Source organism: Nitrospira defluvii, from assembly GCF_905220995.1.
In the GTDB taxonomy this organism is placed as follows: Bacteria; Nitrospirota; Nitrospiria; order Nitrospirales; family Nitrospiraceae; genus Nitrospira_A; species Nitrospira_A defluvii_C.
On sequence record NZ_CAJNBJ010000019.1, the window covers coordinates 1 to 57,506 of the forward strand.

Annotated in this window: 53 protein-coding genes; 16 read left to right on the forward strand and 37 right to left on the reverse strand. The window is 60.8% G+C overall.

Annotation, left to right across the window (positions count from 1 at the left end; all coding sequences use genetic code 11):
- Positions 1 to 451 precede the first annotated feature (451 nt).
- Both KJA79_RS20050 and KJA79_RS20055 read left to right on the forward strand, forming a co-directional pair.
- Positions 452 to 1,696, forward strand: coding sequence for a dicarboxylate/amino acid:cation symporter (locus tag KJA79_RS20050; protein WP_213043873.1), 1,245 nt, complete (start codon positions 452 to 454; stop codon positions 1,694 to 1,696).
- An 82-nt stretch (positions 1,697 to 1,778) separates the two neighbouring features.
- Positions 1,779 to 2,468, forward strand: coding sequence for a DUF2959 domain-containing protein (locus KJA79_RS20055; protein ID WP_213043874.1), 690 nt, complete (start codon positions 1,779 to 1,781; stop codon positions 2,466 to 2,468).
- Between the two features lie 23 nt (positions 2,469 to 2,491).
- On the opposite strand, the gene KJA79_RS20060 is transcribed toward KJA79_RS20055, so the two are convergent.
- Entirely contained in the window at positions 2,492 to 3,196 is a 705-nt protein-coding gene (locus KJA79_RS20060) for a hypothetical protein (protein WP_213043875.1), read from the reverse strand.
- A gap of 320 nt (positions 3,197 to 3,516) precedes the next feature.
- On the opposite strand from KJA79_RS20060, the gene KJA79_RS20065 reads away from it, so the two are divergent.
- Positions 3,517 to 4,224, forward strand: coding sequence for a phosphatase PAP2 family protein (locus KJA79_RS20065; protein ID WP_213043876.1), 708 nt, complete (start codon positions 3,517 to 3,519; stop codon positions 4,222 to 4,224).
- Positions 4,225 to 4,565: 341 nt separating this feature from the next.
- Here the strand turns inward: KJA79_RS20065 and KJA79_RS20070 are convergent, their stop codons facing one another.
- The 6 genes from KJA79_RS20070 to KJA79_RS20095 all read right to left on the reverse strand — a co-directional run bounded on the left by KJA79_RS20070 (position 4,566) and on the right by KJA79_RS20095 (position 10,144).
- Positions 4,566 to 5,726, reverse strand: a complete 1,161-nt coding sequence (locus KJA79_RS20070; protein ID WP_213043877.1) for an SGNH/GDSL hydrolase family protein — start codon at positions 5,724 to 5,726, stop codon at positions 4,566 to 4,568.
- Between the two features lie 900 nt (positions 5,727 to 6,626).
- Entirely contained in the window at positions 6,627 to 6,890 is a 264-nt protein-coding gene (locus KJA79_RS20075) for a hypothetical protein (RefSeq protein WP_213043878.1), read from the reverse strand.
- A gap of 21 nt (positions 6,891 to 6,911) precedes the next feature.
- A complete protein-coding gene (locus KJA79_RS20080) occupies positions 6,912 to 7,217 on the reverse strand; it encodes a hypothetical protein (protein ID WP_213043879.1) in 306 nt (101 codons plus the stop codon).
- Between the two features lie 460 nt (positions 7,218 to 7,677).
- Positions 7,678 to 8,856, reverse strand: coding sequence for a YncE family protein (locus tag KJA79_RS20085; RefSeq protein WP_213043880.1), 1,179 nt, complete (start codon positions 8,854 to 8,856; stop codon positions 7,678 to 7,680).
- Positions 8,857 to 8,939: 83 nt separating this feature from the next.
- Positions 8,940 to 9,290 carry a carboxymuconolactone decarboxylase family protein gene (locus KJA79_RS20090; RefSeq protein ID WP_213043881.1) on the reverse strand — a complete coding sequence of 117 codons (351 nt, stop codon included), beginning with the start codon at positions 9,288 to 9,290 and terminating at the stop codon, positions 8,940 to 8,942.
- Between the two features lie 32 nt (positions 9,291 to 9,322).
- Positions 9,323 to 10,144: a class I SAM-dependent methyltransferase gene (locus tag KJA79_RS20095; protein ID WP_213043882.1), complete on the reverse strand. Its 822-nt coding sequence runs from the start codon at positions 10,142 to 10,144 to the stop codon at positions 9,323 to 9,325.
- A gap of 195 nt (positions 10,145 to 10,339) precedes the next feature.
- Between KJA79_RS20095 and KJA79_RS20100 the strand changes: the two genes are divergently transcribed.
- From KJA79_RS20100 to KJA79_RS20130, 7 genes are all read left to right on the forward strand, one after another.
- Positions 10,340 to 11,362, forward strand: coding sequence for an AraC family transcriptional regulator (locus tag KJA79_RS20100; RefSeq protein ID WP_213043883.1), 1,023 nt, complete (start codon positions 10,340 to 10,342; stop codon positions 11,360 to 11,362).
- Between the two features lie 235 nt (positions 11,363 to 11,597).
- Positions 11,598 to 12,026, forward strand: a complete 429-nt coding sequence (locus KJA79_RS20105) for a thiol-disulfide oxidoreductase DCC family protein (RefSeq protein ID WP_213043884.1) — start codon at positions 11,598 to 11,600, stop codon at positions 12,024 to 12,026.
- Positions 12,027 to 12,054: 28 nt separating this feature from the next.
- Complete coding sequence (locus KJA79_RS20110; protein WP_213043885.1) at positions 12,055 to 12,573, forward strand: metal-dependent hydrolase; 519 nt, start codon at positions 12,055 to 12,057, stop codon at positions 12,571 to 12,573.
- 140 nt (positions 12,574 to 12,713) lie between these two features.
- Positions 12,714 to 13,454 (forward strand): MBL fold metallo-hydrolase, encoded by a 741-nt coding sequence (locus KJA79_RS20115; protein ID WP_213043886.1) that lies wholly within the window; start codon positions 12,714 to 12,716, stop codon positions 13,452 to 13,454.
- Between the two features lie 191 nt (positions 13,455 to 13,645).
- A complete protein-coding gene (locus KJA79_RS20120) occupies positions 13,646 to 14,134 on the forward strand; it encodes a VOC family protein (RefSeq protein ID WP_213043980.1) in 489 nt (162 codons plus the stop codon).
- 55 nt (positions 14,135 to 14,189) lie between these two features.
- Positions 14,190 to 14,807 (forward strand): hypothetical protein, encoded by a 618-nt coding sequence (locus tag KJA79_RS20125; protein ID WP_213043887.1) that lies wholly within the window; start codon positions 14,190 to 14,192, stop codon positions 14,805 to 14,807.
- Positions 14,808 to 14,887: 80 nt separating this feature from the next.
- A complete protein-coding gene (locus KJA79_RS20130) occupies positions 14,888 to 15,169 on the forward strand; it encodes an antibiotic biosynthesis monooxygenase (RefSeq protein WP_213043888.1) in 282 nt (93 codons plus the stop codon).
- A 192-nt stretch (positions 15,170 to 15,361) separates the two neighbouring features.
- Here KJA79_RS20130 and KJA79_RS20135 read toward each other — a convergent pair whose 3' ends face one another.
- The gene (locus KJA79_RS20135) at positions 15,362 to 15,799 is read right to left on the reverse strand and encodes an NUDIX hydrolase (protein WP_213043889.1); all 438 of its coding nucleotides are present in this window, start codon (positions 15,797 to 15,799) and stop codon (positions 15,362 to 15,364) included.
- A gap of 437 nt (positions 15,800 to 16,236) precedes the next feature.
- On the opposite strand from KJA79_RS20135, the gene KJA79_RS20140 reads away from it, so the two are divergent.
- Positions 16,237 to 16,923 carry an LbetaH domain-containing protein gene (locus KJA79_RS20140; RefSeq protein WP_213043890.1) on the forward strand — a complete coding sequence of 229 codons (687 nt, stop codon included), beginning with the start codon at positions 16,237 to 16,239 and terminating at the stop codon, positions 16,921 to 16,923.
- Between the two features lie 106 nt (positions 16,924 to 17,029).
- Here KJA79_RS20140 and KJA79_RS20145 read toward each other — a convergent pair whose 3' ends face one another.
- The 3 genes from KJA79_RS20145 to KJA79_RS20155 all read right to left on the reverse strand — a co-directional run bounded on the left by KJA79_RS20145 (position 17,030) and on the right by KJA79_RS20155 (position 19,909).
- On the reverse strand, positions 17,030 to 18,238 hold the full coding sequence (locus KJA79_RS20145) for a threonine ammonia-lyase (RefSeq protein WP_213043891.1): 1,209 nt from the start codon (positions 18,236 to 18,238) through the stop codon (positions 17,030 to 17,032).
- A gap of 315 nt (positions 18,239 to 18,553) precedes the next feature.
- On the reverse strand, positions 18,554 to 18,949 hold the full coding sequence (locus tag KJA79_RS20150; RefSeq protein WP_213043892.1) for a hypothetical protein: 396 nt from the start codon (positions 18,947 to 18,949) through the stop codon (positions 18,554 to 18,556).
- Positions 18,950 to 19,003: 54 nt separating this feature from the next.
- On the reverse strand, positions 19,004 to 19,909 hold the full coding sequence (locus KJA79_RS20155; RefSeq protein WP_213043893.1) for a hypothetical protein: 906 nt from the start codon (positions 19,907 to 19,909) through the stop codon (positions 19,004 to 19,006).
- Positions 19,910 to 20,066: 157 nt separating this feature from the next.
- On the opposite strand from KJA79_RS20155, the gene KJA79_RS20160 reads away from it, so the two are divergent.
- The gene (locus tag KJA79_RS20160) at positions 20,067 to 21,290 is read left to right on the forward strand and encodes a sensor histidine kinase (protein ID WP_213043894.1); all 1,224 of its coding nucleotides are present in this window, start codon (positions 20,067 to 20,069) and stop codon (positions 21,288 to 21,290) included.
- 194 nt (positions 21,291 to 21,484) lie between these two features.
- Here the strand turns inward: KJA79_RS20160 and KJA79_RS20165 are convergent, their stop codons facing one another.
- The gene (locus tag KJA79_RS20165; RefSeq protein WP_213043895.1) at positions 21,485 to 21,790 is read right to left on the reverse strand and encodes a hypothetical protein; all 306 of its coding nucleotides are present in this window, start codon (positions 21,788 to 21,790) and stop codon (positions 21,485 to 21,487) included.
- 357 nt (positions 21,791 to 22,147) lie between these two features.
- Between KJA79_RS20165 and KJA79_RS20170 the strand changes: the two genes are divergently transcribed.
- Complete coding sequence (locus tag KJA79_RS20170; RefSeq protein WP_213043896.1) at positions 22,148 to 22,606, forward strand: rhodanese-like domain-containing protein; 459 nt, start codon at positions 22,148 to 22,150, stop codon at positions 22,604 to 22,606.
- 68 nt (positions 22,607 to 22,674) lie between these two features.
- On the opposite strand, the gene KJA79_RS20175 is transcribed toward KJA79_RS20170, so the two are convergent.
- On the reverse strand, positions 22,675 to 23,439 hold the full coding sequence (locus tag KJA79_RS20175) for a DUF1353 domain-containing protein (protein WP_213043897.1): 765 nt from the start codon (positions 23,437 to 23,439) through the stop codon (positions 22,675 to 22,677).
- A 475-nt stretch (positions 23,440 to 23,914) separates the two neighbouring features.
- Positions 23,915 to 24,193, reverse strand: coding sequence for a hypothetical protein (locus tag KJA79_RS20180; RefSeq protein ID WP_213043898.1), 279 nt, complete (start codon positions 24,191 to 24,193; stop codon positions 23,915 to 23,917).
- Between the two features lie 260 nt (positions 24,194 to 24,453).
- Here KJA79_RS20180 and KJA79_RS20185 point away from each other — a divergent pair, with 260 nt between their 5' ends.
- From KJA79_RS20185 to KJA79_RS20195, 3 genes are all read left to right on the forward strand, one after another.
- On the forward strand, positions 24,454 to 24,642 hold the full coding sequence (locus KJA79_RS20185) for a hypothetical protein (RefSeq protein ID WP_213043899.1): 189 nt from the start codon (positions 24,454 to 24,456) through the stop codon (positions 24,640 to 24,642).
- Between the two features lie 312 nt (positions 24,643 to 24,954).
- Positions 24,955 to 25,230 carry a hypothetical protein gene (locus KJA79_RS20190; protein ID WP_213043900.1) on the forward strand — a complete coding sequence of 92 codons (276 nt, stop codon included), beginning with the start codon at positions 24,955 to 24,957 and terminating at the stop codon, positions 25,228 to 25,230.
- A 9-nt stretch (positions 25,231 to 25,239) separates the two neighbouring features.
- Entirely contained in the window at positions 25,240 to 26,307 is a 1,068-nt protein-coding gene (locus KJA79_RS20195; protein WP_213043901.1) for a radical SAM protein, read from the forward strand.
- Between the two features lie 22 nt (positions 26,308 to 26,329).
- Here the strand turns inward: KJA79_RS20195 and KJA79_RS20200 are convergent, their stop codons facing one another.
- The 23 genes from KJA79_RS20200 to KJA79_RS20310 all read right to left on the reverse strand — a co-directional run bounded on the left by KJA79_RS20200 (position 26,330) and on the right by KJA79_RS20310 (position 57,499).
- Positions 26,330 to 27,517 carry an eCIS core domain-containing protein gene (locus KJA79_RS20200; RefSeq protein ID WP_213043902.1) on the reverse strand — a complete coding sequence of 396 codons (1,188 nt, stop codon included), beginning with the start codon at positions 27,515 to 27,517 and terminating at the stop codon, positions 26,330 to 26,332.
- A gap of 45 nt (positions 27,518 to 27,562) precedes the next feature.
- A complete protein-coding gene (locus KJA79_RS20205) occupies positions 27,563 to 30,073 on the reverse strand; it encodes an eCIS core domain-containing protein (RefSeq protein ID WP_213043903.1) in 2,511 nt (836 codons plus the stop codon).
- 30 nt (positions 30,074 to 30,103) lie between these two features.
- A complete protein-coding gene (locus KJA79_RS20210) occupies positions 30,104 to 30,424 on the reverse strand; it encodes a hypothetical protein (protein WP_213043904.1) in 321 nt (106 codons plus the stop codon).
- A gap of 230 nt (positions 30,425 to 30,654) precedes the next feature.
- The gene (locus KJA79_RS20215) at positions 30,655 to 33,972 is read right to left on the reverse strand and encodes a DUF6519 domain-containing protein (RefSeq protein ID WP_213043905.1); all 3,318 of its coding nucleotides are present in this window, start codon (positions 33,970 to 33,972) and stop codon (positions 30,655 to 30,657) included.
- A gap of 85 nt (positions 33,973 to 34,057) precedes the next feature.
- Complete coding sequence (locus KJA79_RS20220) at positions 34,058 to 36,139, reverse strand: hypothetical protein (protein WP_213043906.1); 2,082 nt, start codon at positions 36,137 to 36,139, stop codon at positions 34,058 to 34,060.
- Positions 36,136 to 38,988: a putative baseplate assembly protein gene (locus KJA79_RS20225; RefSeq protein WP_213043907.1), complete on the reverse strand. Its 2,853-nt coding sequence runs from the start codon at positions 38,986 to 38,988 to the stop codon at positions 36,136 to 36,138. Before KJA79_RS20225 ends, KJA79_RS20220 begins: the two co-directional genes overlap by 4 nt.
- Entirely contained in the window at positions 38,985 to 41,468 is a 2,484-nt protein-coding gene (locus KJA79_RS20230) for a putative baseplate assembly protein (RefSeq protein WP_213043908.1), read from the reverse strand. Before KJA79_RS20230 ends, KJA79_RS20225 begins: the two co-directional genes overlap by 4 nt.
- Positions 41,465 to 41,830: a GPW/gp25 family protein gene (locus KJA79_RS20235; protein WP_213043981.1), complete on the reverse strand. Its 366-nt coding sequence runs from the start codon at positions 41,828 to 41,830 to the stop codon at positions 41,465 to 41,467. Before KJA79_RS20235 ends, KJA79_RS20230 begins: the two co-directional genes overlap by 4 nt.
- A 2-nt stretch (positions 41,831 to 41,832) precedes the next feature.
- Complete coding sequence (locus KJA79_RS20240; RefSeq protein WP_213043909.1) at positions 41,833 to 42,156, reverse strand: hypothetical protein; 324 nt, start codon at positions 42,154 to 42,156, stop codon at positions 41,833 to 41,835.
- Between the two features lie 96 nt (positions 42,157 to 42,252).
- Positions 42,253 to 42,768, reverse strand: a complete 516-nt coding sequence (locus tag KJA79_RS20245; protein WP_213043910.1) for a phage baseplate assembly protein V — start codon at positions 42,766 to 42,768, stop codon at positions 42,253 to 42,255.
- Positions 42,765 to 43,889, reverse strand: coding sequence for a hypothetical protein (locus KJA79_RS20250; protein ID WP_213043911.1), 1,125 nt, complete (start codon positions 43,887 to 43,889; stop codon positions 42,765 to 42,767). The genes KJA79_RS20245 and KJA79_RS20250 overlap by 4 nt, the downstream gene beginning before the upstream one ends.
- Positions 43,882 to 44,241, reverse strand: coding sequence for a LysM domain-containing protein (locus tag KJA79_RS20255; RefSeq protein WP_213043912.1), 360 nt, complete (start codon positions 44,239 to 44,241; stop codon positions 43,882 to 43,884). The genes KJA79_RS20250 and KJA79_RS20255 overlap by 8 nt, the downstream gene beginning before the upstream one ends.
- 28 nt (positions 44,242 to 44,269) lie before the next feature.
- Entirely contained in the window at positions 44,270 to 44,920 is a 651-nt protein-coding gene (locus KJA79_RS20260) for a hypothetical protein (RefSeq protein WP_213043913.1), read from the reverse strand.
- 69 nt (positions 44,921 to 44,989) lie between these two features.
- The gene (locus tag KJA79_RS20265; RefSeq protein WP_213043914.1) at positions 44,990 to 46,795 is read right to left on the reverse strand and encodes an eCIS core domain-containing protein; all 1,806 of its coding nucleotides are present in this window, start codon (positions 46,793 to 46,795) and stop codon (positions 44,990 to 44,992) included.
- A gap of 5 nt (positions 46,796 to 46,800) precedes the next feature.
- Complete coding sequence (locus KJA79_RS20270; RefSeq protein ID WP_213043915.1) at positions 46,801 to 49,491, reverse strand: eCIS core domain-containing protein; 2,691 nt, start codon at positions 49,489 to 49,491, stop codon at positions 46,801 to 46,803.
- Positions 49,488 to 50,117: a hypothetical protein gene (locus KJA79_RS20275; protein ID WP_213043916.1), complete on the reverse strand. Its 630-nt coding sequence runs from the start codon at positions 50,115 to 50,117 to the stop codon at positions 49,488 to 49,490. The genes KJA79_RS20270 and KJA79_RS20275 overlap by 4 nt, the downstream gene beginning before the upstream one ends.
- A gap of 374 nt (positions 50,118 to 50,491) precedes the next feature.
- Positions 50,492 to 52,012 (reverse strand): eCIS core domain-containing protein, encoded by a 1,521-nt coding sequence (locus KJA79_RS20280; RefSeq protein ID WP_213043917.1) that lies wholly within the window; start codon positions 52,010 to 52,012, stop codon positions 50,492 to 50,494.
- Positions 52,009 to 52,263 carry a hypothetical protein gene (locus tag KJA79_RS20285; protein WP_213043918.1) on the reverse strand — a complete coding sequence of 85 codons (255 nt, stop codon included), beginning with the start codon at positions 52,261 to 52,263 and terminating at the stop codon, positions 52,009 to 52,011. Before KJA79_RS20285 ends, KJA79_RS20280 begins: the two co-directional genes overlap by 4 nt.
- A complete protein-coding gene (locus tag KJA79_RS20290) occupies positions 52,260 to 54,197 on the reverse strand; it encodes an ATP-binding protein (RefSeq protein ID WP_213043919.1) in 1,938 nt (645 codons plus the stop codon). The genes KJA79_RS20285 and KJA79_RS20290 overlap by 4 nt, the downstream gene beginning before the upstream one ends.
- Entirely contained in the window at positions 54,194 to 55,489 is a 1,296-nt protein-coding gene (locus KJA79_RS20295) for a Pvc16 family protein (protein ID WP_213043920.1), read from the reverse strand. The genes KJA79_RS20290 and KJA79_RS20295 overlap by 4 nt, the downstream gene beginning before the upstream one ends.
- The gene (locus tag KJA79_RS20300) at positions 55,486 to 56,238 is read right to left on the reverse strand and encodes a hypothetical protein (protein WP_213043921.1); all 753 of its coding nucleotides are present in this window, start codon (positions 56,236 to 56,238) and stop codon (positions 55,486 to 55,488) included. The genes KJA79_RS20295 and KJA79_RS20300 overlap by 4 nt, the downstream gene beginning before the upstream one ends.
- Positions 56,235 to 56,975 (reverse strand): hypothetical protein, encoded by a 741-nt coding sequence (locus KJA79_RS20305; RefSeq protein ID WP_213043922.1) that lies wholly within the window; start codon positions 56,973 to 56,975, stop codon positions 56,235 to 56,237. The genes KJA79_RS20300 and KJA79_RS20305 overlap by 4 nt, the downstream gene beginning before the upstream one ends.
- 2 nt (positions 56,976 to 56,977) lie before the next feature.
- Positions 56,978 to 57,499, reverse strand: coding sequence for a phage tail protein (locus KJA79_RS20310; protein WP_213043923.1), 522 nt, complete (start codon positions 57,497 to 57,499; stop codon positions 56,978 to 56,980).
- Positions 57,500 to 57,506: the final 7 nt, after the last annotated feature.

Below are 57,506 nucleotides of genomic sequence, written 5' to 3' on the forward strand. Positions count from 1 at the left end.
GAGCTCCGGGACTCCGGTACCCGCCTGGGCGTCCTTGAGCACTGCAATGATCTGTTCCTCCGTGTGCCGTTTCCGCGTCATGGCCCCCTCCCGTAGGGCCCATCTCAACACAGGTGAACTTCCAAACTAATGGTCTAGTTTTCGGGGGGAAGGTCACGACCACGCGCAGGAGCCACCACCAGCCACCGCTTCCCGGCAGATAGGCCGTGAGAAATGTGAGAGGAATCCCGATTAACGGAATCGCTAGCCAGAGGGTTTCAAGGAAATCATTTCCGGTCAGAGTCGATGGTCCGTTCTCGCCAACAGGAGAGTTGCTCCCTCCATCCATTTCCCCTTCCGCTGAATCAGATCTGCTACTATCCGCCACAAGTTATACGGCGACACCTGAGCTGGCCTCAGCAGCCCAGCTTCGCATTCTCTGAGAAACAGGAACACATCGGAGTAACAGTTTGTGGACGACAATGCCCTGGAGAACACAGCCATCGTCACCCCTTACACAGGCCTGGTTGCACGATGGCAGCAGATTCCGCTGTATGGACGCATCATCATCGGTGTGGTACTGGGCGGCGCGGCGGGGCTCACATTGGGAAGCCAGGCCGCCTTCCTGGCGACACCCGGCAAACTGGTGCTGCGCCTCCTCGGCGCGCTCGCCCCGCCGTTGATCCTTGCCGCGATTGTGCACACGTTCATGACCACGCATCTCGGCGGTCCACTTGCGGCACGTCTTCCACGATTGCTGCTGATGAATACGTTGGTGGCGATCACCGTTGGACTGACCGTCGCCAACGTCGTTCAACCAGGGCGAGGTGCGGGGCTCGCGCCCTCAGAGCCCGCCGTCGAAACCACACATACGGCCAATCCACTCGTGGCGTTTATCGAGAATGTGCCCAAGAGCCTGCTGGGGCCGCTGGGTGACGACGGGAAAGTGATCGGGGTCATCTTCGTCGCGGTGGCCTTCGGTATGGCCCTTCGCAAGGAACGTCACCGCCCGCTTGGAACGGTTGAGCATCTGGTCCAACTTGTTTTGGACTCGCTGATCAAGATTTTGCACTGGATCATTGCGGTGGTGCCCCTGGCCGTCTTTGGTATCGTGGCGAGCATTGTAGGAACGGAGGGCTTCGCGCAGTTCCAGGCATTGGGCGTCTTTGTGCTCAGTGTGCTGCTCGCGCTGACGATCCAGGCCGCCTACTATCTCGTCCGCGTCCGCTTCGGGTCGTGGGTGCGCCCGGGCGACCTGCTTCGCGGCGGACGCGACGCGCTGGTCATGGCGTTCTCCACGGCGAGTTCGACGGCCACGATGCCGGTCACCTACGCGGCGCTCAAAGATCGCATAGGCCTGCGCGAACAGTCTGCCAGCATGGGCGCATTGGTCGGGGCGAATTTTAACAACGACGGCACCGCGCTCTACGAAGCCATGGCTGCCCTCTTTATCGCTCAAATGATCGGGATGGATCTGAGCATGCACCAACAATTGATGATCGTGCTGACGAGCATCATTGCCTCGGTCGGCGCAGCCGGCATTCCCGAAGCCGGTCTCGTCACCATGACCATGGTCTTCACGGCCGTGGGCCTCCCCGTACAGTTCATCCCTGTTTTGCTCACGGTGGACTGGTTTCTCGATCGCTGCCGGACGGCGATCAATGTCATGGGTGACATGAATGTGAGTTGCCTGCTGGATGGGAAACAGAAGGGATGATCGACAAGGATGCGGAAGGAGCGGTACAGTACCGCAACGTATGCTTCACTGGATTGCGACATTCATTGAGAAGGATGGCACCATGAACTGTTCGACGCCTTTCCGCTTCCCCGGCTTCCTCTCGCTTTCGCTGACTTCGGCCCTGCTCCTCGTCGGCCTGGCCGGATCGGGATGCCAAACCGCCTATTATGAAACGATGGAAAAACTCGGGTACCACAAGCGCGACCTCATGGTGAGCGACGTGAAGAAAGCCCGGGATGCGCAGCAGGAGGCGAAGGAACAATTCAAATCCGCGCTCGATCGGTTCACCAAAACGCTCAACATCCAGGGCGGTGAACTACAGGAGAAGTACGAGGTCTTGAACGACGAATACGAACGCAGCGAAAAGCGTGCACAAGCCGTGCGGGATCGCATTGCGTCGGTGGAGAACGTGTCCGACGCGCTCTTCGATGAATGGACGGCCGAACTGAAGCAGTATTCCAACGCCGCGCTCCGCCAGAAGAGTCAGAAACAACTCACCCAGACGCGCGGTCAATATGCGCAGTTGATCAAGGCGATGAAACGGGCGGAAGCGAAAATGGACCCGGTGTTGGCGAAGCTGAAAGATCATGTCCTGTTCTTGAAGCATAATTTGAACGCCCAAGCCATTGCCTCGCTCAAGAGCGAATTGGTCACCGTCGAAAGCAACGTCGATTCGTTGATCAAGGATCTCAACGCCTCGATTCAGGAAGCGGATTCCTTTATCGCCTCGATGGAAAAGGAGAACGCCTAAACGTTCGTACGTCCGGCGTCTGCTCAGTGATGAGCGTGGCCGCGGCCTCGCCGACCGGCTGCCCGGAGAGCGGCCAATAGCGTCACGCCGGTACCGAATAACAGGAGTGCCGGCGGGATGGGTACAAGCGAGAGTGAGGTGAGCTTACCCTCCACAGAACCAAAGCCCAGAATGTTCCCCAAGGCATCTCGATTCGTAAAGGCAAAACTCGCTGACCGTTGCGCGAATGCACTGAGACTCGGAGGAGTGCTTGGCAAGGTGTCGTTGCTAAACACGCTCTGAGACGGATCGATCACATCAATACGCATTTGCCGGAATTGCCAGCCCGCAACTTCAGGCCCTGTCCCGAAGGCCGACAGTGAATACCGGTCCTGGATCGCTCCTTCATTGTTGAAGACAAATATTCCATCACTTAGACCGATCGGCTGCTGAGAAGGTACGATGGCTTGCCCCGCCATGTTCACGCTGAAGGATGTGAGTCCACGATAGACTCCCGTGCTGGGTGAGGGCACCACATCCGACGTTGTCGTGTCGAAGGTGTATGTCCCAACGAAGGTGTGCCCGGGGCTAAAGCCTCGTGCCGTCCCAAGCGTCGCCGTAACAGTGGAAATTTCGCCGGTAAAATAAAACGTCACGGGGGCCGCCCCTACTGACAGGACACGCACTCCCGTCCACAGCAGGGCACAGGCCACACCCACGATCATTCTGAACAACATGTGGTACGACATGGTCAGCACATTCCCTTGTAGAGACAGACACAAAGAACCCCTGTGCTCGCCCTCGCCCAATGTGCAGCGTCGGCACCCTTGTAGCACTTACTACGTACCCACACAAGAGATTTTATCTGCCCCGATCCGGCAATGCTTCAGTTCAAGGGTGTGGCTTCAGGAATTGAAGAACGTTTCCGTACCACCTTCCCATTAGACATTTACAATCACAGTCCGCCTCGCGTATGTTGTCCCTCCCGGGCGAATGGCCGCGTGCCCTGATTTCAGCCGATTACGTACTTTCTCTTCATCAACCGAGCAGTGCACGTTATGATGGGCGGATGAACAGCTTCGATCACGCTATTCTCGGATTCTTCAATCAGTTCGCCCAGCACTCCTGGACGATCGACAGTCTGATCATGACGATCAGCGACAGCGACCTGCTGAAAGGGTATCTCAGCCTGCCGCTGCTCTGGTGGGCCTGGTTTCGCGGGCCCCGGCAGGAGGAGGATCGCCAAACGGTCTTACTCACCATCGTGGGCGCCCTGTCGGCGGTGGCGGTCGCCCGCCTGCTTCAACTCACCCTGCCCTATCGACCCCGACCGATTCACACCGCCGGCTTGCAGTTCACGATCCCCTATTCGATGCCCGCTGATTTCCTGGAAGGGTGGAGTTCGTTCCCCAGCGACCATGCCTCGCTGTTTTTTGCCCTGGCCACCGGACTGTGGCTGGTCTCTCCGGTGATCGGCCTGTTCGGATTTCTCCACGCGGCCTTGCTGGTCTCTTTTCCCCGCGTCTATGTCGGCCTCCACTTTCCGACCGATATCCTGTCGGGAGCGCTGCTGGGGGTGACCGCGGTGGTCATCATCTGGAAAAGCCGCGGCCTGGTCCGACCGTTACTCGACGACATCCTGAAGTGGAGCCACTCCAGCCCGCACCTGTTCTATCCCGCATTGTTCATATTGACCTCTGAAGTGGCGCACCTTTTTAAGGACTCGCGTTGGCTCGCCGAGAATCTCTGGCACCTCGTCAAGGCCGCTCATCACTGAGTGTCTCTTTCTCTGTCTCCTCATCCTTTTCCACTCCAGGTTCTTGTCACGCTGTGACCGATGCACGTCACCCGACAGCCGGGAGGTGACACGTAGCTTCCTTTGCCATGCGAGGTCGGCCGGTCTTGCCGCTTGGTTCCACCGAGAGAAGGCGTAGAAACGATCGCCGTCCTTCCGCATGAGGAAGGTGTTCCATTGTCCATGGTCGACGCACCTGAACGGCTCTGTGGGAATGCGTGAGGAGCAAGACACGATGTGGCGGATCCGGATCACAAGCGCGCACCTTCACCGATCCCTCTTTCCTCTGAACGTGATCCATACGGGGGCGAGAGATCGCGCTGCTACCTGGCGCGATCGATCCTTCCCGATGGACCAACGGATGGCTTCGGCACGGTTGTCCTGGGCGCGCTTGTCAGCAGCTGTTCGCTCTGAATCGTTCGAGCAATGAGTTCCGCCATCAGACTGTGTCCAACGCCGTCAAGATGCATCGTGTCGAGGAACATGGATGGAAGAAATTCCGATCGATCCCCAAGGTTCAACACCCTCACGCCCTGACGAGCCAGTACAGCCTCGGTCCTGGCACGAAATTGCCGATAGTCCTCCTCGCGATTTACATCGGGCTGCATGACCGCAAGAAACTGAAAATTGAACGCGCGGCCAAGCTGGTGCATTTTGCCGAGGTTGTCGGCATACCGGATAGCGGCGAGATCCAAAGGTTGCGATTGCATCTCCTCGCGCCTAAACCAAGCCGCCCAGAGACCGATTCGTGACTGTCGTATGCGAGAGACGAGTCTCGGGAACAAGATCCGCGGAAGACCGGAGAAGCGGGTGAAGAGCGAGGAGTCACTCAACTGCGCCGATGCGACCAACTGGTCCTCGATCTGATCGAACCCGTTCATCCCAAGCAGACGTGGGTCACCGACTTCGAGGCGCTTATAATAGTCATTCCACCCGTCCAAGGCGATGACAAGATCAGGATGCGTATCCACTAAATCGGTCAGCAAGTACGTGAGTTCCTGTCCGGAACCGTGCCCGATCACCGCGGCATTGATGACCTCCGCATTCAGAAGTTTCGCAAGCTTGGACGCAACCGTCTCACTGTCGCTCTCAAGGCCCGTCCCGAACGCCGTGGAGCCTCCGATCAAGACCACTCGTCCGTGCGTGTCGAGGGGTCTATCGCGTCCGTTTCCCCGAAAACCGTGATCGTCGGTTGAAAAGTAGTCGGAGCGCTGATTGGGCAAATTGGAGTAAATCGCAAACGGGTGCAACGCCAGTTGTAATGGGCCCTTGTGTTCATACCCAAGGTCACGCCCGTCATGGGTCACAAAGTGCCACCAGTAGTAGGGCTTGAACTGCTTCGACAACTCCGCCCACTTGTTGGCATGATCCTTTTCGAGGACATGCTCCACGAGGCAGAGAAGGCAGAGACAGAGTCCAGAAAGGACTACGAATAAGACGAGGGCGTAAGAGAGCAGAGTGACGGGTCGGCGCGAGTCAGCCATAGACATCACATACCGGAACACAGCTCATTCACTCCCTACAAGGCAAACTATATACCTGCCTGGGCTATGCGGATTTGTTCTGTATTGCAACAGTGACGCTGATTATTCGAGCGCACTCGCACAGGTCGCTCCGTGCGCAAGCAGACATACCAGTCGATACACTCGCACCTTCCCCGCAGAGGAGATGGCGCGCCGGTTCCGGCTAGCTTGTGCCTTGTAGGTCCCTGGCGGACAAACGGCCTCCTCCTGCTGCTTCCCCCCGAGAGGCCGTAACCTTGCTGATTTGGGAGACAGGCAGGGCGGGACGGTGTGGCACTAAACCTGGATCGAAGAAATCGGCTCTCTCAGATCGTTCAAATAGCCTCTGGTTCACAGCCACCACGTCAGATGGCATAAAAAGCCTTCCACGACCAGGCAAGACCGATAGCCTAGCGATCAGACGCAACCAGACAACCCGCGTCTGCTGGTTGGGGGAAGGGGACCGATGAAACGGAAAATGTGGCTGTATGGGACGGCGGTGACGGGTGGCATCCTCTTGGGTGGGTGCGCGTCAGGGTCGTCACCCACAAGCGGGAGGCATGAGATTCGGATCTCAATTTTACATTCGGCCTTCCGGCAATCAGCGTGCTGTCCGCCGTTCTCGCGTACCTTAAGCCAGGCAAACCCTGGCGCTAGGGACTGCGCGCATCAGCGCACAAGCGACCTGGATGCTGCTCATCCCGAGTCCCGGTATGCTCTTGCCGCTCGAGATCGTGATGTTCGACATCATAGCCCTGCCCTCGATCCTGACCGCAAAAATGGGAGCCCTTCTGGCCCGACAGGGCAGGACCGAGACCTGATCGCCTGTTCGCTTGACGTGCTTTCCTGACGAGGCGAACCGGTGCCGGGACCTGTGTCGGGCTAGCGTCTGGCCGCTTTCCGTACCAGTTCCTTCTTGCCCCGTGGCAGATGATACTCGCACATCAACCGGCCGAAGAAATCTGCGCCTTTCAAGCGAGCGAGTTCAGCCGGGATCGCGACCTCTTTCAGCGACTGCCCTTTCATCGGCTCGATCTGCACATGCACCGGCTTGCCCTTGTGATCCTTCCCGGGAGTCAGGAGGCCGCCCCCCACGATCGCACCTTTTTTGTTTGTCAGCACATGCATGGTTCGTTTTGCGTTCACGTGCAATCTCCTCTGGAAGGCTTAGACGTTCCCCCCACCCTGAATCGTAAAATGCGCCAGCTCTTCACCGATGTTGGTCACGGTCACCGAATAGACGATCGGGCTCGGTGAGCCGGGGCGCCGGCGAATGGGCTTCTTTTCCTTAGTGTGCTCGCTGACCATGAGCCGCACCGGATTAATCCCGACGCCATCAGCCATGATCCACTGAGCGCCAACATCATGCCCGCCCCATTCCACTTCGTTGATCAAGCCTCCGAGGGCCAGATGAATACGGGTGGATTCACCGGGCGCCAGCCAGAAATCTCCGACCTGATTGAATGCCATCATGGGCCTCCCTATAAACGTTCGGGCGCATTATAGCGAACAGCCAGATCATGGGGAATCGGATTTCCGGCAGCGAGTGGATCTGAATGTACGGGGGAACGGCTTGGGAGGCTGCGGGCTCGGGGGCGACGGCCAACTGTCATATTCGGGAGTGTCTGTGCACGGCAAGGAAACAGGAAGCGCCCTGTCCGAGCATCCTGGTCCGGCAGAGGCCTCCTACCCCGCATGAGTCATACTTGCTTCCGCAGCACTCGCCGCTCCGCTGCTGCGAGGAGCCTTCGGCCGGCGGAATCACCCCTCAGCCCGACGATGGGGGACGAACCCTCATGAACAATGCGGGCTACGAAGCTGCTGGTCGCTGACTCATGTTCTCCCTCACGGTTCCCGATCGGGGAAGAGTACGGCGGGAAATCGGAATCCCGCCGCATTCTTTGCGCTTTCCTTACTCAGACACTCCCCCGCCCTACCGGTTCGTAACCAGGCTGGCCTGCAGGTCGCCCGGGTGAGTCGGCAGCAGCATGATGCAGTTGGGATTAAACCCCTGGGCCTTCAGGGTGTCGATGCTCCCGAGGACCCGGTCCTCCTTCAGGTCGATCACCGTGATGGACCCATCGCTCATACCCTCCAAATTGAGGAAGCTGTTCTGGACGAACAGGTACCGTTCATCCGGCGACAGCACGCTATGGTGTGCGCCGCCCGCAGCGGCGATCGTCTTGAGAAACGTCGGGTGCCGGGGATCGCTGTTGTCGTAGAGATTGACGAACCCTGGTTTGGCCGTCGTGACGAACAGGCGGTCTCCCTTGGCGTTATAGAGCATTTCGAGCGGCATGCCCTGCTGGCGGGGGCCAAAGTCATCGACCTGATGGAACGAAAAGGTCTTGCTCGTCGGCTCCCACACCCCGGCCCACAACGTTCCTTCGAGCATGTTGGTGATATGCACGACAGGAGGATTCGCATTGGGGCTGAACATGACTTCGACAGGCGCAGCTTTGGCCGGAGAAACCTTCGATGACACTGTGTGGGTCGAGAGCACTTTCCCGCTGGCGGCCTCCAGCACCGTGATCGAATCACCCGCATCGGACATATCCGGCTTGACGGTACTGGTCACGAGGACGCGATCGATGCCGTTGTGAATGGCGATCCCGTGCGGATACCGGATCGTGGCGAGAGACGGTGCGGCGGCGCTGACCGCTTTGATCGGCTGATCGAGGAGCGCATCCCCCATGATGACGTTGTCCGAGCCCATGCAGGTGAGGTACCAGGTCCGATTGTCCTCCGACACGGCGAGATCCTCCCCCATCTGACAATCCGGCACGTCGATCGCGCGAAGCCGATAGGGAAAGACTCTGAGATCCACGACGTGCAACAGGCGTTTCCCCAATGCCGTGATATAGGCCTTGCTCCGGTCGCGATTGAAGAAGATGTGATGCGCGACGAGGTCGGACGGCAACGGAATTTCCATCAGAATCTTCCCGAAGTTCCCCGACTCGGGATCGATGTCCATGATCGCAATCCCCTCCCGTCTCACCGGCTGGTTCGGCTTGCTCTCATAGTTGAGCAGAGCCAGGATTTCCGCCGATGCCAGCGTGGAGCAGGCAAGCAACAACCCCAGGGTCAACGCAAACAATCGATATGGTTTCATGGTGGCCTCCTTATCCATCATCGATATTCCATTCACTGTGTCCCGGCGGATGGCGGATCGATTCTCCCGACCCGTCAGCCCCTTCATATTCCCTTCATCGCATGGGTGCCGTGCGTGATCGCCCCGCCCGCTCGCAAAGCCGCTGCCACGAGCACGGATTCGGCGATCTCCGCCTCCGACGCGCCATACTCCCTGGCCTTGGTCGTATGCAGTTCGATGCAATAGGGACATTGCGTCGTGAAGGCCACGGCCATGGCCATCAATTCCTTGTACTTCACCGGAATCGCGCCGGCCGCCAGCGCGGCTCTATCAAACACCACGAACGCCTTCATCGCCTCGGGAGCATGCGTCGCCAGACTCTTCATCTTCTCCAGATTCGTCATGTCGTACAGGCCCGTGTTCTGATCCATCTCGGTTGTGGTTGCGTTGATCATGGTACGTCTCCTTTGGATAAACCATTCAGGGTTCAGGCTCGAATGCCGATGACTTCCAGATATTCGCCGTACACCGCCGTGCAGTCCGGCCCTGCCTGGTTGTGGGCAGTCCAGAGCGTGTCCAGATCCCGGCGCAAGTGCGCCTGCCCCTCGGCGTCGAGGGACGCAAAGGCACGGTTAATCGGTCCGTAGTAGAGCCGGAAGAATTCCACGACCTCCGCAGGAGAAAACGGATAGCTGAAGAGATACTGTCGCCTGGTCAGGCTCAGCGTGGATAATCCCTGTCCAAGACGCTCTTGCACCGTGGATTCATTCCCCCAGAGCACCGGTGAGGGCATGCCGGACGGCCCGATGAATTTCGCGACGTTCTTGAACATCTGTCCGACGAATCCCTCCGCCGTCCAGTTCGCCATGGCGAGGATCCCCCCGGGGACGCAGACCCGCAACAGTTCCTTCGCCACCAAATCAGGCCGCGGGGCAAACATCGCGCCGATCAGGCTTGCGACGACGTCGAAGCTGGCCGCTTCAAACGGCAGCGCTTCGGCATCGGCGACTTTGAATCGGGCGTTCACCCCTTCGGCACGAGCCCGCGCCTGCGCCCGCTCCACCCAATTGGCGGCGATGTCCACCCCCGTCACCTCCACCCCATCCTTGGCGGCCAGCAACGCGAGTTGGCCGGAGCCACATCCCACATCCAGCAGTCTGCTGCCCGGCGCAATCTGAAGCCGCTCATAAAACTCCCGTGCGCCGCCTTCCATGTAGCGCGAAAATCGATCGTAGTCCCCTGCCGTCCAAATAGTATTGAGACGAGTCTTCAGCCCGTCCATTTCCGGTAGCACCGTGTTCGTCGTCATGGCCTCCTCCTTCCTGTATGTCCTGCCTGTCGGTTTCCGACGCCGCGTCCCGTCTGGTCGCACTATAGGACAGAGGCTGGTTCGAGTCTTATCAGGGCGTCTGGCTCTCTTATCAGGAGCATGCTAAGCTGCAGGTCGTTTATCCGGGCGTCCGGATGGCTTTGCTCAGCATCCGGCCTCGCCGAGGAAATTCCTATGGACGTGTTGTCCGAAGTCCTCAAGGCCGTGAAACTCGACGGCGCCGTGTTCTTCCATGGTGAATTTGCCTCGCCCTGGTGCGTTCGAGAGCCCGACGCCGACACCATGGCGGCGTACCTGCCGACCCCATCCGGTCACATCATCATTTTCCATCTGCTGCTCGAAGGACAGGGCTATGTCCGCCTCGAGCATGAAGATCGCGCCGTGCCGTTGACGGCGGGCGACATCATCATCCTCACGCACGGGGATGTGCACTGTATGGGAAACGGGCCTCCCGTCCCACCGATGGACACATCTGAGCAACTCCGGCAGATCCTCACAGAAGGACGCATACTGTCCCGACTCGCCGGTGGCGGTGAAGTCACGAAACTGATCTGCGGGTATTTGACCTGCGACGCGCAACTTTGCCGCGTCGTCCTCGCCGGGCTGCCTGCGATGCTCAAGGTGAATATCCGGGATACCCCGTCGGGCCAATGGCTGGAAAATACGCTCCGCTATTCGGTCGATCATGCGGAAGCCTCCGGCCCCGGAGGCGCGGCGGTCATCGCCAAGTTATCCGAAGCATTATTCGTAGAGACGTTGCGCCGCTACATTGCGCAGCTACCGCCAACCCAGACCGGATGGCTGGCCGGGGTACGCGATCCGGACGTGGGCAACGCGCTGGCGCTCCTGCATCAACAGCCGTCTCACCCCTGGACCATCGCGACGCTCGCCGCCGAAGTCGGAGTCTCCCGTTCTGTGCTCGCCGAACGATTCCAACATTTCCTGACAGACACCCCGATCGGCTACCTCACCCGCTGGCGATTACATCTCGCCGCGAAACTCCTCACCTCCACGTCCAAGAGCGTGGCTGAAGTCGCGGGCGATATCGGCTATGAGTCGGAACCTTCCTTCAACCGTGCCTTCAAGCGTGAGTTCGGCCTCCCGCCCGCACGCTTCCGAAACCAAGCCAAATCGCCCGCGCGCCCTGTCATCAGTCGCGGCGCCGCCGTTCGGTTGAAATCCACCCAGGCGACATAAGCCATCCCTCGGGCAAAGTCACCCGGGTACGGGTTTCAGGCGCCGGGATGCAGGGAGAAAGCCCCTCCTGTCGGCTGGAGTATCGGAACGGCTCGCCGAAGTCGGCCAAGGCACAACGGAACTGCCCCCGACAGTCGAGTGACAGGACTATCACCCCGGCTTTGATTCTCCAGTGGAATTCTTCCACACAGCAACTCACAATACCGTGTATGGAACAACCCGCTGAAGAAACACGATGACGACGATCGCTCCCGGCACGCACGAATGGGCGGCGCTCGAACGGCTGATTGTCTTCGACGGCCTGTGCAAGTGGTGCAACGCCTGGGTGACTTTCATCATGGCACGCGACCGTGGCCGGTTTCGCTTTGCCACGTTGCAGTCCGACAAGGGGCAGGCGCTGCTCAGGTTGTTAGGATTGCCCATACAGGACTTCGAGACGTTTCTGTTGCTGGAACGGGGTCAGGTGTTCACGAAATCCACTGCGGCGCTGAGGATCGCGAGGCGACTCTCCGGCGGATGGCCGTTATGCGCGCTCTTGGTCCTGGTACCCCGGTCGCTACGGGACATCGTGTACGATTACGTGGCGCGTCACCGTTACCGCCTCATGGGCAAGAGCAAGGCCTGCCGCATCCCCACCGCAGAGGAACGAAGCCGGTTCGTGTAACGATTCGTCGCATCGAGGGAGATGTCGCATGGATATCGTATCTCATGGTTTGTGGGGTGCATTGGCCTTCGGTCGCAAGAGCCGTACGAGTTTCTGGCTGGCGTTCGGCATCGGATTAGCGCCGGATCTGTGTTCGTTCGGCATCCTGTGGATCGCCGCCACTCTGGGTCTGTCGCCGAAGCCAGATTTCAGCCATGGCACACCGCCGGAGTCCACCATTCCAGCCTATGTGCATCATCTCTACGATGTGACGCATAGTTTCGTCATTTTCCTCGCCGTCTTCGCCCTACTCTGGCTGTTGCTGAAGCGCCCGATCTGGGAGCTCGGGGCCTGGGGACTGCACGTGCTGGTCGACATTCCGACCCATTCGTTCGCCTTTTTCCCGACACCGTTTCTCTGGCCGCTCTCCGATTGGAAGTTCGACGGGTGGCAATGGAGCCAGTCAGCCATTCTCGTTCCGAATTTCACGCTGCTGTTGCTGCTGTACGGTTGGTTCCTGTTGCAGCAAGGGCGACCCGTGCTTAAGCCTGAACGGGTACGCGAATAAGTCGACCTGACCACACACGCCTGTGATGTCCGGCTCCCGCTCGCTCCTCGCCCCACCATAAAACCATGGACCAGACCGACACCGCCGCCCTACAATGCGCAGGTTCTTCGCATGCGCACCCTTTCAGACGGAGACCATCCATGGCAACAAGCCAGACCTATACCGTGACCATTCTGCTGGACGTGAACGAGACACAAGATGTCGACGATCGGGCGGAAAGCCGCAGCTATATCGTGGCGGATCGTGAGTCGAGCCAGGCCGTCCTCATCGATGCGGTGATCGAGAATGTCGAACGTGATGTGCGAATCTTGAAGGAGCTTGGTCTGACCCTCCTCTACGCAATCGAAACCCACGTGCATGCCGACCACATCACCGGGGCTTCGCTCATCAAGGATCGCACCGGCGCGCAAATCGTGTATGGCGGTGGCGCAGCCGACGCAGTCATCGGAGCCGATCTGTTTCTCCACGAAGGGCAGGAACTTCGCTTCGGCCACAGCGTACTGAATGCGCTGGCGACGCCCGGTCACACGGACGGCTGCACCAGTTACGTCTTGCCTGGAGCTGTCTTCACCGGAGATGCGTTGTTTATTCGAGGCAATGGCCGGACGGATCTTCAAGGGGGCTCCGCGGCCACGCTCTTCGAATCGGTACGCCGAAAACTCTTCGCGCTGCCGGACGACACAGTGGTCTATCCCGGCCACGACTATCATGGCAGGGTCTCCTCTACCATCGGCGAGGAAAAGCGGTTCAATGAACGACTGAACCTCTCGATCGGAAAGGACCGCTTCGTCGAATTAATGCACAGCCGAAACCAGCCGCGGCCTGCCAAGATCGATATTGCCATCCCGGCGAATCTGAGAGCCGGTCGCGTGGCGCGATGAGGATGAGCGGCTTGATCGCACCCCTCCCCCCGTGACAGCTTGCCGAGACACGATCGCCCGATCCCTTCGGTACAGCGCCCATGACCCGATCAGGTCGTTCGGCCTCGATGTCGATTTCCCGTCTCTCGTTCGACTACATGGTAGAAGCCCATACCAGGACCATCCACCCCAATGTGTTGGAGGGACCACCCATGAACCGGATTACCCCTTGCCTCTGGTTTGATCACCAAGCCGAAGAAGCTGCGACGTTCTATGTGTCGATTTTCAACAACTCGAAGATGGGCCCCATCACGTACTACGGGGAAGCGGGCGCACAGGTGTCCGGCCGGGCACAGGGGTCGGTCATGACGGTGACATTCGAATTGGACGGCCAGGAATTCGTGGCACTCAACGGCGGGCCGCGTTTCACCTTTTCCGAGGCCATCTCCATGATGGTGAAATGCCAAACCCAGGCCGAGATCGATGAGCTGTGGGCAAAACTGTCGGAGGGCGGAGAAGAAGGCCCCTGTGGGTGGCTGAAGGATAGGTTCGGCCTCTCCTGGCAAATCGTATCGCCGGACTGGAATGACATGTTGCGCGACAAGGATGCCGCCAGGGCGGAGCGGGTCATGCAGGCGATCTTAACCATGTCCAAACCCGATCTTGCGGCGATCAGACGAGCCTATGATCAACCATCGTGACGGGATGGGCGGCCGTCTCTTGACTGGGGACGCCCGACCGGCGATAGTGCGGAGCATGCTGTCTGTTCACCAGACCCGCCTGCGTCTACGCGTGTTCCCTGTCCTGCTCGCCTTCGTGACACTGGCTCTTTCCGCCTGCGCCTCCTCGCTCGATATGTCGAGCAGACGGCTGCCGGCACCCGACCCCGACTGGGGCATCGTCATCGGCTCGGTACTGGTGCGGCAGACTGACGTGGGCTCCACCCCTGGAGCAGCGGCCGACGATCGGTCCGCGAAGTACGCGTTCGATGTGGTGCAGATTCAGCCGACGGACCCGAATGGAGAAACCTTCTCGGCCGCCCGCTACCATATCGACACCATAGCCGGTCAGGAACGCCCGTTCGTTTCCCGCCTGCGACCGGGACAGTATCTGATGAAGAACTTTCATCGGACGGGCACGTCCGGCACAGGAGGAGACCTCAATCTGATCTTCGAGAGCCAAGCAGGCCGCGTCGTCTATGTCGGCCGGGTGCTTGTCGAAGTCCCATCAGAGCCGGCGTACGGCAAAGAATATCGTTTTTTCGTGCAGGACGCCCACCAAGCGACCTACGCCACACTCGCCCCCCACCATGGCCAACTGACGCAACAGGCCGTCACCGCACCCATGCGGATTCGCCCGGGCGACACCCGTTGAGAGACTCTGGCTCGACGTCGGTCCTCCCCAATGAGCACAACCTCCTGCCACCCTAGCAACAGCGAACGGAAGGATATGACATGCCACATGTGTTGATCATTCATGAGGTCGAAGCCTACCCGGCGTGGAAAGCCATATTCGACCAGGCGGCCGACATTAGAAAGCGCGCGGGCGAGATCTGCTACCAACTCCTCCGCCATGACCACGATGCCGATACGATCGTGCATTTCTCCGAATGGTCCTCGCTGGAGCAGGCGCGTCGATTCTTCGAATCCCCGGAATTGGTGGAGATCAGGAAACAAGCCGGGGTCAAATCCCCCCACTTTCTCTACCTGCACGAGATCGAACGAGGTGTGTTGTAACGATACCAGCGGACCGGAACCGTGAACTGACGCTCGAACCACCAGACTGTCGATGCGATCAGTTCACTCTGACAGCTGCCACCGCAAGGTGCCGCAGGTGCCCCCCTGCCCGCTCATCACCAATCGATACAGAACTTCCCGTTCAATCATCCACGCCAGGATCGGAACATCTTGCGACTCGTATCGCGCGAGCTACTGTCCGCCGCACAGCGTGTACGCCATTGCCGCGACTGTCGGAACGCTGGCGCTCAGAGGACGCTCGCCAGACCCGATAGTCGCGATCTCGAACCAGGCTGCATCCGACACATCATCGGCCGGCTCCACCACCCCGGAGATCCAGTCGCAGAGCACCGCAATCAATACGTAGTGGAACCGCAAGGAGCCTTGCGCGTCGCGATCCAGCACGTCGAGGGCCGTGATCACCTGATTGGGGCTGACGAGCAGCCCGGTCTCTTCCTTGACTTCCCGCGCCGCCGCAACCCGAAGAGTTTCGCCCAGCTCAATTTTGCCGCCCGGAAATCCCCACTTGCCTGCATCGGGTGGATTGTTTCTTCTGACGAGCAGCACCTTTCCTTCTCGCACCACCACTCCGATGACGGCCGGAGTGGGACGTATCAACGAAGATTCCATCCGTTATGCCTCCTCCCTCTTCATGGTGTCACACCCCTTCCCTTACCCTCCACTGTGCAACCCGGCCTGACATCCCCGGAACTGTGTGGAAGGGAACCGGTACGATACCAGAAACGCATCAATCCGAAACCGCTCAAGAAGGGCGCGTTGGTTTGTGGCGGAGACGACTGCTCGGGAGCAAGGAGAAGGAGGTCTTCTGGATCGAGGGCACGACGAGACGCTTCAAGGCGGTCGACACGATGCTACAGTCTGCTGTCGCCCTGTTGCCGCTTGGTGCGATGCACGGGTTGGCGCTTTTCCCCCGCCGCGCGTTCAACTTCACCCTCCGCGCTTGTGAACATCCTCGCTATATCCTACAATGCACCAGATGGCGACAATCGCCACATTCCTACAATACAACCCATACTGGTATTCCTTTACCCGAAAGAGCCTGATCCATGTCTCACTATTTGAAACTCTCCCTCTGTCTGAACGTCACTCTGCTGGGCTTCCTCCTGACCGGCTACGTCGGCCCCAGTGTCAAGACGACCTTCATGCCTGAAGTGGAGGCACCGGTGATCGGGAAACACACGAGAATCCACCCGCTCGGCATCGTCATCGGCTCGGTCACTCTTGGCGAGCGGGTGTTCGTTGCGCCGGCCGCCTCGGTCCGGGGTGATGAGGGACGGCACATTCATATCGGCAACGATAGCAATGTGCAAGACGGAGTCGTGGTCCATGGCTTGGAGACGTTCGAGGGCGACCATGAACTCCCGGAGAACGAAGTCGTGGTGGATGAGAAGGCCTATTCGGTGTACATCGGCGATCGTGTGTCGCTGGCCCACCAATCCCAGGTCCACGGACCGGCCAGGGTCGGCAACGATACCTTTGTCGGGATGCAGGCGCTGGTGTTTCGCGCAGAATTGGGCAACCGTGTCGTCGTCGAACCCGGAGCCAAAATCATCGGCGTGAAGATCGCCTCGGGCCGCTATGTTCCCGCGCTGTCCGTCGTCACAACGCAAGACGTGGCAGATAGTCTCCCGCTCATTACGGATCGTTATCCGTACAGGAATCTCAACGAGGGCGTCGTGCGAGTCAATGTGCAACTCGCTGAAGCCCTCCAACCACAGGCCATCGCGCGATAGAGGCCCAGGGGACACGATGGCCGGGCGCCTGCTGCGGCCGGGATCACCGAATAGGTGTCCGCCGGTCTGATTTCCTCTTTGCAAGGTCGCTGGTGTCGCTGGCTCGCTACTCGATCACGCTGAACTCATAACGGGAACCGCTCAACGCCGACAGCACCTCCGACGCATGTTCGCGACCGCGCGTTTCCATCGTCACGTCGAGTGCCGCCTCGTTCAGCCCGACCCCATAATGTGCCCGGTTGTAGGATGTCTCCACGATGTTCGCACTGACCTTGGCGATAACGGAGGTCAACCCCTCCAAGGAGCCGGGATAGTCTGGCAGGCGCACGCGCAAACGCAACCGTCTCCCGTCCCGGACCATGCCGCGTTCGATGATCCGGGCCAGCAAATTCACATCCAGATTGCCGCCGGATACGAGCACCGCAATATTCTTTCCCTGGTGTCCCGTCTTGGCTTGTAGCAGGGCCGCCAGCGCCACGGCTCCGGCCCCCTCCGCCACTGTCTTTTCCCCTTCGAGCAGCGTGAGGATGGCCGCGGCGATTTCATCCTCCTCCACCGTCACGAGCTGATCGACGTATTGCTGCACCAGCGGCACGGTGCGCACGCCGGCTGTGCGCACCGCGATCCCGTCCGCCAACGTCGGGCCTGCAGAGACTTCTACCGGGGTCCCGTGGCCCAGCGCGGCACTCATCGACGGCAGGCGCGCGGTCTGCACACCCACGACCTCCACCGCCGATGCCCCTTCTTTCACCGCGCACCCGAGACCACCGATCAACCCGCCGCCCCCGACCGGCACAACGATGACGTCCAAGGTCGGGTTCTGGCGCAGCAATTCCAGGCCGAGCGTCCCCTGCCCGGCAATGACCTCATCGTCGTCGAATGGATGGATAAACGTGGCCTGCCGCTCCCGACTCCTGTCCATCGCCGCCCGGCAGGCCTCATCATAATTGTCGCCGTACAAGACGACGTCTGCGCCGTGATTGCGCGTCGCGGAGAGTTTCACCAACGGGGTCGAACGCGGCATCCAGATCTGGACAGGAATACCCCGTTGCGTCGCATGATAGGCGACTCCCTGCGCATGGTTTCCGGCCGAGGCCGCAATCACGCCGCGACGGCGCTCCTCCTCGGTCATGGTGAGAATGCGATTGAGGGCGCCCCGCTCCTTAAAAGACCCGGTCATTTGAAGGTTTTCCAGCTTGAGGAAAATCGTATTGCCCGTGAGCCGCGACAAGGTCCTCGAATGCACCAACGGGGATTCATAGATCGACGGTCCGATGCGCGCGGCTGCCGCTTCGATCGCCTGCAGAGTCACCATGCGAGATCTCCTTCCGGTCTGCGAGTGTCGCTCACACAACACAAAGCCCCTGACGGGGTTCAATCCGCCAGGGGCCTCTGCCGCATAGATACGAGGTTCAATGCAGGAAGGCTCAGGCGAGGCCGACGATCATGATCGCCGCCGCCATGCTCATGCCAATGTCCTGCCTGTTGATGGTCATGTGCGCTCAAGAATGAAATGTGAAACTCACTGCAAGCCGGAGGATATACCAGGCACCTCGGGATGATCAAGCCGCCCACCAGCCTCTCATCACCCAGACACCATGGTGAGAAGGCCGGACACGGCAATGAGCCCCTATGCGAGAGCCGGGTCTGTCTCGGTCGGTTTGCGACGCCGCCTGGCAGCCACAAGCTGCGCACCAAGCAGACTCATTCCAAACGCCGCACCAAGCCAGGCGGGCCATCCCAATGACGTGAACCACCCGGAACTCGAAATCGTTGCGGGCCACAACCAGGCCACCCAGGGCAACGCCGACCCGACAAGCGACAACGCCGCGTGAATCGGAGGGAGCCGGAAGACCCAGGCGAGGAGCGCTCCTGATAGGGCATAAGCGGGAAGAAACAACAGCAGAAGGAAAAAGACACCGTTGAACAGGGCCGCAAACGACAGAAAAAACCAGAACAGCCCCGCCAGAAACCCCACGAAGATACCAACGCTCGTCCGCCTGCCTGTCTGGTGCGTTGTCTCCATAGTCCCAGTGTAGCCTGGGACAGCGAGGGCACCAAGGAGTTTCGCGTTCGGCAGCTATTTCCCCGGGGTCGGAGCCTGGGCCGCATGTTCAGCCCGTGCCTTCGACGCCTCGATCTCCGGCAGCGGCCGCCCGACCAGCCCTTGGAGGTAGGCCTTATCCACCGCTTCGAACAGGGTGTGCCGCGCAGCCCCATCCGGTCCCTCGACGGCCACCACCACATTGTGTACGGCGAGGCCGCCGCTACGGCGGGCGCTCGGCGCGCCGAATGTCGCCACTGTGGCGCTGGACTCCGGGAATCGTTCCACATTCATGGCCAGACGAACAACGAGTTCCTGAGGGTAGGATTCCAAGCGCTTGGCTTGCGCACGCAGCACGTCGGTGCGGGATTTCACCGCTGCGACATGGTCGGTGACGACCTTCTTCGCCGCGTCCTCCAGTTTCTTTCCCTCGACCATCGCACGATCCACCTGAGCCTGTTGCTCGGACGTGAAGGGAGGATCCTTCCGGCTGCGACGTGGCGCAGCGTCGTAGGCGGCCTTCATCTGGGCAAGCAACTGCTTGTACTCGGCATCTTTATCCGGCGGCAACTTTTCCGCATCCTCAATTTGTTTCTCGATGCCCTTGCGTTCGGCATACAGACGGTCGGCTTCCGCTTTGGGAAACTTGTACAGATATCCTCCGCCCACACTCACGGTAAACGCCCCCACCTGATCAGCCTGACAAAATGAGAGGCGCGTTGGCCGGGAGAAATCATATGGTCCACCGCGACGCTCGCTGTTCGGGATGGGTGACGGTAACGCAGCGGCCAAGGCTGCCTCCGCACGAGCCGCGAATGCCAATTCCCCCGGCGTGGCGTTTCGCACACCGTCCACACAATCCGCTCGCGCCGCATCCGGCATTCCACTCAACACCGAGATGACCATCAGGGCAAGGGCACAACCAGCACATATCGTCCGCATCGCAGTCCTCCACTGTGAGCGCCAACAGCAGCAGCCGGCGCAGATCCGGCCAGGCCGACCGGAAGTATAGGGGATGCACCAACGAAGTCAAGACAACGGCTCGCGTGAGCAGGGACGTCTTGAACGATGGTAGCGGTTTTACTAAGATCTCCCCATCATGCCGCTCTCCTCCCCTCCCCCACATGACAATCCCCAGGTGCAATTGCTCCGTCGCGAGCTGAGCAACGAGTTGATGGCCCGTCGGCAAGCAGAGACGGACATCGATCGTTTCTTCGACCTGTCGTTGGACATGCTCTGCATTGCCAACACCGAGGGCTATTTCATCCGGCTGAGTCCCGCCTTCAGCCGCACCTTAGGCTGGAGCCTCGAGGAATTGATGAGCCGACCGTTCCTCGATTTCGTCCATCCCGATGATCGAGCGAGCACGCTGCTCGAAGTCGAGCGCCAGATCGGCAGGGGCGAACCGGTCCTGGAATTTCAGAACCGTTATCAGCACCAGAACGGCTCCTGGCGGTTGCTGTCGTGGAAATCCTCGCCGCATACGGATGGAAGTCTGTACGCCATCGCGCGCGACGTCACCGACCGTGAGCAGGCCGCGCAGGCATTGCGACGATCTCACGAGGAGTTGGAGCATCGCGTGCAGGAGCGCACGGCAGAACTCCAGCAGCGCAATCGCGATTTGGAAACCCTGTTGTATGTCAGCTCGCACGATTTGCGTGAACCTCTGCGATCGATCTCCAACTTCTCCCAATTGGTCCGCGAGCGGTATGGAGACCGCCTCGATGCGAAGGGGATCGATTACATCGATCGCGTCATTCGGGCTGCGCAGCGGATGGATCAGCTGATGGAGGATCTGCTTACGTTGTCCAGGGCGCAACGTTTAGAGATGCCTTATGAAGAAGTCCGCGGCGACGACTTGGTCCGGGCGGCCTTGACTCAACTGGATGAGACGATTCGGCGGACGGGCGCGCACGTCCGCGTGGCCGCCGAATTTCCCTCGTTTCGTGTCAACAAAACCTGGGTCACGCAAGCGCTGTACAATCTGATCGCCAACGCGCTCAAATTTCATCAGCCTGGAGCGGTCCCTGAAATCGACTTGGCTCCCTACTGGCTGATGGAGGACGCAACCCCCAAGGTAGGTCTGGTCGTCCGCGACCGTGGAACCGGGATTCACCCGGACCACGCCCAACGGATCTTCCAATTATTTCAACGGGCGGTGGGACGCGAGGTGAGCGGCACCGGCGCGGGGCTGGCCATCGTCCAGCAAGTTGCGCAACGGCACGGCGGACGAGCCTGGGTGCAACCGCGGGAAGGCGGCGGATCTGAATTTGTGCTGCTGTTCGGAAGCCAATCGATCATCGACCCCAGGCCTGCGACTTAGCCCGCATGATTCATGACGGTTCGTCGCGAAATTGCCGAGTCACGTGGCGAAACCGGCGCGCGGAGCCGAAAGGGCTCGACGCGTACTCGCGCAGTACGGTGAGGGGCCGAGGGGCGAGCCCGCCGGCCGAAGGCTCGTCGCAGCAGTAAATCGGCGAGTGCAGCAGAAGCGCTCATAAATCATGCGGGCTGGATTCACCCCCGCCCTTCAATCTCCTGACATCGCGTCCACGGATGTGACACAGCGCCCGCAACCGCACCCACCATGGCAAACGGCATCGCTACCACAAACAACGGCACCCCGATGCCATATCCAGCCCATTGCAAGACCACACTGCCGCGTTTCTGTCCGGCCGTAACCATCTGTTCTGCCGGATACAGCGGAAAGGTGCCATATTCGCTTCCCAAACTGGCACTCTCCCCGACGGTCCGGCATCGTGCCTCGCTGCCTGCCGGCACCAACACTGCCAGGCACAGACCGAACACGAATACTTTCGTCATCTTTTCCTCCACGAATCATCGAGCAGCGTGTTCCCTGCCTATCATCAGGACACCAGCACATCGCATGCCACTCCCCGTATCGATAAAGGCGACGCCGGCTCGTGGTGATTGCAGGCCAAGACGCGAATCCTTGTTGAATCACTTGCCCTTCTCACTTGAGAAAATGAGCGGTTTCGCTCGCCACGCACCGTGCGGAAACGACAGATCATCATTCCGTCCGCATTGGACGTTTGCTGACGACTGCTCCATTGCATCCCGCAATCCGTAGCTTGAGCCTCTCTCACCAGTGGCGTAGAGTAACGACCAGAGTCGGGCTCCTCCCCTTCACCGCGTTCTGACCATGAAAAGGATCACGCCATGCATCGTCGGACCATCTTCGCCCTGATCGCTGGTGCCACTGTCTTGTTGCCGTTCTCGCCTGGAGCCTTCGCGGAAACCCCTCCCCCTGCCGTCATGCAAAAGGTTCACGCCGCGCAACAGCAGGTGAGCACGATCGGGATGGAAGACTATCGGAAGGTTGTGGACAGTCCCGGCGAGGCCCTCATCATCGATGTGCGCGAACCGCACGAATATGCTGCTGGTCACGTGCCCGGCGCCGTGAACATTCCCCGAGGCGTACTCGAATTCAAGATTTGGTCACATGTCGGGTCGTCGGCCGCGCCGCAGACGGCGAAACGCCTCTACCTCCAGTGTCAAAACGGGAACCGTGCATCCCTCGCGGCCCAATCCCTTTCGGAACTTGGATTCACGCAGACGACGGCCGTGCTCATGAACCTCGACGAGTGGCAAAAATCCGGGCAGCCGTTCGTCAAGTAACGGTCGGCCTGACGAGCACACACCGACCTGGCGTATCAGATGCGGCGACCTGCCGCCCAGGCCTCCGGTTAGCCCTCCCGCCAGGACGACTGACCGAACGCTCGCACGGCCAGATACGCCACGTTCCGTTTCCAGTAGGAAATGTTCGATCTCGTCATCAATTCCAGAAAGAGATCATCGGCATCTTTCCGCTCGAATCTTCTACCGGCCGGCTCGACCTCACCGTGGGGCAATACCACCAGGCCCCCGCATCGATAGATGACATCGTGCATGATCGGCCCGATCAACGACAGGTCGTGAAACGCGATGATGACCCAGAAGAGACGAGGAATGCTGGCCAAATCACTCCTGAACCCACGCTTGGCCGTGATGCTCCACCCATCCAACGCGGCATAGCGACAATCTTCCAAGAGAATCCAATCGGGCTCCTCGTAGGTGACCGCCGGTTGAGGCAACGCCGATCGCAGCGGTGCTGCAGCTGGCGGCGTTGATCGTGCGATCGCACGCCTGACCTGCCCCTGCACGTCGGCCGCCGAGATGTTTCGATCGGCCTCACCGAGATCGAAGGAATAGGTGTTCGTCATTGTCGCCACCAGAGTCTTGTTGTCCGACAGTGAAGGCGAATGACCTGTCGAGGATGGCGCAGCGGGAACCGGGCGTTCGATCACCTTTTCACGACTCACCAGCAAGGCCAGCGTACGGCCCCCGTCGTTCAGATTGAGCGTGACCGTCTTGCCCTGTGTAATCTGCTCCTCGATTGTTGCGAACTGGGCGATGAGTTCCGTCAGATAGCTGTTGGCATGAGTGAATTGCACATGGACCATGTCAGGCATGGCGATCTCCTTGGATGTGGCCGGGGAAGCGGAGCCCGCATCATGCCTCACTGACGCCTGATCCTCAAGCCGTTACCCTGCCGATTCGACAGCCGACGAAACGGTAGGGCGTATATTCCCCCGCTTTACCCCGCACCTGCTCCTCACACCTCATACACTGGTCCTGAGAGACAGGACGTGCGCCATTCACACGAACGAAGGGGACAAGCGCCAACACCAGTCGATGGAGGTGTGACGATAGATGGAACAGGGCGCTCAAGCAGCTTGAAGCCGCGATGGGAACGCGACCGCGTGGAGAGAGGAACGATGAGGCGGGATGTGAGGAACGGTTGTGTCGCCGGAGACAAACGACTCAGCGGGTAGAAACAGCGTACAGGCCGCCTTCGCCATGGACGCGAACGCGGCCCGCAGAGGCACGGTGACTCCGGCGCCCACAGCCGGGCCGCCGGCGCGACCCTGTTTTGCTGAGCGCAGCCTATGGCGTGGCGATGATCGGAATTTCCCGCGCAGACTCATCCCGGAATTGTTGCATTTTTCGGTGAACCGCATCGAGGATTTCGGGATTGTGCCGGCATTCCTCACTGCAGGTTTCTCCCACATGCAGAATGGAACATTCCTCCCGCACCGTGACCTTGCCTTGCACGCCATTCATCTCAAACTGCACCTTCACCGGCTCATTGTGCAAGGGACAGGTCGTATCGGTCACGATCACGTCTTTGACGGTATTCGGATGTTTTGCAAACAGGTCGGCCATACGCACTCCTTACTGTGTAACGGATAATTGGTAAGACACACGCTTCACCATCACTCTAGCAGGAAGGGCGGTAGGCACAAGTTTCTCTCGCATTTGTACCATGAGGCCTTTTCCTACGTGAACGCATCGAGCACCACCGACGCAACATCCGTCACTCATATTTCCAACCTTTACTCACGCACAGGCGCGACCTGAGGTATGCTCGCGGTACGGAGAAAATCGGCGAGCCACGACCATTCCCTCAACAAGGAGAATGTCCCATGCGATTTGTCAAAGTGAAGGACGAAGAACGTGCAGGTGAGGTCGCGATCAATCTCGATCTGGTTCGGGAAGCACATTATGGCGGAGGCCTGCTGCATCTGTATTTCGAGCGCAGTTCCGCATCGCAGGACGACGTGACGTTCACCGGAGAAAACGCTCAAAAGATTTGGGCCGCCATGGGCTCCTGACCACTCACCCTGCCGAACCCTTCATCCGACTGAACATGCAGGCTGGCCTGTTCCCGCCTACCTGCCCATCTTCCCGGCTCAGGCCATCCTTGCCGGACACGACGGCGCGAAAGACTTGTCTACGTACCCTCGGAGATCCCTTCACGCGCTGCAGCGGTGCCAGCGGTGCGGACCCGACCGCAATCAACACTCACCCGCATGATGAGGACGCATGAGGCTTGTCGTTTTTGGCGAGAAGTTGTATGGTGCGCTCATCTCATCACAACGTGCTTCGCAACGAGCACGGCCACTACAACACAAAGGAGGGCTTCAATGGCGAAACAACCCAGTGGGCGCGGGTCCGTAAAGTTGAGCGCAGCAGCAAGCACGATCAAGAAGCGGCTGAAGGGCGTCAAGGTGATCGACTGGCACGAAGTCGGCACGCCTCATCCGGAAGTGGTAATCGGAACGGTGCAGACCGGCGTGGCGAACTTCAAGGCAAACTTGGGAACCTTGTCGAAATTGAAGGAGCTTCGGGACCTCCATATCCTGATCAACGGCACTCCGCGTCCGGACCTCGCACAAATCAAGTTCACGCTGCGGGGCTAATCACCTGCCATGCAAGGACCGGCCGGCCAATACCCGACGTTACAGGTTCATCCGGGCAGACGCTGCAACCTGCAATGCTTGCATTGTTATTCGGATTCGGGACCGGCAGTGTCCGAGCAGTTGGAGATCGAACTGCTGCAGGCAGCCGTCGCCGACGCGGCCTCCATCGGCTATCGGGTCATGTCGGTGTCAGGCGGAGAGCCGCTGTTGTATCCGGCGTTGGGGCAGCTGCTGCGCGCAGCCCATGCCGCGGGGCTCGTGACGACCGTCACGACGAACGGCATGCTCCTCGATCAACGTCAGCTGGACGTCTTACAGGCTGATTGCGACCTTGTCGCAATCAGCCTCGACGGCATCCCGGAATCCCACAACTTCATGCGCAATTCGTCGCGCTCATTTGATGAGATGTGCGCTCGCCTCCCTGCGCTACGCGCCTCAGGCATTCCCTTCGGATTTATTTTCACACTGACGTTTCACAACGTGCACGAGCTGGACTGGGTCGCTCAATTCGCCTTCGAGCAGGGAGCCTCGTTGCTCCAACTTCATCCCCTGGAACCGATCGGCCGGGCCACGTGCAGATTGGGTGACTCCTATCCGGACGGCGAAGAAAACGCAGCAGCTCTCTGCGAAGCAGGACGCATCCGCGAACTGTACGAGGGAGACCTCGACGTGCAGATCGATCTCGCGACGGTGCCGGCCATGCTGGAACACCCGACACGCGTGTTTGTACGAGAAGCGACGTTGTGCGGAGCACAGACCGTGGCCGATGTCATCGCGCCGTTGGTTATCGAGACCAGCGGGCTCGTCTCACCCATGCAGTATGGATTTCCTCGCGCCTGGGCCTGGGGAAACATCAAGGACCGATCGTTACCGGACCTGGCCGCAGACTGGATCACGCGCGACTATGCCGCCTTCCTGACGCTTTGCCGCCTCGTCTATGAACAGGCGGTGCGCAAGGACAACGAACCGGTACTGAATTGGTACGAACAGGTCTATGCCGCAGCTTCTCAATTTGCTCCCGCACAGGTACGCGAGCAACTCATGCACACCTGCTCATCCGACAGCCCCGCTCGATAACAGGCGGGTCACGCCTCGCGCTTCACAGCGCCCACCTCGGAAGATCGCCGCAGTGTCTCCCTTGCCACTCACCGCCTACGTATTCTTTCAACACGATGCCGGCGAATCGCTCCATTTGCCCGGGCGTCTTGGTATCGGCGGGATCCTGTTCGTTCACAAAGCTCTCTTGCGCCGAGTCCCACCGGTACACCTTAGTCTCCTTCCCTGTCTCATTCGGGACGACATGAATCGAATTGCACTGGTCATCGTAGTGGATCTTGTTCGTGTTGCCCCACATGCCCTGGGTATGGTCGACGATGTGCGGCGGCGGCAACGACGTCGACGAAGGCGGACGACCGGGAACGACCGCCGAGGCCGGCTCTCCCTTGACCGTGTCGATCCCTTCCACATTCAAGGTCTCCTCCCGCCCGCACATGTTCATCACGGTCATGTCGGAGGTCGTGATCTCCAGAATTCTCCAGTGATTGGCTAACCAGAAGTCATGGCGCTTCTGGTCGCCGTACTCACAGTCCGGCTTACCTTCCAGCTGATGGTCCGCGCGAAAGATACCCGTGAGGTTCCTGTTCTTCCGATCATGTACCTGCGCAAAACAACATTCCGGACGCTGCGGACAATGAATCGCCCCGAGCAGGAAGAGATCCGCCACGCGGGTGTCGCAATCCGGTTCTGGTAATCCTGAGGCCGCTGATACTTCTTGTGCGCCGTTCGACGGCTCCAGCCCGGCACGTTGCAACAGGCCCGACTGCCCCGAACTCCCGAAGGCCTTGTCCTGTTGCACCACATGAGCCAATTCATGACTCAGCAGCGGAAAGTTGTCCCTACTCTTGAGACCGGCCGCGGAAGATCCCAGCACGACCTCATGGCCGACCGTGTAGGCCCTGGCTCGAACCGCTTCAGCCGACGCAGCCGCCCGCCCATCACGATGCACGCGCACCTTCCCAAAGTCATGTCCAAACCGCGATTCCATCTCCCCACGGAATCCTGGTTCCAACGGCTCTCCCGGCGAAGCGAGCACGTCATAGACCAGGGGTGGAATCGTGCCGGTCCAGGCATGGGGCAGTGACTTCCCGTTCTGTCGGGCACGACAATCCTGACAGGTGTTGCCGCAGGAGCAGGACCGGTCACCCTGCCGCCCGTCCGACAATACCGCACTTCTGCTGGAGGAACTCCCGGAAGGACGTGATTGGGCCTGCAGCCTTCGTGTCATCATTGACCTCCTGTCGGTCCCCACACATCGACGCGCTCCACAGGATCGCTACTGCATGAAACTGAATTGCTCGGCATACCACCTCAGATATGTACCCTTCGAGTTTTCCTGCTGCATGAGTTTGATGCGTTCTTGCACCAAGCCTGCCTCGTCAAGTCGATCGTACTCACGGAGTTGATCATCCGTGACATCGTGAAGTCTCTCAAAAGTCAGTCTGTCCTCGCCTTCGATCTCAACGAAATACCGTTCGATGGTGGCATCATACCCGTACTTCACGGAATTCCAGCTCCCCTCGGGCGTCTGGAAATGAATCCACTTTCTGACGCCACCGACAAGCTTTCCGAGCCGAATTGTGTCCTCTTCAGCCGCTTCGAGGTCCGCAAGCGAGGGATGGCGATACCCAGGTTCATTCGCCACCCCAGGGTGCACATGGGAGATGGTCAACCACCGGACTTCCGGCGTATTTCCCGGATAGATCACGCCTTTTCTTGAGCCGACCACAACCGCATACGTCCCTGCCGGATACTCACCCGTTCCAGTAATCGCCTTGAGTATCGCCACCTCAACTTCATCCGCACCGCGATTCGCGGCCCATGCCGTATAACGTTCCAGCAGTGATTCTCTATCGGCAGCCTTCGCTACGATCGTTCCTGGTGACACTGGACCAAGCATCGGTACCAGCGCGGTGCAGTTAGTTGGCCCATCCGAGAACCGGCACCAGGCGCCATTGGACTGCTCTCTCCACTGGTGGCCGTTGCCCAGATCCACCTCATTGACATATTTTCCATCGCTCCCGCTGATGGGCAGCTTCGTCGAACGTTTCACGATGGCCAGTTCCTGATCGGCCAAGTCCTGCGGGAGGGCATCGGGGAACTCAAGCTGATTGCCGGTTCTCGCCAACAGCGCCTGCTCCTCGCGCGTGAGGTTGGGCAGCCCCTGAGGGAGTCGTGCTGCGACCGAGGGACTTGAGTTGGTGGAGGCATCCGGAACTGCAACATGACCCCGTGCCTTATCGGGAAGCCGCGTCGCTGAAGGTGCGGGTGTGTCGGGCAGATCAGGAAAGACCAGCGCGAAATCGCGGACCATCCCGGCCACACGAGGAACCTGCTTCATCGCAGCCAGCGACTTTTGCAGCATTGCCACGGGACCGATTTCAATGCCGACCAACGCGAGCAGGAGCTCGATAATCGTCGGACCAATCAACTTGCCGACCTCATAGGCGAATATCGGCAGGCTCTGCTGCAGAAGGTGATCAAGGGCAGCCGCCTGGCTTCGCCCGAACTCCTCCCCCAACGAAGCGGCCAATTCCTCCCCGTCCGGATCGCTCAGCACCAGAATCGTCTCGCGCGCCGCCGCTTCGATCGCCACCCACTGTTGGGGATTCAGCAATTGCACCAGCTCAAGCATTTCATCGACCAGTCCACGAACGGCGCCGATGGCAAACGGGGTCGGGAAAACCATATTGAGGGCGGCCATGCGCCGAAGCCTGGCCGCCAAGGCTGCAACATTCGCCCCCTCCAGCCCCACGAGCATGCCGTTCACAAAGGCCGACGCGTTCTGAACCTTCGACACCAAGGGATCTTCGAATTCGCCACCGGTATGGGAAAACAACTTCCCGGCCCCGGGCGGTGACAGAACCTCGCCGTCCTCCGTCACAAATGCCTCGACTTCCGCCCGGCCTTGCACGTTGGAGACGGAATAGTTGCCTCGCTCGTTCGTTCCCTCGTGAAAGAGGGTCTCGGCGTTGGTGAATCGGGAATAGCGGCCGGAGAGCCCTTCCCATGTCAATCGATAGAGCCAGAGCCTGTCGTATTCATGCAGGATCACGATCGGCTCGCGCCGCGCGATGGCCTCCACAATCGCGTGGCTGCGTTGTGTGGCAGGCACATTCACGGCCAGCCGCTCACGCGCGATCAAACTCGCCGGCCACGAACTTCCCCAGGTACCCACCTCTTGGCCCGCAAAGAGCGGTGGGCGATCCGCGAGAAACTCTTCGGAATCCGGCTCCTCCTCGTCGGTGTAAAATAGCGGCGCCACGGCAGAGCGGGCTTGCACCGGCAGAGCAACACCAGCCTGAAAGCCGGCGGCAGCCAGGCCGGCTTCCTGCTCCGCCTCATGGCGGGACGATGGCTCCGTGCGCCCATCGACCGAAGGAGAAGCTGCACGGCGATACTGCAGGATGTGCGCGATCTCATGGGCCACGACAGGCGGAGAGGGTTGAGGAGAGGCAAAGACCAGAGTCTCAGGCCAGGCAGCGGCACGGGCCCCGGAGTCTGTCAGGAGCGCGGATGCGCCGCAGTAGGCCCGCACCGCGGACAGATCGACGGCGAAGGCTCGCTCCATGCCGGCCCGGTAAGGCACCGGGCCTGGCGCTACGCTTGGATAAATGGTGAATCGGCTTGGGTGGTGAGTCAGCTGAGGGAAACCGGGGCCGGACTCCAGCGCCCCTGCGTCCGCAGTCTCGTCGAGCGCAGAGTTAGGGAACGCTGCACTCCGACGCAGCGTCGATGCGCCTTCCTGTTGCCCAGCCGCTGCTCTGGCCTGATTGACCCGCTCCATCGAGGTCTCATATGCGGGCGGCCACAGCCGCTATTTGCCCCGCCCCTTCCCCCGAGTCGGGCGCGGAGGCGTCGGTTGCTCACCGAAGCGCTTCTTGTCTTCCTCGATGAGTTTTTCCAAGGCGGAAATCTCCGCCTGATACCCGGACAGCTGTTGATCGATCTGGCGTGTGAACGAGGCTTTCACCTCCGCAAGGTTGGACATCCTCGTCTTTAATTCTGCCACCGTCGCCTCCCTGGCCGCTATCGTCGCGGTCTGGGTCGGCGGCTTCTTAAATGCCGCCTCCAGGGACGCCCTGGCCTCGCCGATCACCTTTGCCTGTTCCGCCACCATCTGATTTAAAGTCGCCATCGCTGCTCTCCTTTACACACGTCGTAGATTGCGGAAAATCTCGTTTATTGCATCATAGCTTGCACTGAGGACCGCGTGCCGCCTCGCGTCAACATACCTCGAAGGATGTGCAAAATGGCCGTCCAGCAAGGCCGCAGTCAGTGAAGACCCGACGCGTACCCTTGCAGTACGTTGAGAGTCTGAACGCAACGAGAACACCGCCGGCGGTCCTTTTCTGCATCCTGCCATCCCTAGGGTCGATTGAAGCCGGAGACCGGGGATGGAATTCCTCCGAAGTTCACCGGGTTGGCTTGAGCCAGGTTGCCCATGTAGACCGCCTCCTTCATGCCGTGGAAATCCACGGACGGGATCGGCACATTGGTCTTGATGTGATTGCCCATCACGATCGCGCTTCGGGCTGAGAGAGACACGGTTGCGGTCCCCTGGGCGGCTACGCTGGCGTGCCAACAGAAATTATTGCTGAAGAAGAGCCGCTCGAAGCGGCGGAACAACGTGTCGCTCACATTTTGCTGAGCGATTTCAACTAACGCCGTTCGACCAGGCCCGAGAAATTTATTATCGAGAATCTGCGCGCTGAATCCGAACACCACCTGGCCTGCCCCGAATGTGATCACCTGTTCCAGCCAGCCACGCATCCAGAGCGCGCGGTGCTCCTGATTGGCATCCAAGAGGGCGGCGTTTGCATAAGTGACCAGGTTGCTCTGCACTCTCGCCTCAAGAATGAGATCCGCAATGATGCCCCAGGACAAGGCACTGATGGTCGTATTGTCCGGCGAGACCCCGGTATTCATCACCTCACAGGACTCCACACACAATTCCCCGAGCTGCACGGAGGCCCCGATGCCGATGGATGGAGCTTGCTGGTAGCCACAGTTCAAGACTCGATTCTCTGTCAGCGCACATTTGGCAAACCCGACCAGGCTGAGAATACCCCAATGCCGCATGTCTTCGACGCGATTCTGGCTGCACGTGAACGACGTATGAAAGACCGCGGTGATCCCGCCGACGCCCCGCACCAGGCTGTTGTCGGCCAGCACGTTCGCCGTCCCGCCGCTGGCCGCGATGGGCCAGGCGGTGTTGGTGACCCGATTTCCCTGCGCCCGAACCCGACTCGAAAACGCCAACAGAATGCCGAATCGCACCTCCTGTCCCTCGCTGCCCACCGTATTGTCGAGCACTTCGGCTCCCTCATTGCCGATCACCACGATGCCGTCCTGCACACCGAAGGCCAAGTTGCCCGACACTCTCCCTCCGAGAGATCCGAGACTGCCGTTTGCGCCCAGCCTGGCCAACAGCAGCGCAATCGGCCGAACCGAGCCTGCCTCTTTCAACAAGGAGCGGAGTTGATTGCGTTCGACGACCGCATCCCTGCCGCTGACGGAAATGCCGCCGTATTCCGGGGAATTGTAGAGGAGAATGTTGTCGCTGATGACACAGCCATCGGCAGCCACATCAATGCCGAACGCCTTCAACGTCCCCGGATCCACCTCTGCCCCCAGCCGCACGATATAGTTCCCGGCAATGGTGGAACCGGCGGCCAGCGAAAACGGGGTGCCGGTCAGAGCTCCATTGTTCAGCACAATGCCAAAAACAAACCCCAGAAGGCGATTGTCCTCGATGCGCGCCGGAAAGGACAGGTCTTGAAGGAGAAGCCCTACCAGACCTCCGTCGCTCTTCCGTTTGTTTGCGGCATCGAAACTGTTGCCGACGATGACGAGGCCCGTCGTATCGGCGAGCGTCCAGACTCCGTAGTGCACATTGTCGACGACACAACCAGTCACGCGCACATCGGTGCTGCGGCTGATGACCACACCGGCGATCTGCGTCGACACCTCCGCATGCACCAGGCACCGCTCGAGCGTGGCGTCACGGCAACGATCCATCGCCACCATGGCCTGCAGGCCCTGCCCCTGCTGCCCCTTGTTTTCCAGCATCAAGGACACCCCGGAGACGGTCACATGCTCCACCAGCAGCCCGTTGGGATGCCCGATGTGAAGGAGCTCTGTTCCGTTCTTCCGCAAGACGCGAGCGCCAGCGGTTTCCCCGTGCAACGACACGTTGGACTGTTCAATTCGGATCGGCGCCTCAATTTCGTGCTCGCCGACTTTGAGACAGACACATCCGCCTTCCTCCGGCAACGAATCGATTGCCGCTTGGATATCCTCACCAGGACGCACCACGACCGTGCAACAGCCGGGAGTCAACTCCGTGAGCGGAGGAAACACCGTCCGGCAGTCGTGAATTTGGCCGTCGGCTTCGATGATCGCGAGATGGCAGTAATGATGATAGAGACCGAGGGGCGGCGCCAGATCGAGTCGCTCGATATCGGCATCCGCGGTCCTGGCCGCGAAGCACCAATAGTCGCCGCTCTGCGCGGTCCCTCCCGTCTGCACCGTCAACGTGGCTTGCACCCCGTACTCCAACACAAAGCTGGGATTGGCCGCGGACAGTTCGATCAATCCGTCGGTCGTGAGGTCCAGGTTCACCAATTGCGAGCCATCCGGTTTTCGCACGATTCCGGATTGATCCCACCGGATCACGCGCAAGTGTTTGGTTGCGTCCGGCACGCCTTGGGGGAAATCGGCGATCGGCAACGCAGGGGTAAACGTCAACGTCTTGTTGGTGTCATCCACCGTCACCTTGCGCATCTCACCGGGCAGACCGGCGAATTCGCGCGTATCACTCGTGAATTCCACCCAATCTCCGGTCTTAAAGCGGAGCACGTTATCACGCCCCAGGCTTTCCACACGCACGGTCGTCCGGCCGGCAAGGATTTCAACAATGGTTGTGGCGACATGCGCATTCTCTCGCGACCACTTCACCTTCGCGGTCGTGTTCGTCGCACTGTGTACCTCGACTCGGTACAGATGATTCTCCAAGCCGCGATAGCCACCGGTCGGCGGCACGAGGCAGAGATCCGGCTCTGTCGTCACCGCCACCGTCGTGGTGGTCAAGCGAGCGGAGGAGGGACGGTTTCCTGCAGGCCAACCGGGAATGTCCGTCAGTGGGGTCTCACAGTTCACCTCCGCCGGGATGCCGCCCAGAATCCTCACCTGCCAGGCGGTCTGGTCCCTGGTCGTTGTATCAACGTTCACGGCCGGCTCGATGAGGTCCGGCGCCTGCAGATACGTCACTTCCCTTCGCCAGACATCCAGGTAGACGAGCGACCGCACCTGGGGAGGAATCGTCACCGGGCCGCCGAAGGGCTGATCCTTCACCAACAGTGCCGCCGTGCCGTACTGCTCTTCGATCGTGGCGTCGAGCGCCGGCGCAGTCCCGTGGTTCTCGGCTACGTACCCATCGACGTACATCCGCCCTTGTCCGACGGTCAGTTCTCCGCCGGTGACGCCGATCTTGAATCCCTCCGGCGTCTCGGCCGGCACCCCGCAACGCCCCACCACATCGATGGTCTCCGCACGCCAACGGCGATCCTGAAGATCCACATACTCATTCCAATCGGCATCAAGGTCCACTCGTCCCTGCTGCCGCAGCACGCCCTGGTAATGTTTCTCAGGGTTGAATCGTTTCCGGCTGTAATCGCCACTCATGTGCGCTCTCCCAATGATTAAAACGGTTCATGTTCACGGTCCGGACGGCCTCGCTCGCGACCTGGCCCCACAACAGGGTTCCTCCTTAGGTGGCGTGAAACAGCCCCGCCTCCAGTCCGAACCGGAGATACTCCTGCAATCGGATCTTCAAGTTGTCTTCCCGCTGCGGTGCGAAGACATCGTGAAAGACGCCCATTTCAGCTTCATCCTCCGCCCCGCGCCTGATTTCCTCCGGGCAATGTCCGGCCAATTGCCCGTACGCCGCTAACCCATACCGACGAGCCGAAAAAGCCGGCCTGACACGCGCTTGCGTCGCCAGCGTGATGGCCTGCGTTTCCGGGCCGGTGAGGCTGCCCTTCGGTTGATCGGCCTCCAACAACGCCGCCTCCACGGCCAGATCCGGCTGGCAACGGTAGCGGCGCGGCACGATCGAATTCAGCGGCACAAAGGAAAACCGGCAACAGCCTTGCTGGTTTTGATCGGACCAGACCGGATGACTCCAGCTGTCGCCGTTGGTGAGGGCAGCCGCGAAGATCGTGTTCGAGGCAAGATCCAAGCGCTTCGTATGCACCTTGCCCATGACCGTACTATTCACGATGCTCAGGACACCCCCGGCACCCAAACCGTCCAGGGCTGCGTAGGCCACCCCGGTCGGCGACGTCGCATCGACCAGCGAATTCGTGATCGACACCTCGGTATTGTCCACGGCGCGAAGGCCACCCAGTACACAGTGGTCGATCTCGACGGTCGTGCCTTCTCGCTCAATGACCAGCGATGGAGCTGACGGCGACAGGGGCTCCCCTTCACTCGTCAGGCCCAGCCCCGGTACCAACGTGCAATGGCGTAGTCGCAAGATACGGGTTCCGACCGGGCCCGCTGCCGTCACCCGCACCCGCCCGCCCGTGATGAGGAGCCCGTTCAAGGTCAATTCCGCTCCCGGTGCCAAGGTGATCGTCCAGTCGCCGTTGAGTACCAGGGTCGGCCGATGTTCGTTGGCGGCGCGCACCTCCACCTTCGCAGCGGCAGGGAGATTCAGGCTCAACGCTTCCGCATAACGCCCGCTATCGTCGATCTGCACGATGCCGCCGGCCTGTGCCGCGGTCAGTTCCGCTTGCAGGATCACTCCCTGCGTGACGGAGGCAAACCCGCCGCCGAGCGCAAAGGTCTTCCCTCGCTCGTACGATCCGCCGCCGGTCGGCATACTGAACCCATAGTGATACGTCACGCGTAGATTGACCGGCGGGGTTCCCGGCGGGACGGCGATCCGCCCCAGCACCGGATCAATCGACACCTTGCTCACCGGGAGGTGCGCCCAACTTGGGCCGTCGTCCGACAAATTGCAGACCTGTACCTGATTCACACTCGTGTCCAGATTGTCCGCCTCCAGAAACAGGCTCAGCTGCGGGCCGTAGTACTGCGCAAGATACCGATCCAGCACCCTGCGGCTGATCGGCTCCGGCACATGCAATGGTTCGGCCAGATGCGCGATGTCGGTCTCCGCTTGTGGTCTGGTGAAGAGCTGCTGGTTATTTCCCAAGGGACTGAACAGAAACCGTTCATCGTCCACTCGACATACAGGGGAACGGCGCACCGCGAAGGCATCCAATCGCCAGAGGAACAGACCGATGTTGGGGATGTTGTACCGCCCCTGCTGGGTTTCAATACGCCGCATGTCGACGGAATGGGCAATCCCGTTAAAGGCCGTGTCGCGCCGCTCCAAGGCTTCCCAATTCCGCAGATCGACGGTGACCAGGTTGGTGGGACGCACGTGGTTCATGTATTGGCTGGTTTCGAGCCACTGGAAGAACTCCACGACACGCGCGTTCCACCCGGTGACATCCCGGGCCAGTTGTTCGAGAACGGTTGCCGTGCCCTTTCGCCGACGATAGGCAATCGTGTTGGCCACCTCCGCACGAGCGCTCCTCGTCCGGTCGGTCACCCCGTGCAGGGTGCGGTAACCGATCAGATCCCCGATGTAGGGGGCCACCCAATCAGCGCAGGTTTCTATGAACTGATCGTCATAGAGTTGGTCGAGATTCTCCCGCAGCACCGCGATGTCTTCGGCCAGCACCTCGCACAGGGCACGTAATGCGTTCCCCTGCTCCGCATCGCGCATGCGGTAGATCGCGGGGAGCAGCTGGTACAGTTTGTCTGCTTCTGGATTCATTGGACCGCCTTCAGTTGAGTCAATGAGCCGGGATCAAGCAACAACAGTTCCGCCGCCGGCATGACCCCGTCCGCACCCATAGCCGGGCGATCGGCGATCAGACGCGGCTGAATCGCCGGTAGCGTGTGGTCTGTGCGCGCGAACCGGTCCAGATCCACCGCCACCACACCGGGAACGGCCTGGATTGCGGCGATCACCTCGCTCAGCGCAACGGGCTGCCCGAACGCCCTCGCCTCAAAGGCATACCGTTGCCCAAGATCGACCGATATGGCGTCCATCACGACGTTGCTGACATGCTCCGGATCGATCGTCACCGTGCCGTCGATCTCAAACCAGGCCTGCCGATAGGGCTTCACGGTGAACGCGACAAACGGATCACCGTACGTGCGCAGGGACTCCTTCAACTTCGTGATAACGGAACCGTCCTCCGTCAATACCTCTCCATCCGGACCGGCGACTGTGAGGAAGATGCTCCGCTTGCGGCCATCCCAGACCCAGACGGCTTGGGCCTTGGCGACACCGGAAAAGGTCCTGGCGAAATCTTCATAATCTTGCAGCGACACGGCACGCTCCATCGTCAGGACGGTCAGCGGCGCGTTCGTGCGGGCATCGTCCCTCGACTCCGGATCTTCAGCCCCCTCCGCAGCCTCCGGATTCAGCACGCCCTTCAACCCGAGCGGTCGGCTCATCAGCAAGCTCAATTGTCCGGCTCGCACGAGCCCTCCGAGGCCCGTTCCCTTCCGGTACTCCGCCCGCACGTTGTTCTGGCCGGTCGGCAACCGCGCCCCCGTGATCCCGTCGCCGAATCGGATGGTGGTACGCCCCTCGTCGTCCCGCCTGGTGATGTAGATGCGCTCGGTGGGGCCATGCCCGTAGAAAAACGGGACTTCTTCCCACAAGACCTCATTGACGTAGACCTTCAGCGTCGAGGTCGAACCGTCCGGCGTATCGGCCCCAACATAGGTGAGAGGTGGTTGCCGCAGCGTGAAGTGCTGATAGGGTACGGCCGCGTCACCGCTGCCTAACGGTTCCCTCACACTTTCGCCGTGAGTGGCGGCGGCGACGTTGGCGTTGATACGAACCGTTGTGCGCGCGTACACGTTGACCAGCGCCGTGGCGAGTTGGACGGTCGTGCGATCGCGATCCTGAGCGATGCTGGTTCCGATCGCTTCGTCGATGAAGGCGATCTCGCTCACCGTGTCATCCGCATCAGACGGAGGTAGCATCTCGATGGCTCCGGCGCTGATGTTGACGTACCCGATTTGTCCGTCTCGATCCATGACCTGCAGTCGCAGCAGAGGCGGAGCCGAGTCGGTCAGCGCCGCGCCGAACTCCGACGGGGTAAGCGCCGTGAGCACGGAGCCGGCAACGGTCATGGGCGGCGCGACCAGGGAAAGCATGTCTCCGACCGTGAGAAAGACAACCTCACCAGAATCCAGCATGAGGATGGGGGGCAGCTCAATATCAGGCACATCCGGCAGGTCCGGCGGACTCGGAACATCACCAGGAAGATCGAGGGGCAGGCGTCTTCGTTTTGACGTGCGAGGAACGGCGGTGATGCGGATGCGCTGACGCGTTCCGCTTACCGCGAGCGGGCGTCCCGGCATCAGGCCGTCGACCAGTTGATCGAATGACAGCTCCTCACCATACACCGGATACAGAAGCGGCAAGGCCGCCGGCGTCAACTCCTCGTTCTGAGCCGCGATCGTCATCGTGCGCAGCAGATCCAATTTCGAATCGGCATCCTTGGCCCAACCGGCGCTGAGGGTCAATTGAGTTCCATTGCCGGCGATGCCATACCGGGCCACCGAACGATGGACGACATCGGACACCAGGGCAAAGGTCCAGATGCGAGAGCCAGTACCCGGATCGTCTTGTTCGACGACGACGACACTGTCCTTCAGGATCTTGTCGTTGCGGCTGCTGAGGGTGATGCGCGTCACCGTCTCACTGGCGTCCAACGCCCACTCGCTGAACGTGCCCTGAAATACACCGCTGCTGTATTGCGGTTGTAATGGCGCATTGTGCCCGAACGGCGAAGCGATCGTCCGCATGACGTAGACGCCCGGCCTGGTCGCGGCGATCGTCCCGGCACTGCTGGAAAGTGTGGCAAGCAGCACCTGTGTACTCTTACGCTCGAGATGAGACATGACGCCGGTCACGCGACGGATCGACGCCTCAAACCCACTGCCGGTGTCTGTCACTATCAGTAGCACCTCCCCGACCGTGAGACCGACATTCGTGCCCGCCACCCATAACTCCGTCATGTTCCAGCTGAGGAGTTGCGATGCTGTCTGCTGCGCCCGGAGGGCGTTCCATTCCGTTCTGGCCTGGATGGCCTCGATGGTCTCGAACGTCTGCGGTTGTTCATCCGGCCCCGGAACACTTTGCACCTTGGTCCCAATCGCCAACGTGATCGGCTGGACGGCTTGTTGCGGCAGGCCAGGGTGCTCTTCCAGCGTGAAGGCCAGATGTGTGGCGGCAGCGAGCCCAGGACCAAGTTGATACCCGAGCAGGCGCGACTGCTCAAGAATCGAGAGGCGCTCCGTGGCGGTCCGCAGATAGGATTCGTTGGCGATGCGCTCCTGGTAGAAAGTGAGGATGTCGCCGGTCATGGCCCACGCATCCAACAGCGCGATGGTGAAATCATCGTCATCGCGCGTCCTCAGCCCCCGCAGAACCGTCCAGCGACTGTCAGACAACCGCGCCTGGAGGCTCTGCCGGAATGTCTGGTACGTCCCGACGCGATAGGCGATCGCCGATAGGCCCGGTCGGTTAAAGAGCAGGCCGGGAGTGGCAGCCTCGATACCGGCGCAGCAGCCGCATTCGTTTCGAACGTCCTGACTCATTTCCCTCCTCCCAACGTAATGGTCAAGCGGCCGTGCTCCGGGAAGTTGCGGTCATTGTCGAGGCGGGGAATCTCCAATGCGGCCATGTCCAGGCGTCCACCATCGAGCCCTGTCGTCTCCGGCACCCCCTGCCGCTGAAATGTCCGCACCTCCACCGACTCCACGCCGGTGACTTGATGGGCGGCCCCGTAAATCGCACTCAGGTACACCGGCTGCCCGAAGGTCCAGCGATCCGGATGGAAGAGGCCTTGCCGTCCGTCCGGCAAATCGCGGTTGCTGAGGACGCCGAGCAACTCACGCTCGACATCACTCCGGAAATGATCGGACCCCACGCAGACGTGCAGATCAATCTCCAACGACACGAACTGCGGGCCGTCAATTTCCACATCATGACCGGCCATGCGATACCGCTCCACATGCGCCCGAATGTCTGTCTCGAACTCGTCCGATAGACCGGCGCCTCCCTCACGATCGACCGTCACAAACACCGTGTGCCAACTCCCCGTCCAACGAAACGTGGCGGCAGCCCGCTGCACGTCGGCTCGACGTTCGGTCACCTCGGCGTAATCCGCTTCTGTCACGGCTCGCTCTTGCACGCGATAGGCCACCGGTGCGCGCTGACGCACGTCCTGCAACGATTCGGGATCCTGCCCACCGACGGCCGGTAAGGGATTGCGCACCAGGGTGATTTCGGGTATGGCACGCGCAATGTGGACCAGCGAATCCGCCCCGATATTTCCCGCGCGGCCGTTTCCGACACGATACTGAGCCGTAAACGCGGTGCCGGTTTCAGGCCGGCGACCATGGACGTCGTCTCCAAAACGGATCGCGCCGCTGCCGTCATTGTCGACCTCGACGACATACTCATCTGCCTCCGCACCGCTGTTCAGGAGGTCTCGCCGCGCCGTCCAGATCGTCGTCTCCGTGCCGTTGATTCCCGTCAGGCTGATGGACGGCTGCACCGCTCGCAGGTCCCACTGCAACGCGGCCCGGGCCGAGTTCACATGGTCGTACGCAGGCCCTACATGCGCGAGCGGTCCCTTGGAAAGACTCGGCCGAAAGCGCGGTGGAACCGGCTCACGCGTGGACAGGGCGCATCGATCCGCCTCCTTCGACCGGGGCATGAAGAGAAACGGCTCCGGCACGGCCCCCAATTCCTCCCCTGCCAACGTCACCCCATGATCCGCCAAAACCAGATTGCCTCTCGCCACACTGACGGCGTCACGATATCCAGTGCTCGTGGCGGCGGAAAGACACAATGGAAACGGCAAAGCATCTTCCTGATGCCACGTGATGTCAGTAATCAGCTGGTTCGTCACCGGATCGGTGAGCGGCCCACCCCCCGTGGCTGTCGCAACAACGCGATCCAACCGTACGACATGCCGTCTGGTGGGATCGGCATCTGAGGACGAGCCGGTTTCCGGACCGATGACTTCTTCAAACAGCAGGATCATCCCCGGCGTGAGCGCCGGATGATGCCCGGCCAGTGTGGCCGAGATCGCGCCTGTGGGAAGGCAACAGCGTTCGTCGCTCCAACTGTAGAACCGCAGCTCATTATGGTCGGCAAAGAGAGATTGGAGAGGCTCCATCGTTTCGAAGATGATCTCTCCACGCTCATAGACGCGCGGATCGTCGGCGATGGCGGTAAGTTGTCCCTGGATGCGCGTCGTCAACTTGGTGCCGATGGGAATGGCCGGGTCGGCGGGATCAACACGAACCACATCCGCTGAGACCTGAACATGCACCCAGGTTCTCGCGTTACATCCCTCGCTCACGTAATAATCCATCAGCCGGGCGTGACGACGGACGGAGACGCGGCGCCGCGCCGTGCCCAGATACGCTTCAGTTGCGACAGCATCCTGCTGGTAACTCAATTGATCGGCGGTGTAGGCCAGCGCCTCCACCAACATAACGCCAAGATCAGCGGGACTCCGTTCCTTCCATTGCGGCATCAGTGCCGACATCCGGTCGAGCATGACCCGCCGGAAACTCGCATAGTCTTTGGCCAGATAATCGATCACCGACGCCGGTTCCGGCACCGTCGGGCAGATCTGTTGCGACGCACAGTCGAAGGGACTCGGGCATTCGACCTTGAACGAAAACTCAATCGTCGCCAGGTGCGGGTCGATTCCAGGAGGCACCGCATCGTTCAAGGCATCGGTGACCACACGCAGCCTGTACGTCGAGAAGTCGCCGGGTTGATCCACTTCGACGGTCAGGACGTCGGCGGATGGCCCGCCGCCGGCGACCACAGACAGCACATGAAACGTGGTGACGCGCTCACCGCCTTCGATCCTGATGTTAGCCGGCGCCAGCGTCAACGTCCCCAACGGCTTCACAAAATGCAGTTCAAGTTTCCGTTGGCGGTCGGCTTCCGTCGGCGCGCTGTGATCAATGACTTCCAGAAAATCAATCCCGTTCAGTGTCGGATGATTCCGGACCGCCTCACGACGCCGCTCGTCGCAACAGGAATACCTCACGCTCCGCCTCCTTGCACGAACGTCCCGACCACGCGGGCACCGCTCCCCCTGATCACATACTGCACGGTGACCCGCAACGTCGAATCCATAGTTTCCACCTGCACCGACTCCACCACGATCCATTCGCTGAGCCAGCGCTGCAACGAGCTCTGTACCAGCACCTGCGTCGTGGCGGCCAGCACCACACTGTTGGGCGAGAAGACCACCTGCAGGAGCCCGCTGCCGAAATCCGGTCGCATCACCCGCTCACCGGGATGGGTGAACAGCACCTGCTCGATGAGGTCGCGAATGTGGTCGGCCTCGTCCGTCCCGGTGGTCCGGCCTCGCGCGTCGAACCGATATGGAAAATCGAGTTGCGCCATCATTACATCCCCGTCACTCTTGTTTGCGTCACCGTCGGAAGCAGCGGCGTGCCGGACGGCGCGCATATCGCCTGACTATCGATCAACAACAGCGGCAGGCCGTTGCTGGTCACTCTGGTGGCGGCCGTGATGTATTGCGCAGTGACGCAGGGACCGTTCGCGGCTGCGGGGGGCGGCAAAGTACAACCGGCTACGACGTAGAGACTGTTCATCGGCACGGTCGGTTGCCCGCTGACAAGCACGCGTGGATTCGGCACCACCGGCATCGCCTGTCCCGCATGCGCACACATAACGGTGGCACCGAGATGAAGCAGAAATCCTGGCATGGTCTCTCCTTAGGTTTCAGCTGTCAGCGTTCAGGTATCAGCTATCAGCGGCTTCCTGACAGCTGAACGCTGACTGCTGATGGCTGACCGCTTCATTCAAATGATCGTGAGCGCGCCGTTGTTGATGGTCACCGCCGGTCCAACGAGCGTCACCATCGCGCCCTTGCCGTTTTGAATGTAGATCCCTGTATCGTTCACGATGAGCGTGGCGCCGGTCGCGCTCTTCAGCATGATGCCGCCGGTCGGACCCGGCACGTCGCTGATCACGATCGCATTCTGAGCGGCCGTCTGAATCACCATGTTCGGGCTGACCGGGATGCCCGCCAACCCCAGAGCCGGCACTTCAGCCACACTGCCGTACCAACACCCGCTCCAGATCGGGTAATCCGGATTCCCCTGCTCAAACTCCACCCACACCCCGGAGCCGATCTGCGGCAGCATATACACGCCCATCTGCTTCCCGCCGGCGGGAAAACAGGGCATGGCCCATGAGGTCGGAATCAATCCCGCCACATCCGGCACTTGAACTTGCAGCCGCCCCATCTGCATGGGATCGATATTGTTCAGCACCGTGCCGCGATACTTCCCGTAGTAGGTCTGTGCGTCGTTCATACCGGCACCATCGGCGTCAGGGACACGAGCCCGTTTCGCGTGAGGCGGAAACTTTGTTTGCAGCTTCCGCGCTTGATCGTGGTGGTCACGCTCTCGACGTAATACAACCCGTCGAAGGCGAGCCCTGCGCCGCGCACCCCGACCAATCCCCGCGCCTTCAACAATCGGCCATACCGCGCCACATCGAGCGACCCGCTTCCCGTCACGGCCTCCATGGATTCGCTCGCGGCGTTCAACCCCTCGTTCAGCGCCTGCGGCGCGGAGAGTTTCCCCGTGGCCTTCAGCATCGACAGTTTTGTCACGGGCGGTCCCACCAGCCCCAGCGGCGGCTGGAGCGGATTGATGTCGGGAATCGGTATGGGAATGGGCACCTTTGTCAGCTCGTTGTGAATCATCACGATCGGGAGGTCCTTCTTCGTCGAGTTAAACTGAAAATTGAGCGACTCCACATTGCGATCGAAGTCCATATCGACGTTCAACGCCGGCTGTGGAATGCCGAGTTTGAGCTGGGGTCCGAAATAGGCGGTGTTGGTGCCGGGGACGGGGCCCGGCTCGATGTAAAAGACGTAGCCCGCCTCTTCCGCGAGTTGAAGGATATAGTGGAGATCGGTTCCCTGCTGCGATGGAATCCGCATGGTCGGAATCGGCACGTCGAAGCCGATCGGCGGAATTGCGAGCGGGATCATGCCGAACACGGCATATTTCGCCAGGATCGTCATGACCCGCACATTCACCGGCATCGCGGGGTAGGGCAACCCGTCGAACGACTGCAGGTCCATCACTTTGGTGAGATCCTCGCCGGTGATCGTGAGCGTCGACTCGCCCGGTTTGTCGCCGGAGCTGATTTCCTGATTGGTGATGACCCCGTCCATCAGCACATGGGGAATGAAATTGATGGTCGCCACCAGGATCACGCGCATCAACGGCGTCTGCGTCGCCGCCAGCAGGAATGCCTGCTGCAAGGGCGACTTGTTCTGAATCGTGAACTGCAGTTGGAATCCCCCCGCCGTGCCGGTCGCGCTCGTCACCTGCACTTCAGTCAGGGCATCCAGCACCGGCTGAGGAACGGGAAACGGGACCACCGGCCCCGCCAGCAATGTCAGATGCACGCCTTTAAGCACCGGGGACTCCTGTGGTTCCCTCCGGCAACGCAATGTCGATGGCGCGGTCCAGGGTCTCCGTAAGCTCGTCGGGCCGCACCGCGTCGTTTGCATCACACAACCGCCAATACTGCTCCGGATCGCCCATGTAGGTCGCCGCCAGATGATCCAACCGTTCGCCGCCCGCCACCCGATGCTGTTGCACCACGGTAAATCGTTCGCTGCCCGGGACGAAGCGGCGGCGCAGATGCACCACCATCGTGCCGTCGGCGGTCACGAGCGACGCCGTCTTCACGTTGTAATAGCGACTGGTCGGCGGAAAGGAATTGGCTTTCAGCGCCCTGTCTAATAAGGCCTGCAATGGATCGCTCATCTGCTGCCCCTTCTCTGGTGTTGCCTGCTCAAGAAATGCCCGTGAGCCCAAGCGTCCCCAGCGTTCCGCCCTGGGCCTTTGCACGCAGCCCTTCCTTTTGCTGCAGATAACTCATGAACAAACTGCCCGCCTTGTGGGTGAACCCCACATCGTCGATCGACAGCACTCTCATGCCCAGACTGACCTTCGCGCGGATCGGATTGAGGTTCGGATCGAAGGCCTCTTCGGTCACGCTGAACTCGGTCAGCCGCACCGGGATGACTCGATGTTGGCCGAAGACAAACAGCGGCAACGCGGTCTCCATAGGAAGAATCTCGAGCGTTCCCAAACTAGACAACGTATGGTTCGTCGTTAATTGTCCCGTGCTGGGATACAGCAGGGTTTCGAGCGCCGCCAGCTGTGGGTAAATTCCCGATTCGCCGACCGTGCGATCGCCGGCCTCCATGTCGTCGGTCGCGTCGATTTCCGCCTCCAGCTTAATGGTCTCCACCGCCGGTCCTTTCAACCGGAGCGCCTCGGACCGATCGCCTCCCTCGCTCACCCCTTGTATTTGAAGGCTGCGGCTGAGGGATTCCGGGTTGTACTGGAGCGCAATAATCCGCTGCACCTGGGCCGTGGCGGGATCGATCAGCACGATCCCACCCTTCAGGAGTTTCGGAGAACCGGAAAAGGATGTCATGGTCTACACACCTCTCAGCTCATCGGTTCGAGCGAATACTTCGACCGCCGTCTTTCTCGATCCAACCACTTACGGCAGAATGATTCCGTTCCCCATGGCCACCGCACGAATCACCGCCTGCGACACCTGGAACATGGTGCCCTTCCCCGCGAGATCAGCGGGACAGGCGGTCCCCACGCAGAACGGGACAGTGCCCTTCACGCCCGTCAGTTTGCGGATCTCGGCAAAGACCCCGTTATCGAGCGTCTTCACACATCCGCTACTGACGGCATCGTGCGGATTGCCGCCGTGCAGGTAAAACCCGTCTCTCCGCTTCCGCACACCCTCCGGCGTCGTGACCGTTTTCGAACCCTGAATCTTGATCCGCTTCGGTCCCCAGCAGTCCTGCGGCGTATAACATTGCTGCGCGGGATTGGCTGGGGTCGGGCAAGGCACATTGCAGTAGTGGGCGCCTTCACAAGGGCTCGGGTCGCTGCTGGTAATCTCCTGATAGCCGCTCGCGATCGCATTGGCCCCGCATACGCCGCCTTGAATGGTGGAGACCGCGGCCCTGGTCACTTGCGGCTTCATGGCATAGATCCCGGTCGGAATCGGACCCACTGAAGGTTCATTTTCTCCGTGCCCAGGATGACCCGACACAGCAGGGGCCACATAGGTCGGGTTCCCTGCATTGAGCACGATCACCCGGCCGGTTTGTCCGCCCGTGTAGCCGACGAGATCGTCCTTATGCCGTTGAATCGTAGCCGCCGGTCGCCCGCCTTGCTGAATCACATGGGTGAGCTCATGGGCAAGGAGATGCCGCCCTGCTTCCGTACCCGGTGAATACTGTCCTGCGCCGAAGACCACATCCTTGCCGACCGTGTAGGCCAGGGCGTGCACTCCGCGAGCCGACGCCGCCGCTGTCGCATCGTCATGTATCCGCACGTCGCCAAAATCGTGGCCAAAGCGGCTCGCGAAAAATTCGCGCGTCGACGTATCCAGGGGACGACCCGGCGAGGCCAGGACATGCTGAACCGACGAGAGGGAATCGGCTGACTGCGTCGTCTGCGGGGCGACTTGACGCTGCGCGACCGCCGTCGAAGCCGCCGACCCTTTGGGCGATGGTGCCTTGGCACTCTTGCATTCACGCTTGGTGAGCACCAGGAAGCCGTCCGGACAGTGATAATCGTAAAAACACAAGGGAGTCGCCGCCGGCGGCGTTTCGGTGGAAATGCGCCCTGGGCCCATACCGACCACGATGTCGGTCGCCCGCACGATCACTCTGACCACCAGCCCATCGCTGAAATGTACGAAGCAGCCATAGTTGCCGTTGGCAACGGGCGGTTCGCATTCAATGTCTTCCACCCTCGCCTGCGACGTCGGCGTGATGTCGTGTTGGACATAATTTTCGGCGGCCCGTTTGCTGATACTCTCCGGGTCGTTGCGCCAACTCGGGCAACGGCTGCCGCCTCCATCGGCAGAGCCGTCTTTGGGTGCCGTTCCGTCGGAAGCCGGTTGTTCACCGACCGGTGCCGATTCCGCACCGGCTTCTGCGCGTTGTAGCGCACCCTCTTCGCCGATCGAATGGACGCCGTCTCGGACAAACCGCTGAACCAGCGGCACCGGCTGAAGTAACTGGGAGCGTCCTCTGCCATCCGGCATCCGCATCACCTGCGCGGCCACCTGGTCCGCTTCCTGCTCGTACTCATCGCCGGGCTCGTTGACTCGCAGCTTCGCCTGCACCGACATACCGGTCATTTTCTTCTTCTCGCATTCCTCGCAGCTGCCCGACAACCCGCTGGATCCACCGCAGGCGCAGGCTCGCTGCAGCAAGCCCGGAAGGCTTGCACCCTGAACTTCACCGCCGATGCCCTGGGAAACGACCTGCACCTTCATGATCCTTACGGAATCTCCTTGATTCTGAAATACCGGCGTAGCTGAACGATCCCGCTGAGGATCTCATAGTCCTGGGTGTTCGGCATGGAGGTCAGCTTCGTGGGATATAACAACACCACTCCTCCGCCGACCTGGTGACTTCCTCCCAGCTTGACGCCGTGTTTACGGAGCCAGTCGTTCAACAGCTTCACGTCCGTCGTATCCGGCCCTGCCTTCGGCAACGACTCACCCTTCAACCAGGCAGAGAGGTTGCTATTGGCCTGTCCCGCCGGACTCCCCGGCGCGCCCAATCGTCCGCCGGAAGGCTTGATCATCCACTCGGTCGTGGGTCGGCCAGGGATGACTCGTTGGTTGTGGCGGTTGATTTCCTCCAACACCGCAATGCCTTCAAAGCGCGAGGGATCGCCCTTCCCCGGTCCTCCCGGCCCCGCCGCTCCGCCCTTGCCGGTTCTGATGTACCAAGCCTGTGGTCCGCCTTCCAAAGTATCCACAATGCCGAGCTGTCTCCCGCTATAGGAATAGGTGCCCCACTCCTTCGCGGAGAACAGTGGAATTTTTTGCGTCGTGATCTGATCTTGAAGATCCCGGTCGGTCACCTCGATCTCGGTCGTATAGTCATCGTCCACCGTGTGGCTACTGGCATGCATGACGATTTCGTAATGACCGGACTTCGCCTTCCGCTTGGCGCTGAACTTGTTAATCCAGCGATATTTTTTCTTGAGCGGAGCCAGCGACGCGAGGACGGTGGGAACCGCACTGTCCTTCGTATCGTGAACTTCGACGATGGCGCGGGCCGCGCCGAGCGCGAACGGCAGTTGCGCGGATTTTTCCCGCCCGTCTGCCGCATCAGGCTTGTCGAGCTTCCCCTTGGATGTCTTGCGATCGGGAACGAGTTTTTCCAGTTTGACGAGGAGCCCTTCAACGATCTTTGCCAGTTTGCCCCCGACCTTACCTAGTTTCCCCACCCACTTGACGACGTTGGCGATTGCGGCCGTAAAGATGGCCATTGCCACTTCGGCCAGGATGTAGCCGATGACGGTGCCGCGAAAATGCCATTTGCGGTAGGGATTGGGATCCTTCACCCAGCAATACAGAAAATCCTCGATGGATTTCGCCAGGAGGCCGCCGATCGCCGTCAACAACTCTCCGGCCAGCTCTTTGACCTCGTCTGCGGACATCTCCTTGATCACGGCAATCATGTCGGAGGCGGCCTTCAGCATCTCGCCATTCACCAGACTCAACATACCGTTGAAGATGCCCGACACCATGTCGTAGATCCCGATAAACACGTCGAGGACCGATTGCACGAAACCTTCCACCACCCCCACCGAAAAGCCGGCGATCCCTTTCCCCGTTTCAACCGCGCTGTTCATCCAATCGGGACGGGACGGCAGGATGTCGGCTTGCTTCAACTGTTCCACATAGCTGATACCCGGCAGCCAGATCCGCTCTCCCGCGACCAACTCGACCGAATCGAACAGGTCTTGTGTGCCCCCTCGATAGGGATCAATCCGTTCGACGAGATCGAAGTCCTCCTGCGCCTTCTTGAATTTTTGTTCGTTGATCCTGACGCCTTTTTTTGTCTCAGGGTTGCTCTGGCTCGCGACGTACACCGCCATGGCCAGCGACCGCGCATCATCCCCGACCGTGATCGGATAGGTCTTGTACTGACAATGGCTCTGCACTACTTTGCTCAAGGAGTCTTTTCCTTGAACCGGGTAAAGGAGCGCCTCGGTGTCGGGAAGCGGCGTCTTCCACCAGACGTAATCATCGGAGGCGTATCCGAACGTGCCGACGTGACCGGCCCGGCCGCAACTCTTGTCAACGGCATCGCCGACGACGCTCACGGCCAACCAATGACTCTCCGGATTGTGACTGAGGATGTGTACCTTCGTGCTTTGCGGCAACCGGGCAAGGGGCGATCCCGCCGTACTCGCCTGCTCTCGAAGATTCACGCCGCTTTCCTTGTAGACGATGCCGAGCTTGTTCACGGCAGCCCATCCCGGGCCGGCGTGTTCGGGCCCTTCGGGATCGGTTGCCTGTCTCGCGAGCCGACCGGTCGGAGGTCTGTCGCCGACCAACCGGTTCTCGGGGTCTTGTTGCACGACATGAGCAAGCTCATGAGCCATCAAGCGACGTCCATCCGGGGTTCCCGGCGAATATTGTCCTGCCCCGAAGACAATGTTGCGGCCGACTGTGTATGCCAGCGCATCCACCGTCCGCGCAGATCCGGCGGCCCTGCCGTCGGCATGGACGCGGACACGGCTAAAATCGTAACCGAAACGATCCTCGAAAAAGACGCGGGTGGCACTATCGAGGGGCCGTCCCGGCGCCGAGAGGACATCCTCCACCGTAGGCGGCGCCGTCATGGTTGCCGAGCCCACGGAGCCACCAAGCCGGCGTTGCACAGCCGGCCGGGGACCGGCCGGTTTCCAAGCCCCGTCTCGCGATGGTTCCGGCAGCCCCATCACCTGCTCCGCCACCCGATCCGCCTCCTGCTCGTACGCATCACCGGGCTCATTGACGACCAACTTTCGCTGCATCTCCCTGCCGACCAGTCCTGTGTGCGGGGAGGCGGCGCACGTTCCCCGAAAGCCCGCCGATGCCCGGCACACACCGGCCCGCTGCTCCGTGCCGTGCAGGGATGGGGCAGCAGCACCAGGAAGGGGCATTACCTGTCCTTTCGACGCTTTCATAGTTGCCCGCCCACCTTCGGCCTGACAACGATATGAGACAACGGTCCTCCGGCCCTCTGATAGAACCGGATGGTGTTCCCCATCTGCCCGCCCGCCATCTGATCCGCTCGCGCATGGAGAACAGGCTTCGACACATCACTCGGCTTGGACAGCCAGAATGATGCGCCGGGCAGTTTGAAAGCGATGTGGCTGGGCCCCTCCGAGGTATTCTGAAAACCACTTCCATACAACGCGAGATGAGCATTCGATTCCGAAGCGGTGGGCGTGGCCTCGAATTGCGCGTTCATGAAAAAGTCCCAGAGGGCCGAAGGTGGAAAACTACCCTGAGCGGCCTGTCGGCTGTAGACCGTATCAGGATGTTCACCTTCTGGGATGGCGACACCCAACGAGACCAGGAATGCCTCGCGCCGGTCCCACACGGCAGAAACCGGATCACGGAAGGCAAACGTTCCGAGCGCCCAGCCGAGGCAATTCCCCAGTGCTCGACACAGAACGAGAGAGTGAGGTTCCACAACGAACGCGTGCGTGCCGCTATTCAATTGAGGATACCGATCATAGTGGTCGCGGATTTCGATGTAGAACGAATTGCTCTGTGTCTTGATGCGCGCAATATCGGGATTCACCATGAGGTCGTACGGCCTCCCCGCGATGACCACCTCATGCGTGCTCCCGAGTTCAGAGGTGAGAGCGACAGCTTCGACGTGCGGCTGTTCCGAATCGGTTCCACATGCACGTTGGAGCAGCCCCTGCGTCCCTCCTTGAATTTGATGTACAGAGACAGACCCGAAGTCGTGCGCAAAGCGCGTTTCGTGGCAGATCCTCGCGGAGGAGTCCGGCGACTGTCCCTGGAACTGAACCGTCTCGTGCAGGATCGGAGCCGCATGGCCATTTGTATCGGCGACGGTTCTTTTCCTCGACGCGCCGAACGATACGGCTGGCCGTCCTGCAGCGGGTTTCGTCGCTCGGCCCCTGTTGGCTCGCGCCATCATCCTTGTCTACCTTAAGATCCCGAGTCGGGCCATTGGAGAATCGGCATGCGCGACCGGATAAAATCCAGAAAGATGCCCCGGGTCGTGTCGGACCAACCGGCGCTAGTGAACTCAAACGTGTCGCGAATGAACGCGTCGGCATCCGCACAGTCGCAGTGACATCGCAATGCGGTGAGAATGCCGTTGATGCTCTCGTAGGGACTGAACAGCGCATCGCGATAGGCGGACTGCAAGTTGTCGAGCAAGGCGCCATAGTCGCCGACACGGGTGCGGCGCCGAACTGACGTGAAGACCGGCTCGAACTCAGCCAGGATCGCACTGAGTTCGCTCAGGTAAAAGTCGAGTGGGTATTCGGTCCCGTCGGAAGCCCGGTACAGTGTCGTCGAGCGTGTGCAGGAGCCGCCGATGTCCGGATGGGCCGTGCTGTCATACCGAATATGCTGCGCTTCGTGGACGAGTAATTCACGCAACCACTGCACCCAGTACTCCCGTGGATATCCTCCGACCATGCGCGGCGGCGGGAGGTCCGTCGCCTCATCGATCAGTCGGTCTGTCTCCGCAGGAACAAACATGCACATGGCATCACGAGGGCCGGCGAAGGGGGGTACGACACCGGTGAGGCTCGCACAGGGTCCTGCGGCGGCCCCGGTGGAGGCCCCAAGGTCGCGATCGACCAGCACGCCATAGAAGGCAGAGAGGTCTATGCCCTCCGCAGCGGCAAACGCCTCGACGTGTTGTGCGCGGCTTCCATGCCCGGAGGCCACAACCGCAGCGGGGTCCCGCCTCGCCTCCTCAGAACGGGCCGTGCGCCCCGACGCTTCAGCCGCATATTCCGAAGCATTAAACGGACCCGGATCGCCGGAGATCGGCTCGGTGCAGGTTCTGCCCGTGACGCATTGACGCTGGATCCCGAAAGCGGTCCGCGACCCTCCCTGCTGGATCACATGGGCCAGCTCGTGTGCGAGAAGCTGCCGCCCGGCGCTGTCATGTGGTGCATACCGACCCTGCGCGAACACGATATCCTGCCCACTCGTATACGCCAGAGCGTTCACCGACGCGGCGGATCTGGCTGCTCGGTCGTCGCGGTGCACTCGAATCTGTCCGAAGTCATGTCCGAAACGTGGCTCGAAAAATGCTCTGGTTGCCCGGTCAAGTGGGTGGCCCTGAGAAGCCAGCACGTCTTCCACAATGGGCGGGACCACACGCGCCGCTGCTCCCCCGAGGCCGTTCACGCGGAGTCGAACGAGCGAGGCCGGTGTGCTGTCCCGCGCTGTTGTCACCGAGGCTGGATGCCCCATATCCAGTACCTGCTCGGCCACGCGATCGGCTTCTACTTCGTACGCATCGCCAGGATTTCCGATGGCAAGCTGGTGCTGGATCGGTCTTCCCAAGAACTTGCGGCTCTTACAGGATTCGCACTCCCCGCTCAGCTCCGCCGAACCACCGCACGCGCATTGCCGCTGAATGAATAGACCGGACGGCGGGTTCGTGGGCGTCTTCGCGGCGGTTTGCACGGCGGCAGTCGTACTCACCGTCCTAATCCCTTTCCGATCCCATTTGCCGTGTCTTGACCAACCTGGCGTGGATCCGTTTCGCCGGTCAACGAAATCGCCTTCGTCCGAAGACGCGGCACCTCACCCAGGCTCGCGAGCCGCTCCGCCATGCCCGGCTCCGCGAGCAGCAGCGACAGTTGCTCTTGTAGTCCTTGCGCGACGGCATGCCGGTCCTCGAAGCGGAAGCCCTTCAGCACGAGGCTCTGGATGTTCACGACGACCCGCTTCATACCCACCCCCTGGTTTCCGCATCGGACAACGGGCGTTCGCGTTTCGCCGCTTCGGTATGCGCGGCCTGCAGGAGATGCTTCATGCCCACCACCGCTCCTTCATCCGCAGCCAGGAACGCGGCATTGAGGGCGATGCTGCGGATATTGCCGCCGGACATGCTGAGCCTGGCGAGTTTGGCGTAGTCGAGCTGCTCGACCGGTGTGGCAGCGGGAAAGATGCGGCGCCAGATCAATTCCCGCTGCTGCTGGTCGGGAAAGGGAAACTGCACCACGAAACTGAGGCGGCGCGAAAATGCGACATCCAGCGCCGCCTTCATGTTGGTCGTCAGAATCGCCAGCCCGCGATAGGCCTCCATCCGTTGCAACAGATAACTCACCTCGATATTCGCGTAGCGATCATGGCTGTCGCGCACTTCGCTGCGTTTCCCGAACAATGCGTCGGCTTCATCGAACAGCAACATGGCCCCGCTGGTCTCCGCCGCGTCGAACACGCGTCGCAGGTTACGCTCCGTCTCGCCGATGTATTTGCTGACGACCCCGGAGAGATCGATACGATACAGATCGAGATGCAGTTCGTTCGCCAGCACTTCCGCCGCCATGGTCTTGCCCGTGCCGCTTTCGCCCGCGAACAGCGCGCTGATTCCCAGACCGCGCACTCCTTTTCCCGCAAAGCCCCACTGTTGATAGACCATCAGCCGGTGCTTCGCGTGGGCCGCAATCTGCCGTAAGGTTCGCTGCTGCGCCTCCGGCAACACCAGATCGTTCCACCCTGCCACCGGGTCCAAACGCTGCGCCAGATCGTCCAACCGGGAACGGCTCACACTTCGGCACGCATTCCACAACGCGCTGTCCGCCTCACTCCCTGACTCTGCCACGTCACGCAACCCGGCACCGGCCGTCATGATTGCTTTGGCACTTAAGGAAAACTGGGAGGCCACGCCGTCAAGGGTTCCATTCATGCGGGCCGTGGCCGGGCCGAGCACCTGCTCCCACAATTGCCTCTGCTCGGTACCGTCCGGCTTGTTGACGGCATACCGGATGGTCGCCCGTTTGTATGAAGGCACGTCGCGACCGGCGATGAACAATGGGCTGCTGCCTCGCTCGGCGAGATGCACCACGGCCTTCGACGGCGCTCCGTCATGGCAATGGATCAGGAGAATCGCGCCCAGCAGGGCCGCCTCGCGTTGCCACAGAATCGCAAAGGCATCGGCCTCCGTTGAATGAGCCGGCAGGTCGTCGGCCTGCGCGCAATACAACTTCACTTGAAGGTGGGCGGCGACCGCCGCCGCCACATCGGCCTGTCCATCGACATCGTCGCCCGACAACAGCACGACGGGGTAGGACGAAGAGCGCTCCCGCAATCGCTCCAGCACCGACTGGCACACGTGCCGATGTTTTTCAGCCATGATCTCCGGAGCGGGCAACGGACTCAGCAGCGGGTGAAGGCGCGGGTCGAGATAGTTGACGCCGGCCAGATAGTGCAACACCCGTTCGTCGATGCGCAGCCGTCCGTTCACCAGTCCGGCACTGTCGTCGACTTCCAGCAAACGCCACCGACGCAACGGCCCCATCGCTGCCAACGCGCTCCAGTGCGAATGGTCCAGCGCCGCCAAGGCCAAACCGAACGTCGCGTGTGGCCGCGGCGCTTGTGATTGCCCCAAGGCCGCCGCGCACACACGCCCGAGTTCGGCATCCATTTCCACTCCGGCCACCAGGAGCAGGAGGTCGCGTTCGAAGGCGCTCAGACCGAACAGCTCGGACAGGGTGTCGATGGCGGCCGGTGCAGGAAGCGCCGCATGGGCCGCCTCCACCCGTGCCGCAACCAGGCGTTCATCATGTTCGGCGCCCAGCCGAAGTTTCAGACGGGAAAACTCGGCCGCCAGATAGGCTTGGTTCGCATCGCACCATGCGGCGGAGGTCTCGGCGGTCGTCATGTGATCGTCACCCGATAGTTGTAAAAGGCCGGCGGAACGGCCGACCGGTCGATAATCGGACTGTCGATACCATCCACTCGTATCCGGAGCAGAAACTCTCCCGTCGGGGCATCGGCGACAGCGACGGTCACCGTTCCGGTCGCGACGGTGATCGGAGCGACCGGGATCTCGCGGGTGCCCAGCAGCAACGACACCGTCTGCCCCGGCTGGATCTGCGGCTGCACCGAAAGTACGAGGGTGGCCACTCCGCTCCCGTCCCGGACGACTGCAACCGGCATCGCGCTCGTGATCTCCGGCCCGATCACGAGCGCCACGGCGTTACTGATGCGTGGATCGGATTCGCCGGGACGAATGACCCGCATCGCCAGTTGATACAAGCCGGCCGGCACGGCCGGCACCGTGAAGGAGGCCAGACCCTCCCCTCCCCCTGCGACCGGCAACGCCTGTTCGATGTCAAATCGACTGTTCGAGAGCAGGACTGCGCGATTGGTGCCATCGAGATGATGGCCCGTGAGTTCGACGATCGCGCCGACCGTGGCAGCCGGCTGTCCGTTGGTTGCAGCCGCAGTCTGAATGGTGGGAAAGGGCGGGAGCAGATCGGCCTGCACCACCACACCCCGGTCCCGCTTCGTGACCGGGTCGACAGGGCCTCGACTCAGGACCGGCAGCGTCGATCGCGTCGGTTTGGAGGACTCGATCAGCACGACTGTCGCCACGTACGCCGCGGAAGGCCGGTAATGGGACTGCACCGCGGTCCAGAGTTTCGACATTTCCTCGCTGCTGAGGGGATCCGGCACCAGTTTGATCTGTTCGACCTGATCCGCCAGCCCGCACTCAGCCAAGGCTCGAAGCGCCGGCGGCAAGGTGGTATCGACCGACGGCGACGGGGTCAATGCCGTCGTGATGGCGCGGCGATCCAGCACCGGCACCTCATGGAGTAACTGCATGGCGTACCCGAGTAGAATTTCGCTGCCCAATTCTTCCGCGCTGTAGGCACTCAGCAGGTAATGCAGATCCAGGGCCAGCGGCGGATTGCTGAGGCGCTGCATGCCCGACCCATCGCGAGAGGGCAATGCATGGTTGCGCCAGCCGGTATTGAACGTCACTTGATGGAGGAAGAGATTCAGCTGGGTGCTTTCTGTTCCGTTGACCGGCACCACACGATCCGGAGGCAATGCACTCACAGTCACGGTACTGCCAAGCAGCCCGCTGACGTTGTGATTGATCAACCCATCGTTCAGTAGATCTCGCAGCACGGCCGTCACGCCGGCAATGGCCAATGCCGTGCTCACGATCTTCCTCCCTGACGACGCGTCAAATAGTCTTCCAAGGACATCGCCGGCCGGCGAGTCGCCGGTTTCCGTTTCGTGTCTGGCGCAGTGGACACCGCCGTCACTTCAATCCGCCCGATGGTGACTTCCACAGGAGGTTCGGTTGGAGCCACGTTGATCTGTTGCGTCCTCCGACCCGTGCCCGACCCAGACGCCAACGAAGGCGGGGCCGCAGCGGAGGAACGAGGCATAGCCTGACGAGTCTCCACCAGGCGCGGCGGCGGTTCGATGCGGGCCGTAGGAGGCAGAGGCGCGGAGCCGAGGCGGCCTGCGATGTTCGGTTGGGTCGTCCCCCTCTGACGACTCGGTGCAGTGTTGCGAATCGTCACCGAACTCACATGCGGCGATGCGAGCGTCTCATGGGTCGGCTGAGGAACGACTGCCGAGGCGTTCCTCACCAACGGCGCAAGCGACGATTCGGCTTGGCGCGGCCCCTGCACAGCATGCGGGGTCGGCCGTGAAGCGGGAGCCGGCGGTCGCCTCTCCCGTTGATCAGTCTGCGTCAGCAGCCCGCCTTCGTGATCGCCCTGGCGGATGGATGTCGGTGGCGCTTGGTTTGCGTCAGCTGGCGGCAACAACGAATCGACCACCGGGAACTCGGACAGCCCCGTCCGACTCCCCGCCGGTGCGAACATCGATGGGGTGCGCGGCTGAACCATGGCCACGGTCCCGGCCTGCCGCTCCACCAATCTGGTGACAAAATCGCTCATGCCAAGGCCATCTCCACATAGAGCCCTCGACGCTGTTCACTCATGCGGAGGACCTCTCCTTCCGTCCAACCGTAGGTCCGTGCCAACAGATCAACTTCCTGCAAGAGTCGTCGGCTCCTCGCCTGGAGTTCATTCCAGAAGAACGTGATGGTATCGAACAGCGCCTGCCACTGGGCTCCGCAGGCCTCGCATCGCAGATCGATGAGCACTTCGGCCAGGGGATCCAGTTCACCCAATCGTCCGGCCAGGGCCACTTCGTTCACCTCAGTCCACGCCGACCTCTCGTCGTCCCCGGCCACCCCGCGGACGCAACGGGACAGAATGATGCGCCGGGCCTGGTCCGGATCCGCCGCCGTGATCGCGAGTGCCAGGTCCCGGCTGTTCGGCCCCCGCAACTCCCACAAGCGGCCGTCTTGTTCCACCCTCGTCCAAGCGGCGTCCGAGGTGACCGCCGATGCCAGGAGCGCGGCACAGGACAGTTCGAATTCGAGCCCGTTGCGACAGGTCGGACATTCCGCATAGGCCTCTATGCGATCACCGATGGTGTGCCGACGAAGATCCAGCACATGCGCATCGCGCCGCCCAACCGTCCATTCGCAGAGCGCCTCAAACGACTCCTCAGGGTACGCGTACCGCAACAACAGCAAGGCTTGGTCGATGGGATGCCGGCCCACTCCCTGCTCCCACACCTCCAACAGCGCGGCGGCGGACAGGCCCTGGTCTGAATCCTGGGTCATGCTCACGGCTCCGTAAAGGTCGGCTCAGACGGTTCCGTTACCTCGTAATCCCTCTCCCAGCCCTCGTTTTCGAGCTTGAGCGTCTGGATCGCCACCGCATTGGCATTGGCATCCAGGTCCGGCTGAGCCTGGTATTCAGACACCCAACAGCGAAACACCTTGTAGGCGATCGCCAGTTGTCCGGCCTCGTTGTACAACTCGATGATGATGTCCTTCCGGAAATCCTTCAGCGACACTTCCGCCCCCAAGCCGGAGCCGAAATTCCAGACCTTGTTCGCCCACTGCTCGAAGGCCGTGTCGTGCGTGACGCCCCGTTCGAGCGTAATGGCTTCGAACTTGGTGCGGCCGGGAGACTTACGGCTGGTGCTGGGGTCGCCGCCCTCGCGATGCTCGACGACTTCGGTCGAACGCTTCAGAGACCCGACCTTGCTGACGCCGGCCACATAGCGCCCGTCCCATTTGACCCGAAACTTGAAATTCTTATAGGGATCGAATCGATGCGTGTTCACGGTGAACTGAGCCATGTGTTCC

Coding starts and splice junctions, on each gene's coding strand:
- KJA79_RS20055 (WP_213043874.1), top strand. CDS start 1,779: ATGAACTGTTCGACGCCTTTCCGCTTCCCCGGCTTCCTCTCGCTTTCG.
- KJA79_RS20060 (WP_213043875.1), bottom strand. CDS start 3,196: ATGTCGTACCACATGTTGTTCAGAATGATCGTGGGTGTGGCCTGTGCC.
- KJA79_RS20065 (WP_213043876.1), top strand. CDS start 3,517: ATGAACAGCTTCGATCACGCTATTCTCGGATTCTTCAATCAGTTCGCC.
- KJA79_RS20070 (WP_213043877.1), bottom strand. CDS start 5,726: ATGGCTGACTCGCGCCGACCCGTCACTCTGCTCTCTTACGCCCTCGTC.
- KJA79_RS20080 (WP_213043879.1), bottom strand. CDS start 7,217: ATGATGGCATTCAATCAGGTCGGAGATTTCTGGCTGGCGCCCGGTGAA.
- KJA79_RS20085 (WP_213043880.1), bottom strand. CDS start 8,856: ATGAAACCATATCGATTGTTTGCGTTGACCCTGGGGTTGTTGCTTGCC.
- KJA79_RS20090 (WP_213043881.1), bottom strand. CDS start 9,290: ATGATCAACGCAACCACAACCGAGATGGATCAGAACACGGGCCTGTAC.
- KJA79_RS20095 (WP_213043882.1), bottom strand. CDS start 10,144: ATGACGACGAACACGGTGCTACCGGAAATGGACGGGCTGAAGACTCGT.
- KJA79_RS20100 (WP_213043883.1), top strand. CDS start 10,340: ATGGACGTGTTGTCCGAAGTCCTCAAGGCCGTGAAACTCGACGGCGCC.
- KJA79_RS20105 (WP_213043884.1), top strand. CDS start 11,598: ATGACGACGATCGCTCCCGGCACGCACGAATGGGCGGCGCTCGAACGG.
- KJA79_RS20110 (WP_213043885.1), top strand. CDS start 12,055: ATGGATATCGTATCTCATGGTTTGTGGGGTGCATTGGCCTTCGGTCGC.
- KJA79_RS20115 (WP_213043886.1), top strand. CDS start 12,714: ATGGCAACAAGCCAGACCTATACCGTGACCATTCTGCTGGACGTGAAC.
- KJA79_RS20120 (WP_213043980.1), top strand. CDS start 13,646: ATGAACCGGATTACCCCTTGCCTCTGGTTTGATCACCAAGCCGAAGAA.
- KJA79_RS20125 (WP_213043887.1), top strand. CDS start 14,190: ATGCTGTCTGTTCACCAGACCCGCCTGCGTCTACGCGTGTTCCCTGTC.
- KJA79_RS20130 (WP_213043888.1), top strand. CDS start 14,888: ATGCCACATGTGTTGATCATTCATGAGGTCGAAGCCTACCCGGCGTGG.
- KJA79_RS20135 (WP_213043889.1), bottom strand. CDS start 15,799: ATGGAATCTTCGTTGATACGTCCCACTCCGGCCGTCATCGGAGTGGTG.
- KJA79_RS20140 (WP_213043890.1), top strand. CDS start 16,237: ATGTCTCACTATTTGAAACTCTCCCTCTGTCTGAACGTCACTCTGCTG.
- KJA79_RS20145 (WP_213043891.1), bottom strand. CDS start 18,238: ATGGTGACTCTGCAGGCGATCGAAGCGGCAGCCGCGCGCATCGGACCG.
- KJA79_RS20150 (WP_213043892.1), bottom strand. CDS start 18,949: ATGGAGACAACGCACCAGACAGGCAGGCGGACGAGCGTTGGTATCTTC.
- KJA79_RS20155 (WP_213043893.1), bottom strand. CDS start 19,909: ATGCGGACGATATGTGCTGGTTGTGCCCTTGCCCTGATGGTCATCTCG.
- KJA79_RS20160 (WP_213043894.1), top strand. CDS start 20,067: ATGCCGCTCTCCTCCCCTCCCCCACATGACAATCCCCAGGTGCAATTG.
- KJA79_RS20165 (WP_213043895.1), bottom strand. CDS start 21,790: ATGACGAAAGTATTCGTGTTCGGTCTGTGCCTGGCAGTGTTGGTGCCG.
- KJA79_RS20170 (WP_213043896.1), top strand. CDS start 22,148: ATGCATCGTCGGACCATCTTCGCCCTGATCGCTGGTGCCACTGTCTTG.
- KJA79_RS20175 (WP_213043897.1), bottom strand. CDS start 23,439: ATGCCTGACATGGTCCATGTGCAATTCACTCATGCCAACAGCTATCTG.
- KJA79_RS20180 (WP_213043898.1), bottom strand. CDS start 24,193: ATGGCCGACCTGTTTGCAAAACATCCGAATACCGTCAAAGACGTGATC.
- KJA79_RS20185 (WP_213043899.1), top strand. CDS start 24,454: ATGCGATTTGTCAAAGTGAAGGACGAAGAACGTGCAGGTGAGGTCGCG.
- KJA79_RS20190 (WP_213043900.1), top strand. CDS start 24,955: ATGGCGAAACAACCCAGTGGGCGCGGGTCCGTAAAGTTGAGCGCAGCA.
- KJA79_RS20195 (WP_213043901.1), top strand. CDS start 25,240: ATGCAAGGACCGGCCGGCCAATACCCGACGTTACAGGTTCATCCGGGC.
- KJA79_RS20200 (WP_213043902.1), bottom strand. CDS start 27,517: ATGATGACACGAAGGCTGCAGGCCCAATCACGTCCTTCCGGGAGTTCC.
- KJA79_RS20205 (WP_213043903.1), bottom strand. CDS start 30,073: ATGGAGCGGGTCAATCAGGCCAGAGCAGCGGCTGGGCAACAGGAAGGC.
- KJA79_RS20210 (WP_213043904.1), bottom strand. CDS start 30,424: ATGGCGACTTTAAATCAGATGGTGGCGGAACAGGCAAAGGTGATCGGC.
- KJA79_RS20215 (WP_213043905.1), bottom strand. CDS start 33,972: ATGAGTGGCGATTACAGCCGGAAACGATTCAACCCTGAGAAACATTAC.
- KJA79_RS20220 (WP_213043906.1), bottom strand. CDS start 36,139: ATGAATCCAGAAGCAGACAAACTGTACCAGCTGCTCCCCGCGATCTAC.
- KJA79_RS20225 (WP_213043907.1), bottom strand. CDS start 38,988: ATGAGTCAGGACGTTCGAAACGAATGCGGCTGCTGCGCCGGTATCGAG.
- KJA79_RS20235 (WP_213043981.1), bottom strand. CDS start 41,830: ATGGCGCAACTCGATTTTCCATATCGGTTCGACGCGCGAGGCCGGACC.
- KJA79_RS20240 (WP_213043909.1), bottom strand. CDS start 42,156: ATGCCAGGATTTCTGCTTCATCTCGGTGCCACCGTTATGTGTGCGCAT.
- KJA79_RS20245 (WP_213043910.1), bottom strand. CDS start 42,768: ATGAACGACGCACAGACCTACTACGGGAAGTATCGCGGCACGGTGCTG.
- KJA79_RS20255 (WP_213043912.1), bottom strand. CDS start 44,241: ATGAGCGATCCATTGCAGGCCTTATTAGACAGGGCGCTGAAAGCCAAT.
- KJA79_RS20260 (WP_213043913.1), bottom strand. CDS start 44,920: ATGACATCCTTTTCCGGTTCTCCGAAACTCCTGAAGGGTGGGATCGTG.
- KJA79_RS20265 (WP_213043914.1), bottom strand. CDS start 46,795: ATGAAGGTGCAGGTCGTTTCCCAGGGCATCGGCGGTGAAGTTCAGGGT.
- KJA79_RS20270 (WP_213043915.1), bottom strand. CDS start 49,491: ATGAAAGCGTCGAAAGGACAGGTAATGCCCCTTCCTGGTGCTGCTGCC.
- KJA79_RS20275 (WP_213043916.1), bottom strand. CDS start 50,117: ATGGTGAATCCCGATATTGCGCGCATCAAGACACAGAGCAATTCGTTC.
- KJA79_RS20285 (WP_213043918.1), bottom strand. CDS start 52,263: ATGAAGCGGGTCGTCGTGAACATCCAGAGCCTCGTGCTGAAGGGCTTC.
- KJA79_RS20290 (WP_213043919.1), bottom strand. CDS start 54,197: ATGACGACCGCCGAGACCTCCGCCGCATGGTGCGATGCGAACCAAGCC.
- KJA79_RS20300 (WP_213043921.1), bottom strand. CDS start 56,238: ATGAGCGATTTTGTCACCAGATTGGTGGAGCGGCAGGCCGGGACCGTG.
- KJA79_RS20305 (WP_213043922.1), bottom strand. CDS start 56,975: ATGACCCAGGATTCAGACCAGGGCCTGTCCGCCGCCGCGCTGTTGGAG.
- KJA79_RS20310 (WP_213043923.1), bottom strand. CDS start 57,499: ATGGCTCAGTTCACCGTGAACACGCATCGATTCGATCCCTATAAGAAT.